Annotated in this window: 53 protein-coding genes and 5 tRNA genes (1 of these 58 running past the window's edge); 33 read left to right on the forward strand and 25 right to left on the reverse strand. The window is 59.5% G+C overall.

Going from position 1 to position 56,006, the window contains the following annotated elements; genetic code table 11:
• Positions 1-127: 127 nt before the first annotated feature.
• On the reverse strand, positions 128-943 hold the full coding sequence (locus AC13F2_RS03115) for a DUF2971 domain-containing protein (protein ID WP_482965161.1): 816 nt from the start codon (positions 941-943) through the stop codon (positions 128-130).
• 159 nt (positions 944-1,102) lie between these two features.
• Positions 1,103-1,179 (reverse strand) — tRNA-Pro (locus AC13F2_RS03120).
• Between the two features lie 131 nt (positions 1,180-1,310).
• On the opposite strand from AC13F2_RS03120, the gene thyA reads away from it, so the two are divergent.
• From thyA to AC13F2_RS03145, 5 genes are all read left to right on the forward strand, one after another.
• Positions 1,311-2,237, forward strand: a complete 927-nt coding sequence (gene thyA, locus AC13F2_RS03125) for a thymidylate synthase (protein ID WP_482965162.1) — start codon at positions 1,311-1,313, stop codon at positions 2,235-2,237.
• Positions 2,238-2,316: 79 nt separating this feature from the next.
• Positions 2,317-3,618, forward strand: coding sequence for a 3-methyl-2-oxobutanoate dehydrogenase (2-methylpropanoyl-transferring) subunit alpha (locus AC13F2_RS03130; protein WP_222827352.1), 1,302 nt, complete (start codon positions 2,317-2,319; stop codon positions 3,616-3,618).
• Between the two features lie 59 nt (positions 3,619-3,677).
• Positions 3,678-4,676: an alpha-ketoacid dehydrogenase subunit beta gene (locus AC13F2_RS03135; RefSeq protein ID WP_482965163.1), complete on the forward strand. Its 999-nt coding sequence runs from the start codon at positions 3,678-3,680 to the stop codon at positions 4,674-4,676.
• Positions 4,677-4,681: 5 nt separating this feature from the next.
• A complete protein-coding gene (locus tag AC13F2_RS03140) occupies positions 4,682-5,989 on the forward strand; it encodes a dihydrolipoamide acetyltransferase family protein (RefSeq protein WP_475209873.1) in 1,308 nt (435 codons plus the stop codon).
• Between the two features lie 372 nt (positions 5,990-6,361).
• Positions 6,362-6,438: transfer RNA gene (locus AC13F2_RS03145), tRNA-Asp, on the forward strand.
• A 118-nt stretch (positions 6,439-6,556) separates the two neighbouring features.
• Here AC13F2_RS03145 and AC13F2_RS03150 read toward each other — a convergent pair.
• The 4 genes from AC13F2_RS03150 to AC13F2_RS03165 all read right to left on the reverse strand — a co-directional run bounded on the left by AC13F2_RS03150 (position 6,557) and on the right by AC13F2_RS03165 (position 8,087).
• Entirely contained in the window at positions 6,557-6,772 is a 216-nt protein-coding gene (locus tag AC13F2_RS03150) for a DUF2842 domain-containing protein (protein WP_221597502.1), read from the reverse strand.
• Positions 6,769-7,341 (reverse strand): 5-formyltetrahydrofolate cyclo-ligase, encoded by a 573-nt coding sequence (locus AC13F2_RS03155; protein WP_482965164.1) that lies wholly within the window; start codon positions 7,339-7,341, stop codon positions 6,769-6,771. The genes AC13F2_RS03150 and AC13F2_RS03155 overlap by 4 nt, the downstream gene beginning before the upstream one ends.
• A 246-nt stretch (positions 7,342-7,587) precedes the next feature.
• Positions 7,588-7,911 (reverse strand): cell division protein ZapA, encoded by a 324-nt coding sequence (locus AC13F2_RS03160; protein ID WP_196846281.1) that lies wholly within the window; start codon positions 7,909-7,911, stop codon positions 7,588-7,590.
• Positions 7,908-8,087, reverse strand: a complete 180-nt coding sequence (locus AC13F2_RS03165) for a hypothetical protein (RefSeq protein ID WP_482965165.1) — start codon at positions 8,085-8,087, stop codon at positions 7,908-7,910. The genes AC13F2_RS03160 and AC13F2_RS03165 overlap by 4 nt, the downstream gene beginning before the upstream one ends.
• A gap of 205 nt (positions 8,088-8,292) precedes the next feature.
• Here AC13F2_RS03165 and tkt point away from each other — a divergent pair, with 205 nt between their 5' ends.
• Genes tkt through AC13F2_RS03185 form a run of 4 tightly spaced genes read left to right on the forward strand, consistent with a single transcriptional unit; the run spans position 8,293 to position 12,998 of the window.
• Entirely contained in the window at positions 8,293-10,284 is a 1,992-nt protein-coding gene (tkt, locus tag AC13F2_RS03170) for a transketolase (RefSeq protein WP_482965166.1), read from the forward strand.
• 16 nt (positions 10,285-10,300) lie between these two features.
• The gene (gene gap, locus AC13F2_RS03175; protein WP_482965167.1) at positions 10,301-11,308 is read left to right on the forward strand and encodes a type I glyceraldehyde-3-phosphate dehydrogenase; all 1,008 of its coding nucleotides are present in this window, start codon (positions 10,301-10,303) and stop codon (positions 11,306-11,308) included.
• A 10-nt stretch (positions 11,309-11,318) separates the two neighbouring features.
• Entirely contained in the window at positions 11,319-12,518 is a 1,200-nt protein-coding gene (locus tag AC13F2_RS03180; RefSeq protein ID WP_482965168.1) for a phosphoglycerate kinase, read from the forward strand.
• A 12-nt stretch (positions 12,519-12,530) separates the two neighbouring features.
• Positions 12,531-12,998 (forward strand): PaaI family thioesterase, encoded by a 468-nt coding sequence (locus AC13F2_RS03185; protein WP_222827357.1) that lies wholly within the window; start codon positions 12,531-12,533, stop codon positions 12,996-12,998.
• On the opposite strand, the gene AC13F2_RS03190 is transcribed toward AC13F2_RS03185, so the two are convergent.
• Entirely contained in the window at positions 12,999-13,757 is a 759-nt protein-coding gene (locus AC13F2_RS03190) for a flavodoxin family protein (RefSeq protein ID WP_482965169.1), read from the reverse strand.
• Positions 13,758-13,892: 135 nt separating this feature from the next.
• Between AC13F2_RS03190 and AC13F2_RS03195 the strand changes: the two genes are divergently transcribed.
• A complete protein-coding gene (locus AC13F2_RS03195) occupies positions 13,893-14,780 on the forward strand; it encodes a fructose bisphosphate aldolase (RefSeq protein WP_482965170.1) in 888 nt (295 codons plus the stop codon).
• Positions 14,781-14,790: 10 nt separating this feature from the next.
• On the opposite strand, the gene AC13F2_RS03200 is transcribed toward AC13F2_RS03195, so the two are convergent.
• Positions 14,791-15,180, reverse strand: a complete 390-nt coding sequence (locus AC13F2_RS03200; protein WP_375246612.1) for a hypothetical protein — start codon at positions 15,178-15,180, stop codon at positions 14,791-14,793.
• Between the two features lie 81 nt (positions 15,181-15,261).
• On the opposite strand from AC13F2_RS03200, the gene thiE reads away from it, so the two are divergent.
• From thiE to AC13F2_RS03215, 3 genes are read left to right on the forward strand one after another with little or no spacing between them, the layout of a single operon-like run.
• On the forward strand, positions 15,262-15,885 hold the full coding sequence (gene thiE / locus AC13F2_RS03205) for a thiamine phosphate synthase (RefSeq protein ID WP_375246613.1): 624 nt from the start codon (positions 15,262-15,264) through the stop codon (positions 15,883-15,885).
• 60 nt (positions 15,886-15,945) lie between these two features.
• A complete protein-coding gene (locus AC13F2_RS03210) occupies positions 15,946-17,148 on the forward strand; it encodes a L,D-transpeptidase family protein (RefSeq protein ID WP_482965227.1) in 1,203 nt (400 codons plus the stop codon).
• Between the two features lie 17 nt (positions 17,149-17,165).
• Positions 17,166-17,822 carry a M23 family metallopeptidase gene (locus AC13F2_RS03215; RefSeq protein ID WP_375246614.1) on the forward strand — a complete coding sequence of 219 codons (657 nt, stop codon included), beginning with the start codon at positions 17,166-17,168 and terminating at the stop codon, positions 17,820-17,822.
• On the opposite strand, the gene AC13F2_RS03220 is transcribed toward AC13F2_RS03215, so the two are convergent.
• The gene (locus AC13F2_RS03220) at positions 17,823-18,191 is read right to left on the reverse strand and encodes an elongation factor P (protein ID WP_482965171.1); all 369 of its coding nucleotides are present in this window, start codon (positions 18,189-18,191) and stop codon (positions 17,823-17,825) included.
• Positions 18,192-18,332: 141 nt separating this feature from the next.
• On the opposite strand from AC13F2_RS03220, the gene efp reads away from it, so the two are divergent.
• The 6 genes from efp to AC13F2_RS03250 all read left to right on the forward strand — a co-directional run bounded on the left by efp (position 18,333) and on the right by AC13F2_RS03250 (position 23,686).
• Entirely contained in the window at positions 18,333-18,896 is a 564-nt protein-coding gene (efp, locus tag AC13F2_RS03225; protein WP_103023344.1) for an elongation factor P, read from the forward strand.
• A 120-nt stretch (positions 18,897-19,016) separates the two neighbouring features.
• Positions 19,017-19,838, forward strand: coding sequence for an inositol monophosphatase family protein (locus AC13F2_RS03230; RefSeq protein WP_103023345.1), 822 nt, complete (start codon positions 19,017-19,019; stop codon positions 19,836-19,838).
• Positions 19,839-19,916: 78 nt separating this feature from the next.
• Positions 19,917-20,249: a hypothetical protein gene (locus AC13F2_RS03235; protein WP_482965172.1), complete on the forward strand. Its 333-nt coding sequence runs from the start codon at positions 19,917-19,919 to the stop codon at positions 20,247-20,249.
• A 68-nt stretch (positions 20,250-20,317) separates the two neighbouring features.
• Positions 20,318-20,402 (forward strand) — tRNA-Leu (locus AC13F2_RS03240).
• A 47-nt stretch (positions 20,403-20,449) separates the two neighbouring features.
• Positions 20,450-22,249, forward strand: a complete 1,800-nt coding sequence (locus tag AC13F2_RS03245; protein ID WP_173829987.1) for an SLC13 family permease — start codon at positions 20,450-20,452, stop codon at positions 22,247-22,249.
• Between the two features lie 105 nt (positions 22,250-22,354).
• A complete protein-coding gene (locus AC13F2_RS03250; protein ID WP_482965173.1) occupies positions 22,355-23,686 on the forward strand; it encodes an amidohydrolase in 1,332 nt (443 codons plus the stop codon).
• A gap of 81 nt (positions 23,687-23,767) precedes the next feature.
• Here the strand turns inward: AC13F2_RS03250 and AC13F2_RS03255 are convergent, their stop codons facing one another.
• Both AC13F2_RS03255 and AC13F2_RS03260 read right to left on the reverse strand, forming a co-directional pair.
• Entirely contained in the window at positions 23,768-23,959 is a 192-nt protein-coding gene (locus AC13F2_RS03255; RefSeq protein ID WP_369828415.1) for a hypothetical protein, read from the reverse strand.
• Positions 23,960-23,970: 11 nt separating this feature from the next.
• A complete protein-coding gene (locus tag AC13F2_RS03260; RefSeq protein WP_482965174.1) occupies positions 23,971-25,569 on the reverse strand; it encodes an isocitrate lyase in 1,599 nt (532 codons plus the stop codon).
• Between the two features lie 148 nt (positions 25,570-25,717).
• Here AC13F2_RS03260 and AC13F2_RS03265 point away from each other — a divergent pair, with 148 nt between their 5' ends.
• The 7 genes from AC13F2_RS03265 (at position 25,718) to AC13F2_RS03295 (ending at position 35,225) form a co-directional block, all read left to right on the forward strand.
• The gene (locus AC13F2_RS03265; protein WP_482965175.1) at positions 25,718-27,106 is read left to right on the forward strand and encodes a helix-turn-helix domain-containing protein; all 1,389 of its coding nucleotides are present in this window, start codon (positions 25,718-25,720) and stop codon (positions 27,104-27,106) included.
• A 74-nt stretch (positions 27,107-27,180) separates the two neighbouring features.
• Positions 27,181-27,474 carry a hypothetical protein gene (locus AC13F2_RS03270; RefSeq protein WP_482965176.1) on the forward strand — a complete coding sequence of 98 codons (294 nt, stop codon included), beginning with the start codon at positions 27,181-27,183 and terminating at the stop codon, positions 27,472-27,474.
• Positions 27,475-27,592: 118 nt separating this feature from the next.
• Positions 27,593-28,978, forward strand: a complete 1,386-nt coding sequence (locus tag AC13F2_RS03275) for a TIGR03013 family XrtA/PEP-CTERM system glycosyltransferase (protein WP_301642731.1) — start codon at positions 27,593-27,595, stop codon at positions 28,976-28,978.
• Positions 28,975-31,080 carry an XrtA/PEP-CTERM system histidine kinase PrsK gene (gene prsK / locus AC13F2_RS03280; protein WP_482965177.1) on the forward strand — a complete coding sequence of 702 codons (2,106 nt, stop codon included), beginning with the start codon at positions 28,975-28,977 and terminating at the stop codon, positions 31,078-31,080. The genes AC13F2_RS03275 and prsK overlap by 4 nt, the downstream gene beginning before the upstream one ends.
• Positions 31,080-32,447, forward strand: a complete 1,368-nt coding sequence (prsR, locus tag AC13F2_RS03285) for a PEP-CTERM-box response regulator transcription factor (protein WP_482965178.1) — start codon at positions 31,080-31,082, stop codon at positions 32,445-32,447. The genes prsK and prsR overlap by 1 nt, the downstream gene beginning before the upstream one ends.
• A complete protein-coding gene (locus AC13F2_RS03290) occupies positions 32,431-34,179 on the forward strand; it encodes a tetratricopeptide repeat protein (RefSeq protein WP_482965179.1) in 1,749 nt (582 codons plus the stop codon). The genes prsR and AC13F2_RS03290 overlap by 17 nt, the downstream gene beginning before the upstream one ends.
• A 41-nt stretch (positions 34,180-34,220) precedes the next feature.
• Complete coding sequence (locus tag AC13F2_RS03295; RefSeq protein WP_301642735.1) at positions 34,221-35,225, forward strand: bile acid:sodium symporter family protein; 1,005 nt, start codon at positions 34,221-34,223, stop codon at positions 35,223-35,225.
• Here the strand turns inward: AC13F2_RS03295 and AC13F2_RS03300 are convergent.
• Entirely contained in the window at positions 35,155-36,225 is a 1,071-nt protein-coding gene (locus AC13F2_RS03300) for a DUF475 domain-containing protein (RefSeq protein ID WP_482965180.1), read from the reverse strand. The genes AC13F2_RS03295 and AC13F2_RS03300 overlap by 71 nt on opposite strands.
• 17 nt (positions 36,226-36,242) lie before the next feature.
• A complete protein-coding gene (panB, locus tag AC13F2_RS03305) occupies positions 36,243-37,115 on the reverse strand; it encodes a 3-methyl-2-oxobutanoate hydroxymethyltransferase (protein WP_103023354.1) in 873 nt (290 codons plus the stop codon).
• 128 nt (positions 37,116-37,243) lie between these two features.
• Between panB and AC13F2_RS03310 the strand changes: the two genes are divergently transcribed.
• The gene (locus AC13F2_RS03310; protein WP_103023355.1) at positions 37,244-38,674 is read left to right on the forward strand and encodes a sodium-dependent transporter; all 1,431 of its coding nucleotides are present in this window, start codon (positions 37,244-37,246) and stop codon (positions 38,672-38,674) included.
• 103 nt (positions 38,675-38,777) lie between these two features.
• A complete protein-coding gene (locus tag AC13F2_RS03315) occupies positions 38,778-40,358 on the forward strand; it encodes an amino acid permease (protein ID WP_482965181.1) in 1,581 nt (526 codons plus the stop codon).
• A 54-nt stretch (positions 40,359-40,412) separates the two neighbouring features.
• Here the strand turns inward: AC13F2_RS03315 and AC13F2_RS03320 are convergent, their stop codons facing one another.
• The gene (locus AC13F2_RS03320) at positions 40,413-40,898 is read right to left on the reverse strand and encodes a pyridoxamine 5'-phosphate oxidase family protein (RefSeq protein ID WP_196846261.1); all 486 of its coding nucleotides are present in this window, start codon (positions 40,896-40,898) and stop codon (positions 40,413-40,415) included.
• 144 nt (positions 40,899-41,042) lie between these two features.
• On the opposite strand from AC13F2_RS03320, the gene AC13F2_RS03325 reads away from it, so the two are divergent.
• The 3 genes from AC13F2_RS03325 to AC13F2_RS03335 all read left to right on the forward strand — a co-directional run bounded on the left by AC13F2_RS03325 (position 41,043) and on the right by AC13F2_RS03335 (position 44,585).
• Entirely contained in the window at positions 41,043-42,287 is a 1,245-nt protein-coding gene (locus AC13F2_RS03325; RefSeq protein ID WP_397490631.1) for a putative DNA modification/repair radical SAM protein, read from the forward strand.
• On the forward strand, positions 42,284-43,729 hold the full coding sequence (locus AC13F2_RS03330) for a UdgX family uracil-DNA binding protein (RefSeq protein ID WP_482965182.1): 1,446 nt from the start codon (positions 42,284-42,286) through the stop codon (positions 43,727-43,729). The genes AC13F2_RS03325 and AC13F2_RS03330 overlap by 4 nt, the downstream gene beginning before the upstream one ends.
• 127 nt (positions 43,730-43,856) lie before the next feature.
• Positions 43,857-44,585: an extensin-like domain-containing protein gene (locus tag AC13F2_RS03335; RefSeq protein ID WP_482965183.1), complete on the forward strand. Its 729-nt coding sequence runs from the start codon at positions 43,857-43,859 to the stop codon at positions 44,583-44,585.
• Positions 44,586-44,589: 4 nt separating this feature from the next.
• On the opposite strand, the gene phoB is transcribed toward AC13F2_RS03335, so the two are convergent.
• The 11 genes from phoB to recJ form a co-directional block, all read right to left on the reverse strand.
• On the reverse strand, positions 44,590-45,276 hold the full coding sequence (gene phoB / locus AC13F2_RS03340) for a phosphate regulon transcriptional regulator PhoB (protein ID WP_103023483.1): 687 nt from the start codon (positions 45,274-45,276) through the stop codon (positions 44,590-44,592).
• A 70-nt stretch (positions 45,277-45,346) separates the two neighbouring features.
• The gene (gene phoU, locus AC13F2_RS03345) at positions 45,347-46,018 is read right to left on the reverse strand and encodes a phosphate signaling complex protein PhoU (RefSeq protein ID WP_103023361.1); all 672 of its coding nucleotides are present in this window, start codon (positions 46,016-46,018) and stop codon (positions 45,347-45,349) included.
• A 13-nt stretch (positions 46,019-46,031) separates the two neighbouring features.
• Positions 46,032-46,778 carry a phosphate ABC transporter ATP-binding protein PstB gene (gene pstB, locus AC13F2_RS03350; RefSeq protein ID WP_221598073.1) on the reverse strand — a complete coding sequence of 249 codons (747 nt, stop codon included), beginning with the start codon at positions 46,776-46,778 and terminating at the stop codon, positions 46,032-46,034.
• 38 nt (positions 46,779-46,816) lie between these two features.
• On the reverse strand, positions 46,817-48,067 hold the full coding sequence (gene pstA / locus AC13F2_RS03355; protein WP_103023363.1) for a phosphate ABC transporter permease PstA: 1,251 nt from the start codon (positions 48,065-48,067) through the stop codon (positions 46,817-46,819).
• Entirely contained in the window at positions 48,060-49,445 is a 1,386-nt protein-coding gene (gene pstC, locus AC13F2_RS03360; protein ID WP_482965184.1) for a phosphate ABC transporter permease subunit PstC, read from the reverse strand. Before pstC ends, pstA begins: the two co-directional genes overlap by 8 nt.
• Before the next feature lie 15 nt (positions 49,446-49,460).
• Positions 49,461-50,501 (reverse strand): substrate-binding domain-containing protein, encoded by a 1,041-nt coding sequence (locus AC13F2_RS03365; protein WP_375245569.1) that lies wholly within the window; start codon positions 50,499-50,501, stop codon positions 49,461-49,463.
• Positions 50,502-50,593: 92 nt separating this feature from the next.
• Positions 50,594-51,898 carry an OprO/OprP family phosphate-selective porin gene (locus AC13F2_RS03370; RefSeq protein ID WP_482965185.1) on the reverse strand — a complete coding sequence of 435 codons (1,305 nt, stop codon included), beginning with the start codon at positions 51,896-51,898 and terminating at the stop codon, positions 50,594-50,596.
• A gap of 122 nt (positions 51,899-52,020) precedes the next feature.
• The gene (locus AC13F2_RS03375) at positions 52,021-53,208 is read right to left on the reverse strand and encodes a sensor histidine kinase (protein ID WP_482965186.1); all 1,188 of its coding nucleotides are present in this window, start codon (positions 53,206-53,208) and stop codon (positions 52,021-52,023) included.
• Positions 53,209-53,273: 65 nt separating this feature from the next.
• Positions 53,274-53,348 (reverse strand) — tRNA-Glu (locus AC13F2_RS03380).
• 46 nt (positions 53,349-53,394) lie between these two features.
• Positions 53,395-53,469, reverse strand: a tRNA-Glu gene (locus AC13F2_RS03385).
• Between the two features lie 81 nt (positions 53,470-53,550).
• The gene (gene recJ / locus AC13F2_RS03390; protein ID WP_482965187.1) at positions 53,551-55,251 is read right to left on the reverse strand and encodes a single-stranded-DNA-specific exonuclease RecJ; all 1,701 of its coding nucleotides are present in this window, start codon (positions 55,249-55,251) and stop codon (positions 53,551-53,553) included.
• Positions 55,252-55,411: 160 nt separating this feature from the next.
• On the opposite strand from recJ, the gene AC13F2_RS03395 reads away from it, so the two are divergent.
• Together AC13F2_RS03395 and AC13F2_RS03400 are read left to right on the forward strand one after the other, a co-directional pair.
• Positions 55,412-55,897, forward strand: a complete 486-nt coding sequence (locus AC13F2_RS03395) for a flavodoxin family protein (RefSeq protein ID WP_482965188.1) — start codon at positions 55,412-55,414, stop codon at positions 55,895-55,897.
• Positions 55,898-55,922: 25 nt separating this feature from the next.
• Positions 55,923-56,006: the beginning of a hypothetical protein gene (locus tag AC13F2_RS03400; protein ID WP_482965189.1), read on the forward strand. It continues 714 nt past the right edge of the window; only the first 84 of its 798 coding nucleotides appear in the window; its start codon is at positions 55,923-55,925; the stop codon falls past the right edge of the window.

Consider the following 56,006-nt stretch of genomic DNA (forward strand, 5'->3'; position numbering starts at 1 on the left):
CCTCCGCCACCCGATAGCCGCGCTCGGTGATCTGCGCCACTGCATCGCGCTTGAACTCGTCGCTGAAATTAGCCTTGCCCATCGTCGCCTCCTGTCCTCAAAATTAGGAAAGAAAGCGTCCACAAATCTAGGGGCTATTCACTGGCATGTTTTGCATCGGCAAATAGTGCACTTTTTGAAGCGTACCTGAAACGTTCACGATCTTACTCGGAATGCTTCGATCTCCAGCGGTCGACGGACGGTAAATAATTCGCCATTCTCGTTCCTCTTTGAACCCAGGATGTTTTGTTGAGAGAATCCCCCCATCGAGCGCGAGCTTGATATTAAACGCTAGAACCGAAGCTGGAAACTTAGAGAGCTCAACCGCATGTTTCGAAAACTCGCTAGCGATCCGTAATAGCTCCGCTTCAAAGCCCTCGCTGCCGCCGTAATATACGGGTGCAATATAAGCGTCATATGCGTCTTGATCGGTAATGAAGGGAGCAGGTTTGAAAATGAGGCAAACGTTATTCGGCCCGCCATATGCTCGCCACATGCTCAAAAGGCCTGATTCCAGTTCTGAGCCCTCATGTTGAGCCAAACTCAGAAGATATGTGTCTCGCTTAAGCACGCGTAGGTCGGTAGTGAGCATACTCGTAAGTTGAGGAAGAATGCTATCGTCAACAGCATTCAAAGCTGAGTCTAACTGCTCCCGTATTTCCTGTTTGCTCAGCGCAAGACCGAGGCAATGCTGACCATACTCAACCTCAGAAAAATCATTCATTTCTGTTGCGCAACGCAGCCAGATGGAGCGTTTCTCAGGCGTCTCTCTGATCATCGCCACTGCTGCGTCCGTGCTGGTGTAGTGCGCGAACCGAGATTCTGGCGGTAGCTGACCGATCCTTTCAGCGCCGGTTGAAAACAAAATCTCATCCAGCAACGAATAGTCTAGGTCTTCGCTCATTAGCTCATCTCTTGGCGATATCGGGCACGGTCGTCGAACGACCTACTTGTCTGTTTGCGTTGCTTGCGACAAGCGCCCTTCAATCCTGCCCCACAAAGCTGCCCCACAGGTGCGTGAGGATTTCAGATAAACTTCTGAATATATTGCGGAAAAAAGATTTGGTCGGGGAGAGAGGATTCGAACCTCCGGCCCCTGCCTCCCGAAGACAGTGCTCTACCAGGCTGAGCTACTCCCCGACCGGATGCTTGCGGGGCGAACCCCGCGAGGCAGAGGCGGGCCTATAGGTGTGGATTGCCATGCGTGCAAGCGGGCAATTTGCACATTCTCGCGCTAGCGTTAAAGCCTTGCTCAAAACAAAGCCGAGCCAATGTCAGACATCCACTACGAACAGCAATATCTCGACCTGATGCGCCGCATATGGTCCGATGGTGATGAGCGCGAGGATCGCACTGGCGTCGGCACGCGTTCCATATTCGGCGCGACATTGAGGTTCGACCTCTCGGCAAATGCCATGCCGCTTATCACTACCAAGCGCGTGTACTGGAAGACGGCCACGCGCGAGATGTTGTGGTTCCTCACGGGCGAAACCAATATTCGTCCGCTCGTACGGCAAGGGGTAAAGATCTGGAACGAGTGGCCCCACGCGCGATATGTGAAGGAAACGGGCGACAACATCGCGCTGGACGATTTTGTCGAGCGCATCGCCGATGACGCTGCGTTTGCGGAACGCTGGGGTGATCTCGGTCCGGTGTACGGGAAGCAGTGGGTCGATTGGCCGACCTATCGCAAACGCGAAGATGGGCTCTATGAGGCCGGTCCGGGGATAAATCAGATCGCTGACCTGGTTCAATCAATCAGAACGAACCCGGGCAGTCGACGCCATATCGTTGAGGGTTGGAACGTCGCGGAGATCGACGAGATGGCGCTTCCGCCCTGTCACAAGACCTATCAGTTTCATGTCGCGGGTGGGCGGCTGAACTGCTGTCTTTACCAGCGTAGCTGCGATGTTGCGCTCGGCCTGCCGTTCAATCTCTGGTCCGCTGCTTTGCTCACCAGAATGCTGGGCCAGCAAGTAGAGCTCGATCCGGGGGAACTGGTTTGGATGGGCGGCGATACGCATCTCTATCTCAATCACAACGATCTCATTGAAGAGCAATTGTCACGGGAACCGCAAGGGAACCCAACGCTTGAGATAGTGCGGCGCCCGGCTACGATATTCGATTACAGGATCGAAGATTTCGCAGTTCACAATTATACGCCGCACGGGCCCATCAAAGCGCCCGTCGCGGTGTGATCCGGCGCTGACTTGACCGCATCCCACTCGTGAAATAAAATAACGCGAAAGCGTAAGATTGCGTCTGGGAGACGATTCTATGGCCGAACGGCCCGAGGGTAGTGCAGCGGAGGGTGATAATCGCCCGAAACTTTCGTTGCATGTTCCCGAACCCAAATTTCGGCCTGGTGATACGGTCGACTTCTCGCATATAAATGTACCCGAAGCGGGGAGCATGGCACGTCCCGACGAGACCTGCGACCCGAGCGAAATGCGCGATATGGCGTTTGGCCTGGTGCGCGTGCTCGGCGAAGACAATCAGGCGCATGGGGCGTGGAACCCCAAACTCGATCCGGATACGCTGCGTAAAATGCTCGGTCACATGGCAATGACGCGCGCTTTTGACGAGCGTATGTTCCGAGGTCAGCGGCAGGGCAAAACCAGCTTCTACATGAAGTGCACGGGCGAAGAGGCGACGAGCGTCTCGGCCAGCATGGCCTTGGCGGCGGACGATATGGTCTTCCCGAGCTATCGCCAGCAGGGAATCCTGATCCAGCGCGGCTATCCGATGATCGAGATGATCAACCAGATTTATTCGAACAAGGGCGACAAGCTTAAGGGCCGCCAGCTGCCGATCATGTATTCGAGCCGCGAGCACAGCTTCTTTACCATCAGCGGCAATCTGGCCACGCAGACGCCGCAGGCGGTAGGCTGGGCAATGGCAAGCGCAATGAAGGGTGATAGCCGGATTGCGGCCACCTGGGTGGGTGAGGGCAGTACCGCAGAAGGCGACTTCCATTCTGCCTGCACCTTTGCGACCGTGTATAATGCACCGGTTATCCTCAACATTATCAACAACCAGTGGGCCATCTCCAGCTTCAGCGGTTTTGCTGGTGCCGAACGGACCACCTTTGCTGCCCGTGCGCTCGGCTATGGCCTCGCCGGCTTGCGCGTCGATGGAAACGATGCGCTGGCGTGTTACGCGGCGGAGAGGTGGGCGGCCAACCGGGCGCGGGCGAACGCCGGGCCGACGCTGATCGAGTTCTTCACCTACCGCGCGGAGGGGCACTCCACCTCGGACGATCCCACCGGTTATCGCAGTGCGCAGGAGCGCACCGAATGGCCGCTGGGCGACCCCGTGACACGCCTCAAGGATCATTTGATCGCGATTGGCGAATGGGACGAGGATCGTCAGGAAAAGATGGATCTGGAGGCGGCGGAACACGTCAAGAAGGTCACCAAGGAAGCCGAAGCAAACGGCATCCTTGGGCATGGTCTCCACCACCCGTTCCGGACCATGTTCGAGGACGTGTTCGAAGAGCTTCCCTGGCATCTCAAGGAGCAGAGCAAGCAGGCGATCCGCGAGCGCGAGATCAAGTTTCCGGGAGGGCTCGACCAGTGAGCGCCGACGCGAACACATGTCAATCAAACGTTTCATCCGGCACCGAACGCCGGCTGAACATGATCGAAGCGATCAATGAAGCGCTCGATGTATCGATGCAACGCGATGACGACGTTGTCGTCATGGGCGAAGACGTCGGCTATTTCGGCGGGGTGTTTCGCTGCACGGCGGGTCTGCAGGAGAAATACGGCAAGACCCGGGTCTTCGACACGCCGATCAATGAATGCGGCATCATCGCGGTAGCCGTGGGGATGGGGGCCTATGGCCTGCGCCCGGTGCCTGAAATCCAGTTCGCCGATTACATTTATCCCGGTCTCGACCAGCTGATCAGCGAAGCGGCCCGGCTACGGTATCGCTCGGCCGCGGAATATATCGCTCCGATGACGGTGCGCAGCCCATTCGGCGGCGGCATCTTTGGCGGACAGACGCACAGTCAGAGCCCTGAGGCGATTTTTACGCACGTTTCGGGCCTGAAGACGGTTATTCCGGCGACGCCTTACGATGCCAAGGGGCTGCTGATTTCCTGCATCGAGGATAACGATCCGGTGATCTTCTTCGAGCCGAAGCGGATCTACAACGGTCCGTTTTCCGGTTATTACGACAAGCCGGTGCAGCCCTGGAAGAAGTTCGACGCCAGCGTGGTGCCCGAAGGTTACTACAAGATCCCGCTGGGCAAGGCGCGTCAGGTTACCGAAGGCGAGCAGCTCACCATCCTGGCTTACGGAACCATGGTCCATGTGGTCGAAGCCGTGTGCAAGGAGAAGGGCGTCGAAGCCAACATCCTCGATCTGCGCACACTGGTGCCGCTGGACATCGAGGCGATCGAAGCATCGGTCGAGCGTACTGGCCGGTGCCTGATCGTCCATGAGGCGACCCGCACGAGCGGCTTTGGCGCAGAACTTTCCGCATTGGTGACGGAGCGCTGCTTCTATCACCTCGAAGCTCCGGTCGAACGCGTTACCGGCTTCGACACACCCTATCCCCACAGCCTCGAATGGGCCTATTTTCCCGGCCCGGTCCGCATCGGCGAGGCCATCGACAAGATCCTCAAGGACTGATCCCCATGGCGAAATTCACCTTCAACATGCCCGATATCGGCGAAGGCATCGCCGAGGCCGAAATCGTGCAGTGGCACAAGCAGGTCGGCGATACGATCACTGAAGACGAGGAATTCGTCGACATGATGACCGACAAGGCCACCGTGCCCATGGAAAGCCCGGTGACCGGCAAGATTCTCGAAATCGCGGGCGGCGAGGGCGACATGGTGTCGATCGGCTCAATGCTCGTCGTGATCGAAGTCGAAGGCGAAGTGCCCGACGAGGTGATCGAGGAAAACGAGGCAGCGGCCGATGCAGCGCCAGCGCCGAAAGACGACGAGGTAGAAGAGCGGATCGAGGTCGAAAATCCCGATCCATCGGATGCCGACGACGCAATGGCTGCCGATCCGAGCCCGCCGCCAGCGCCCGCCCCGACGCCTGCCCCTGCACCGGCGCAGAAGGCCGATACGCCGGTTCTGGCAACGCCTGCCGTGCGCAAGCGGGCACGCGATCTCGGTGTCGATCTGGCACAGGTGAAGCCGGCCGAGGATGGCCGCGTTCGTCATGGCGATCTGGACCAGTTCCTGTCTTACACATCGGGTTATGGCGCCGCTGCCAAGACCCGCGAGGACGAGGAAAAGAAGGTCATCGGCATGCGCCGCCGCATTGCCGAGAACATGGCCGCGTCGAAACGCAACATTCCGCACTTTTCCTACGTGGAAGAATGCGATGTGACTGCGCTGGAAGAACTGCGTGGACAGCTCAATTCCAACCGCGGCGATAAGCCCAAGCTGACGCTGCTCCCGCTGCTGATCACCGCGATCTGCAAGACATTGCCCGATTTCCCGATGATCAACGCACGGTACGACGATGAAGCGGGCGTGGTGACGCGGTATGGCGCGGTGCATCTTGGCATGGCCGCACAGACCGATGCCGGTCTAATGGTGCCAGTCATCAAGAATGCTCAGGCCAAGAACCTGTGGCAGTTGGCCAATGAAATTACGCGTCTGGCCGAGGCAGCCCGAAATGGCACCGCCAAATCGGAAGAGCTGCAAGGCGGGACACTGACGGTGACATCGCTCGGACCGCTTGGCGGGGTAGCGACGACACCGGTCATCAATCGTCCGGAAGTTGCCATCATCGGTCCGAACCGCATCATCGAACGCCCGATGTATGTTACTGGCACGGATGGCGTTGAGCGCATCGAAAAGCGCAAGCTGATGAATATCTCGATCAGTTGCGATCATCGCGTTGTCGATGGCTGGGATGCGGCAAGCTTCATACAGCAGCTGAAGAATCTGCTCGAAAAGCCTGCTCTGATCCTGGTGGACTGACGCGATCCGCTGGCCTTACAGGCTGGCGAGCGCAGAGTCGCAAACCGTCTGATAAAATATGCCCGGTGCGTGGGTTGCGATTTAGCAGCCCCGCACCGGGCGCCTTCGTTTGTCCAGAATAGTTTGTAAAATCCCGGCAGCCCCATTTGTATCGGGCAACCCTTTCGGAAATAACGATAAATTTCGGTCCGCGACGATGGCTTGCATCATATCGGCATCGGACATTGGCTGAATTAGGCCGCGATCCAACGCGCCGAATTGTGGTAAAACTGGAGGTCGAAAAATGCCCGCACAAAAAGAGCAAAAAAGCGTCACATCGGCCATTGACAGGAATCGGACCCGCCCGTAGATGCGCGGCTCCCAAGTGGCTGCGCGGGTGTAGCTCAGTTGGTTAGAGTGTCGGCCTGTCACGCCGAAGGTCGCGGGTTCGAGTCCCGTCACTCGCGCCACTTGGGAATTTTCTCTACAATTCGACTATCGTCAAAGCGCCTTGTTTGAAGGTGTGCCGACGATCTATCGCGCGCTCTTCCCGAACGGCGTTACATGGCGCTCGACATGCGCCGGGGATCAACCCCAGCGGCCGGTTTCCATCCAGATGAGAAAGCGCCTGAGCGGCAGCAGCCAAATCAGGCCCAGAATGATGTAAATGAGCGTCTGGACCAGCGTAGGCCAATCGCCGATCACACCGGGAGCATAACGCGCGATGACAATCCCGTAGATCGCCAGCACCACCAGCAGGCCGAGAATGCCGACGGGAATGCGCCAGGTCGGTTCTTTCCTCATGCGAAAGGTCCGTACATGCGCGTGGGTGTTACGACCGCCCCGAGGGGTATGTCGTGCGGCTCCGTGGGCAGTGTGTCGACGAGCTGACAGTCCCAGGCGAGCCCGATCGTTGTCGTACCGGGATGCGCAGCAAGCCAGCGATCATAGTGGCCGCCACCCTGACCGAGGCGACCGCCGGCTTCGGTAAAGCCGACCAACGGTACGAACAGGACGTCGGGGACGATTTCTTCCGTCGCAGTCGTCGGCTGCTTGATGCCGAAGGGCCCCGTTTCAAGATCGCTTTCATCGTGAGGATCCACGAAGCGGCGGAATTGCATCCGCGTATTCATGGCCGAAAAATGCGGCAACGAGATTTCGTGCCCCTGTTCGAAGAAATAGCGTGCGTAGGCCGCTGTCGGCGCTTCGGAAGACCCGGCGTGATAAAGCCCGATGGTCGCATCGTCCGGTATCATTTCCATGAGGGGGGCAGGCGGGCGCATGAACACGAGCGTGCGCATGCTATCGGGAAGGGCGGCCACGTGTTCACGCCGTTTGGCGCGAAGCTGCTTTCTGAGATCGTTCTTGGTCACACACAGGTCCTTATCGGCAGATCACTCCGGCGTCCAAGGGATCAACGATGGGGAGGGATGGTGAGTGGCGGAACCACCATGGGTCGTTTCCGGCGAAATCCTCTGACGCGAAAACGTCAGGTGGGTGCCGTTTGCCCCAATCCCACGGCCGAACCGGTGGACCAGGGCAGGGACAGCTCCCATGGATTGCTTATAGCCTCAGGGATATTCATGCGGCTCGTGCCGGGCAGTCCCGCCATGCCCTATTTAGGAGGTACTGCCGCTACCCTCAAGGGTGGAAGCCGCATTCTCCAGCGCGATAGCCATGCGTTCGAGCTGATTGCCCAGACGATCCGTGTCGAAACCAGGTTCTGCGGCCGGTGAAGGCTTGTCCCGTGCTTCTTCCACTTCGTCGGCAAGTATGAGCGCGGCGAACAGCAGGTTCTTGGCATCGTTACTGGACAGATTATTGCCCATCGCACTCAGTTTGCCATCGATCACGCCGGCAAGGTGCCGAACATGATCTTCCTGCCCATCGGCACAAGAGACGGTATAGTTGCGGCCACCGATCGAAAGGGTGACGTCGCTCATCGCTTCAGACCTTCGATGAGATCGTCGAGTTGCGAAATGCTGCCCGACACCCGTTTGCGCAGCGTTTCATAGCGTTCGGCCAGTTCGGCATCGCCCGCGTCTGTCGCTGCAGTCGAATGGGAGGCCAAGGCGGCCTGCGTTTCGATCCGCGCAAGGGCGCGCTCGATGCGGTCCATGGCATTTTTGATGCGGTCGGAACTCATAAGGCGTGCAGAATACCGATTTTGCCGCGGCGAGGCAAAGGTTTGCAGCCGCCTGTTGATAAGTGAAGTGAAGGGGGCGGTAGCTGTGAATGCCCACCTGCGCGGGTTGACCTTGCGCGCGCGCTCCGCGAAGGCTTCGCGCGCGTCGAATCGGCCCCTTTTTCCGGAGAAATTTCCCATGAGTCTCGCCACATCTCGCATGGTCCCGATGGCCAACGCCATCAGGGCGCTTTCGATGGATGCGGTACAGGCTGCAAACTCAGGGCATCCGGGAATGCCGATGGGTATGGCCGATGTGGCGACCGTGTTGTGGAGCGAGTATCTCAAGCATGATCCCAAGGCCCCCGGCTGGGCCGATCGGGACCGCTTCGTGCTGTCGGCCGGACACGGTTCGATGCTGATTTATTCGCTTCTTCATCTGTCGGGATACGAACGTCCGACGATGGAAGACATCCGCAATTTCCGTCAGATCGGCAGCCCTTGCGCCGGGCATCCGGAAAACTTCCTACTCGACGGCGTGGAAAGCACGACCGGCCCGCTGGGCCAGGGCCTGGCGATGTCCGTCGGAATGGCCATGGCCGAACGTCATCTCAATGCGACGTTTGGTGACGAGATCGTCGATCATCGCACTTGGGTGATTGCCGGTGACGGTTGCCTGATGGAAGGCATCAATCACGAAGCGATCGGCCTTGCCGGGCACCTCAAGCTGGGCCGTCTGACAGTGTTCTGGGACGACAACAACATCACCATCGACGGGACGACCGACCTTTCGACCAGCGAAAACATCAAGGCGCGTTACGAAGCGACCGGATGGCATGTAGTTAGCTGCGACGGCCACGATTTCGACGACATTCGCCGGGCGATCGACGAAGCGGTCGCCGATGAACGCCCGTCGCTCATCGCCTGCAAAACGGTGATCGGAAAGGGGGCGCCCAACAAGCAGGGAACCAGCGCGACGCACGGCGCACCACTGGGCGATGACGAAATTACCGCGGCGCGCGGTGTACTGGGCTGGGAATCGGCACCTTTCGAAATTCCCGAAGAAGTGCTGTCGGACTGGCGCGGCACGGCGGACGACGGCGCGCGGGCGCACAGCGAATGGCAGATGCGCCTCGACGGGTATGCGCAGAAGGCGGAGTTCCAGCGCCGGATGGCGGGCGAGCTGCCCAAGGACTTCAGCCTCGACAAATATATCAAGGGGTTGATCGATCAACCTCAGAAGGTTGCAACGCGCAAGGCCAGCGAAATGGCCTTGGCGGAAATCAACACCGGCCTTCCCGAAACGATCGGCGGCAGTGCCGACCTTACCGGTTCGAACAACACCAAGGCAGGCGGTATCGGCCCGTTCACGGCCGATGATTACAGCGGCCGCTATGTCTATTACGGTATTCGCGAATTCGGCATGGCCGCAGCGATGAACGGCATGGCACTGCACGGCGGCGTCATCCCTTATGGCGGTACGTTTCTGGTGTTCACCGATTATTGCCGTGCGGCCATCCGGTTGTCGGCCCTGCAGCAGGCGCGCGTCGTTTATGTCATGACTCATGACAGCATCGGATTGGGGGAAGACGGCCCGACCCATCAGCCCATCGAGCATGTCCAATCCCTGCGCATGATGCCCAATCTGCTCGTCATGCGGCCCGCCGACGCGGTCGAAACCGCGGAATGCTGGGACATAGCGCTGCGCCAGCCCGATCGCCCGACGGTGCTCGCGCTGAGCCGCCAGAACCTGCCGCAGATGCGGACGCACCAGCTTTCCGAAAACATGACCGGGCGCGGTGGTTACCGGCTCAAAGCGGCGCAGGCTGCGCGGCGTGTCATCCTGATTGCGACCGGATCAGAACTGCATGTGGCGATGGAATGCGCGGAAAGGCTGGAAGCGGACGGTATCGGTGCCGATGTCGTATCGATGGTGTGCACGCAGCTTTTCGACGAGCAGGACGATGCCTATCGCGCCGACATTCTTCCGGATGTTTCGCCCGACGAAGTTTTGCGGGTGAGCATCGAAGCGGGCACCACCTTCGGGTGGGATCGCTATACGATGACCAATGGCTTGCGCATCGGGATCGATCGGTTCGGTGCTAGCGCACCCGCCGAAGATCTGTTTGAAAAATTCGGCCTCACTGCGGACGCGATCGTTCCGCAAATCACGAATAAACTGAACGCTTAAGCAGGAGTTCTTTCCAATGGCGACCAAGGTTGCAATCAACGGTTTCGGACGTATCGGCCGCCTCGTGGCGCGCGCCATTCTCGAGCGCGACGACCATGATCTGGATCTCGTCAGCATCAACGATCTGGCGGATACGAAATCGAACGCGATCCTGTTTCAGTACGATTCGACGCATGGGCGCTTCCCCGGCACTGTCGAAGTGGGCAACAACGCGATCATCGTGAACGGCAAGTCGATTGCCGTGACCAGCGAGCGCGAGCCCGGCAAACTGCCGCATGGCGAGCAGGGCGTGGACATCGTGCTGGAATGCACCGGTTTCTTCCAGTCGGACGAGGCGTGCCGCCCGCATCTCGATGCAGGCGCCAAGCGCGTACTGATCTCAGCCCCGGCAAAGGGTGTTTCCGCGACGATCGTGTTCGGCGTCAATGACGAGACCCTCACAGCGGAAGACGTGATCGTCTCCAATGCCAGTTGCACGACCAACTGCCTTTCGCCGATGGCCAAGGTGCTGCACGAAACCGTCGGTATCGAGCGTGGATTCATGACCACGATCCACAGCTACACCAACGACCAGCGCATGCTCGACCAGATGCATGGCGACATGCGCCGCGCACGCGGCGGGGCGCAGAACATGATCCCGACCACCACTGGCGCTGCCCGCGCGGTCGGCCTCGTACTGCCCGAACTGGCAGGCAAGCTCGACGGGTCGAGCGTGCGTGTGCCGACGCCGAATGTAAGCCTTGTCGATCTCGTCTTTACCCCCGGCCGCGACACCAGCGCCGAGGAACTGAATGCGGCATTGAAGGCCGCGGCGGAAGGCAAGATGAAGGGTGTGCTCGATTACACCGACCAGCCGCTGGTTTCCTCCGACTTCAACCACTATCCGGCCAGCTCGACCATCGATAGCCTCGAAACCAGCGTGATGGAGGGCAAGCTCGCCCGCGTCGTGAGCTGGTACGACAACGAATGGGGCTTCTCCAACCGCATGATCGACACCGCCGGCGTGATGGCGAAGTTCCTCTAAGGACATTGGCATGAGCAGCTTCAGGACCCTGGACGACCTTGGCGAGATCACCGGCAAGGTTGCGCTGGTGCGCGTCGATCTCAATCTTCCGATGCAGGAAGGCCGGGCATCGGACGTCACCCGTGTCGAGGTTGTCAAACCGACCATCCTCGAACTGGCCGATAAAGGTGCCAAGGTCTTGTTGCTTGCCCATTTCGGCCGACCGAAGGGTCAGCGCCATTCGACCATGAGCACGAGCATGGTGCAGGGCGATATCGAGCGGGTGCTCGACCGTGAAATCATGTTCATCCCCGAAGTCATGGGGCCGGTCGTCGAACAATCGATCGGGATCCTGCGCGATGGCGATATCGGGCTGCTCGACAATGTCCGCTTCTGGCCCGGCGAAGAAGCCAACGATCCGGAGTTCGCCAAGGGTATCGCGACGAATGGCGATTTCTATGTGAACGATGCGTTTTCTGCCGCGCACCGCGCGCACGCGTCGACCGAAGGGTTGGCGCGTCTTCTCCCGGCATATGCAGGCCGCGCCATGGAGGCCGAACTAAAAGCGCTGGATGCGGCGCTAGGCAATCCAGAGGCGCCGGTCGCGGCTGTCGTCGGGGGAGCGAAGGTTTCGACCAAGCTCGAGGTGCTCCACAATCTGGTCGGTAAGGTCCAGCACCTCATCATCGGCGGGGGCATGGCCAACACCTTCCTGGCGGCGAAGGGAGTGGATGTTGGCAAATCGCTGTGCGAGCACGATCTGACCGACACTGCCAACCGCATAATGGACGAGGCGGACCATGCAGGATGCACTGTGCATCTGCCTTACGATGTGGTGGTAGCGAAAGAATTCGCCGCCAATCCGCCGAGCATGCGGACCTGCAATGTGCATGAAGTCGCCGCCGACGAAATGATCCTCGACGTAGGTCCGCTCGCGGTCGAAGCGCTTGGCGACGTGCTCAAGACGTGCCGGACGCTGGTCTGGAACGGGCCGCTCGGCGCATTCGAAACCCAGCCGTTTGATGCGGCGACGGTTGCGCTTGCCAAGACGGCTGCAGCGCTCACGCAGGATGGTTCGCTGACATCGGTTGCCGGCGGCGGCGATACGGTCGCGGCGCTGGCGCATGCCGGTGTGAAGGACGAATTTACTTTCGTTTCCACGGCCGGCGGGGCTTTCCTGGAGTGGATGGAAGGCAAGCCCTTGCCCGGCGTTGCCGCACTGTCGGCTTAGGAGCACGCGGATATGACCGAGATCGTCGAGCCCAGCCACGGTCCAATCGCGATCACCGAAGGCGAATGGTCGGGGTGGTCCACCTGGAAATCTGACGCGTTCGAGCAGACCGCGGGACCGTTCTACGAAAAGCAGGACACGAACGGCGACTGGATTTGTGCCTTCGTCGCCGAGCAACGTCACATGAATGGTGCAGGCTTCATGCACGGCGGTTGCCTGATGACCTTTGCAGACGCCGCGCTGTTCACCATCGCCCGCAACGAAATGCGTGACAGCTACGGCGTGACGATGAACCTGGCAGGCGATTTCCTGGCCGCGGGCAAGGTCGGGCAGCGCATTGAGGGCAGGGGGGAAGTGACGCGCGGCGGCGGTAAAACCGTGTTCGTACGCGGCATCGTGACGGGCGATGGAACGCCGCTGCTCAGCTTTTCCGGCATTATCCGCAAAACCGGCAAGCGAGCCGACAGGATTGGCGACTGATCACCGATATTCGGGATTTGGCGCATCGAACCGGCGCCCATCGTTCCACAGATCGACCGAATTCCCATGGGCAGGAATGCCTCCAGCATCCTTGAGCATGCGTGCCATGTGCATCAGGTTCCAGGTCATGAATGTGGTGTTGCGACGGGTGAAGTCATTGTCGAAGCCGACATATCCCTCACCATCTTCCCTGGCATCGCCATAGCTCGGCCCCGGTCCGGCTTCGCCCACCCAGCCGGCATCAGCTTGTGGAGGAATGGTATAACCGACATGCTGTAGCGAGTAGAGCACGCCCATACCCACGTGCTTGATGCCGTCTTCATTGCCGGTCACGATGCAGCCACCGACCTTGCCATAGAAAACGTACTGGCCCTTGTCGTTGGTCTGACCCGAGTGGGCGTAGAGCCTCTCGATCAAGCGCTGGCAGACGCTGGATTTCTCGCCAAGCCAGATGGGCGTGCCGACCACGAGAATATCGGCGGCCTTCACCTTGTCCCAGATATTCGGCCAATCATCATGGTCGGCGCCGTGTTCGGTCATGTCGGGGAACACGCCCGGGGCGATGTTGTGATCGACCAAGCGAACTTGTTCGATCGCTACGCCATTCCGCGCGAGAATGGCTTCGGCAATACCGAGTAGCTTGTCGGTGTGCGAGCCTTCAGGGCCGAGCTTGAGGGTACAGTTGATTGTCAGCGCTTTTAGATCAGAGAAATCGGTCTGATCGCTGCTGGTATGCGGATCGTTCTTGTCGTTCGGCATGTCGTCTCCTTCGCTCAATACGAAATACGATCGGCTTGGCGATAAGTTACCGATCGGCTGTTGCAGGTGCGAAAGCGCCTTTGTATGTGCGGCGCATACGAATGCATGACCACAATCGAGTGACGGGGTTCCGAGATGACTTTCGATGAAATGAAGGCGCGTATCGCACAGGGCCAAGGCTTTATTGCAGCACTTGACCAGTCCGGCGGGTCGACCCCCAAGGCACTCAAGGGTTACGGCGTCGAAGACGGCGCGTGGACGAGCGAAGAAGAGATGTTCGGCCTGATCCACGAAATGCGTCAGCGCATTATCGAGGCCCCTTGCTTCGGCAACGGCAAGGTCATCGGCGCAATTCTTTTTGAAAAGACCATGGAGGGCGAGAGCGCCGGCAAGAGCGTTCCGGAACGCCTGAATGAGCGCGGCATCGTGCCGTTTCTCAAGGTCGACAAGGGTCTCGAGGACGAACACGACGGCGCCCAGCTGATGAAGCCCAACCCCGGCCTTGAAGACATGTGCAACCGCGCGCGAGAACTGGGGGTATTCGGCACCAAGATGCGTAGCGTCATCAAGTCGGCGGACCCGGTCGGTATCAAGGCAGCCGTTCGCCAGCAGTTTGCCGAAGGCGCAAGGATCTTGAGCTGCGGTCTGATCCCGATGCTGGAACCGGAGTATGACATCACTGCTGCCGACCGCGCCGAGGGTGAGACAATCATGCTGGAGGCGATCGAGGAGGGTCTTGAGGCACTGCCCGCCGGTCAGCAGGTCATGTTGAAACTCTCGATCCCCAAGGAAGCCGGATTATATGCAACGCTCGCAAAACACCCCAAGGTGCTGCGCGTCGTCGCACTTTCGGGTGGTTATTCGACAGAAGACGCTTGCCGCGAACTTGCAAAGAATCCGGGAATGATCGCAAGTTTCAGCCGAGGCCTCTTGCAGGACCTGCGAGCCTCGCAAAGTGACGAGGAATTCGACGGCACCTTGTCGAGTGCCATCGACCAGATCCACGCTGCCAGCGTCGCCTGATTCTCAGGCGTCAGCGCTGCTCGAATACGAAGCGATATTCGCCGACCGGGATTTCCCGGTCGGTCGTTTTTTCAGGTGTAGCCGAAACAAGCACGTACGTCCGCCCGAGTATCTCGTAAGGTTCGCCCAGGGTCAGAGGGGCTGTCTGCTTCCAGTGTGTGGCGGCGATCCGCGTCGACACGGTGAGCTTTCCGGCCCAAACGCAGCGCGCATTCATAGGGCAGCGGCTGTCTTCCGTGACGGCCAGGGGCGTCAGGATCGTATCGCCGGTCCAGACGGGTTGGTTGATCCCGACTGCAGTGCCTCGCGAGGCCGCATCTCCGTTCGACATGGGTGTGTCCGGGATAATCGCGCAGGCAGATAGCGGCGCGAGGATGGCGGCGGCGAATAGGGCTTTCATACGACCCGATAAACGATCGTCACGCTTTCGGAGTTCTGAACGCGTGACGAATTGAGAGGATCGCATTAGAGGACGCGGTCTATGACAGATTGCCAGCTTTACCTCATTTCGCCGCTCGATGTTTCGGGTGATTTCCCCCAGCGACTGGAACGAGCGCTCGATGCGGGAACCGGGATTGCGACCGCGTTCCAGTTTCGCGTGAAGGGCATCGACCAGCACGGAGCCGCGAAGCTGGCGGAGCCCCTGCAGGCGATCTGCGCTGCACGTGACGTGGCCTTCATCGTGAACGACGATGTTGCTCTGGCAAAGCGGCTGAACGCGGATGGTGTGCATCTGGGGCAGGGCGACGGCGAACCGAAAGATGCCAGGGAAGAACTTGGCCGCGACATCCAGATCGGGGTTACCTGTCACGCATCGAAGCATCTGGCGATGGAGGCGGGTGAGGCCGGCGCGGATTACGTCGCGTTCGGTGCATTCTTCGACAGCACGACGAAGGCGAGCGAGCACCGTCCTGATCTGGAAATTCTCGAATGGTGGAGCACGCTGTTCGAAATCCCGTGCGTTGCCATTGGTGGTATAACGCCTGAAAACTGCAAGCCGCTGATCGATGCGGGGGCCGACTTCCTCGCTGTCTCAGGTTCGGTCTGGAACGGTGACGAAGTCGCGGCGATCAAAGCCTTTGCGGAGCAAATCGGGACGGCATGAGTTTGCTATCCTGAAGGGGCGGGCCACGTCCCGGTTCAGGAGACTTCCCCCGTGCGTTCAATGATTTTCGTCGCTGTGTCCTCACTCGCTCTAGCCGCGTGTGGCATTCAGGGACAGGACAACGACAGCGAAAGCGACACAGCTGTTGCTGCGAGAGGTAGCACAGACCTAGGTTACGACACCTATGGCTCGGACAATCTGGCCGACACGATGGCGTCGAACGACGATGCGCATCTCAACGGCTCCGATGCTGATCGTAACGCGGCTGCCGTTGCAGAAGAAGAACGCCCCATCATGCAGGCTCAGGTGGTTCTCGATCGGGTTGGCTTTGGTCCTGGCGTGATCGACGGGAAAATGGGCATGAGCACAGAGAATGCCTTGCGTGGTTTTCAGGAGGCCAATGACCTCAAAACCACCGGCGAGCTCGACGATGCGACCAAGGCTGCCCTCTCGAAATGGGAAAAGATTCCCGCTACACGCGTGGTAACCATTCCTTCCAACTGGTCGAGCGCGCAGTATTCCGAAATTCCCGACGATCCCGCCGATATGGCGAAGCTGAAGAAGCTGGGATATACATCGCTGGATGAGCGACTGGCCGAGCGGTTCCATACCACTGTGGATGTTCTCAAGCAGTTGAACCCGCAGGCAGGCACCTCACGCACACAAGGGGCGGCTCAACCACGTTCGGTCGCGTCCGGCTCGTCCGAGACGCCTCAATCCCAGGATTATTTTACTGCGGGGCAGGAAATCCGTGTGCCGAACATCGGGGCAGATCGAATCAAGCCCGGATCGGTAAACAATAGCGATTGGCAAAAGACGCTGGCCTCCCTGGGCGTAGGGACAGAGCAGCCAGAAGTGGACCGTATCGTAGTGAGCAAGGCGGGAAAGACGTTGAAGGCTTATCAAGGCGACAAGCTGGTCGCCTTGTTCACCGTCAGCTCCGGGTCGAGCCAGTACCCGCTGCCGCTGGGAGAATGGGACATCGTCGGCGAAGCCTACAATCCGACATATAGTTACGACCCCGAGGTGCTGGGCAAGAACGGGTCAGACGATGGCACACACGAATTTGCGCCGGGTCCGAATTCACCCGTGGGCGTGGTGTGGATCGATCTCAGCAAGGATCACTATGGCATCCATGGAACGCCCGACCCCGAAACTATCGGCCGTGCGCAGAGCAGTGGCTGTGTCCGCCTGACCAATTGGGACGCTGCGCGGCTTGCCGGGATGGTCTCGCAATCGACTCAGGTGATTTTCGAAGCGTAAGCCGCTAGTCTCGCCTGATGAAGATCGTCGACCGGATTTTGACCATTGTGATCACCGCCACGCTGACCAGCGCGGTATGGATCGTGGCAGGTGGCAGCCTTATCGAAAATGCCAACAGTTCCAGCCAGATCAAGGTGACCCGGCCAGCGGCCGCTGCTCCTAGCCCTACACCGAGTGAAACTGCGGGCGCGGAGCCGCTGGATACTCCGGTTGCGGAATCGACAGTCACCGTACAGCCAAACCAGTTGCTGATCCCGGTGCAGAACATCCGCCCGAGCGATCTTAGCGATACCTATAGCGATTCGCGTGATGGCGGCTCGCGTCTTCACGAGGCGCTCGACATCATGGCCCCCAAGGGGACCAGCGTACTATCAGCTACGCCGGGTGTAATCGAACGGCTGTTTCAGTCCGACGCGGGCGGGAAGACGATTTATGTCCGCTCGGTCGATGGCGAAACGATCTATTACTATGCGCATCTCGATGATTATGCGCAGGGTCTGAAAGAAGGTCAGCGGGTCCGCCGTGGTCAGCGGATCGGAACGGTGGGAAGTTCTGGTAACGCCTCGGAAGATGCGCCACATCTGCACTTCGCGATATTACAGACGACCAAAGATGCAGAATGGTGGGAACCGGCGACTGCGATCAATCCGTTTCCGCTACTAAGCAACAGGTGATCAATTTTTTACCGGGCCCGAACGATGGCAGCGCAGGCGCCCGAGTTTGCCATCGTTTCCGACCTCTTGAAGAATGCCGGAACCTAATCGCATGAATTTCATGCCGCGCATGGGGCCCCGCGTGAAGGTCACTTGCTTGCCTTCCATGAGATAGGTCCCGGCACTGTTGCCTGAGCGATAGCTTGAGCCGCCAATGATGGTAAAGTCGCGGGCATCCTGTTCGAGCCAGGCCGAACCGGAGGCATCGCCCGGCAAGGCGCAGATATATTCGCCCTGGTCTAGCAGGGCCAGGCGGCCTTGCGCGGAAGCCGGTGCAGTCGTTGCGGCTGCAAGCGCGGCGAGCAGGATGAATCTGTTGGTCTGTTTCATGTCCGGTATCCGAATGACGATATAGCGATGTTCGCCGCGTTTTTCCACTCGCTTGCCCGCACGGGTTTGCTCGGCTAAGGCGCGCGGCATAGTCCCGCCTGTGGGCGGACATGCTCTTTTATAAGTTGAAGGTAGCTTCCCATGAAGATCAGCGGCGTGGACATTCGTCCGGGCAATATCATCGAATACGAAGGCGGCATCTGGAAAGTCGCCAAGATTCAGCACACGCAGCCTGGCAAGGGTGGCGCCTACATGCAGGTCGAAATGAAGAACCTGCAGGATGGCCGCAAGACCAATGTGCGCTTCCGCAGCGCCGACACGGTCGAAAAGGTCCGCCTCGATACCAAGGACTACCAGTTCCTCTATGAAGATGGCGACATGCTGGTCTTCATGGATCAGGAAAGCTACGAACAGATCAACCTGCCGAGCGACCTGTTGGGCGATGCGCGCCCCTTCCTGCAGGACGGCATGCAGGTGAAGCTCGAACTGTGGGAAGAAAAGCCCATCTCGGTGGAACTGCCGGCGCAGATCGAAGCTGAAATCGTCGAGGCCGACGCCGTGGTGAAGGGGCAGACCGCTTCGTCGAGTTACAAGCCCGCCGTGTTGGATAACGGTGTACGCATCATGGTCCCGCCGCATATCGAAAGCGGAACGCGGATCATCGTCGACGTTTATGAACAAAGCTACGTCGGCAAAGCCGGATAGGCGATATTTCGCCGTCCAGTCCCTGAATACCGACGGCACAAAGTTCGACCGAAGTTGAGATCGGCCAAACCGATTTCGTAGCCGGTTCCACCGAAGTGCTGACCGAATAAGAGAGTTCCCATGGCCGTTTTATCGGGTGTCATCCGCGTAATGGAAAAGGCAGCGCGCAAGGCGGGTGGCCGCCTGCGTCGCGACTTCGGAGAGGTCGAGCACCTCCAGGTCAGCCATAAGGGGCCGGCAGACTTCGTATCGAAGGCGGATCGGATCGCCGAACGCACCATCTACGACGAACTTCTCGCCGCACGGCCGGATTGGGGATTCGTGATGGAAGAAGCCGGTGTGATCGAAGGGGACGAGAACAAGCCCCGGTGGATTGTCGATCCGCTCGACGGCACCAGCAACTTCCTGCATGGCATTCCGCATTTCGCTATCAGCATCGCCGTCCAGGAACCGAAGCTCGGCGGTGGAGGCTGGGGCGATGTCACGGCTGCAGTCGTCTACAACCCCGTCACCGACGAAACCTTCTGGGCCGAAAAGAGCCGCGGCGCCTGGCTGCATGATGGACGGTTACGGGTGTCTGCGCGTCGCAGTCTTTCCGAAGCCCTGATCGCGACCGGCATCCCCTTTCAAGGTCATGGCAATTTCGGCGAATGGACCAAGATCTTCGGCGCGATCGGTCCTCAGGTTGCAGGTATCCGGCGCTACGGCGCGGCATCGCTTGACCTCGCATGGCTCGCGGCCGGCCGCTTTGACGGCTTCTGGGAAAGCGATCTCAACGATTGGGATACTGCCGCTGGTTGCCTTATCGTTCGTGAAGCAGGCGGCTTCGTTTCCGATTTCCGTGGCCGGTCGGAGCCCATCCATGCGGCTCAGGTTCTCGCCGCCAATGACACATTGCATTCCAAGCTGCACAAGCTCCTCGTAAACGCTCTCAAGGCTTAGAATTACAGGGCGAGCGAGGCGGGGAACCAAACCCTGCCAGGCAACGTCTCTTGAGTGCCGAAACTCAAGAGGTCGCGCATGTTGAAAGTGTTGGGTGTTGCCATGGTTTTTGCAGGGTGCACCGCACCTGCAATAGCGCAACCTGCCGCCTCGGGAATGCCACGCGGGCCTGCGTTGCATCCCCACGATTTCAATCTGGCCGACATGGCATCACCCGTTTCGCTGAAGCAAGTCAAAGTCACGCCGATGCAGCCTGTTCTGCCTCGCAATGTGGATCTACGCGATTTCAATCCGCCAGCGGTGCAAGTCGAGCTGGCAGACCGAGGGCCGGTACTTTCCGTCGGGGCAATCGGAGCTAGGTTCAAAGATGCTCCGCGGCTTGCCCACATCGCCATCGGTATGGATTTCTGATCAGCAATTGCAACGCGGCGCTTGAACAGGCCGCAACTGCAAGCTATCCGCCGCGCTCCCGACCCAGTGCCCCTGTGGCGGAATTGGTAGACGCGCTCGACTCAAAATCGAGTTTCTTCTGAAGTGCCGGTTCGAGTCCGGCCAGGGGTACCAAACTATTCCTTGCTACTAAGAGGATAGTTTGGAAGGCAGGTTATTGGATGATCGGGGTTCCTTCCTACCACGCAATTGCTGCAATGGCCGTGACGACCGCGATGTTCGTGGCTTTCGCGCGTGGCCGGATGTCGGTCGAGATCATCTCTTTGCTCACGATCGCGGTAATCGCGGTTGGTCTGTATTTCTTTCCTCTACCTGACACGCAACCTATCGATGGTCTCGGCTTGGCATTTTCCGGCTTCGGCCATTACGCCCTGATTACCATCTGCGCGCTCATGATCATGGGCAGAGGGCTGGTTGTTACCGGCGCTCTCGAACCTGCCGCCAGGTTTCTGGAGCGGCTGTTCAAGGTCAATCTACAGCTCGGCCTGCTGTTCTCGCTGGTAGTCACATTCCTGCTGTCGATGGGCATCAATAATACTCCTGTGCTTGTGCTCTTGATGCCGATCTTCGTTCACCTCGCCATGCGCGGTGCGATGGCTGCGTCGAAAACGCTCATCCCGCTCAATGCAGCATCGCTTATAGGCGGAATGGCGACGACGATCGGTACATCGACCAACATCCTAGTCGTATCGATCGCGGTGGATCTCGGCATGCCGGAAATGGGTGTCTTCCATTTCACCCCGATCGTGCTGATCGCCGCTGTGGTTGCGCTGCCATTCATATGGATTGTTATGCCGCGCATGCTGGGCGACAACCGTATCGAAACGGTTCATGCCCAGCGCTTGTTCGAAGCCAGACTTCGTGTGACTGAAAATTCCGTGCTCAATGGCCGCGAGCTATCCGAACTGAGTACTCGCTTGCCGGCGGGGATCGAGTTCCACGACGTTCCAGTGGGCCTGCTTCGCCCCCAGCACCGCCTCCGCATGACCGGTACGCACGAAGCGATCGAAGAAGCGATGGCAACCTTGCGCGGAGATGCTGCGCCAAGCTGGGTGATCGATCGTATCCGCCGCAGGTCGGATGAAACCGGGACCGATATCGCCGTGGGCGAAATGATCGTCACGGCGGATTCGCGGCTCATCGGTCGGACGCTCCCGAGCTCGGGTATTGCCGATCTCTATGGGGTCGCGGTCATCGGCACTCATCGCCCTGATCGTCTGGTGGGTGAAAAGGAGCAGTTCTCAGAAGGCGGCGATCTTCGTTTTGCCGAAGGGGACGTGCTGCTGGTCATGGGGCTGGCCGACGACATGCAGCATTTCGCGCGATCGGACAGTCTGCTCCAGCTCGAGGGGATGCGGGAGCTGCCGCGTCGTTCGAAGGCAGTGCTCGCCGCGGGCATAATGGGTGGGTCGATCACGCTGGCGTCGATCGGGCTAGTTCCAATTGCCATTGCATCGCTCGCAGGCGCGATACTCATGTTTGTTACCGGCTGCGTGAAGTTCGATCGGGTGGGGCGCGGGCTATCAGGTAGCGTAATCGTTCTAGTGGCCGCCAGTATTGCTTTGGGCAGGATCATTCTCGAGAGTGGTGCAGCCGACTGGATCGGCGGGGTCATGGCGGCGGGGCTCGATTACCTTTCCCCGGGGGCGGCGCTGGCCGCCATCATGCTGGCCATGACGTTCCTGACCAATTTTGCGTCGAATGCCACGGCGGCCACCGTGGGCACTCCAATAGCTTTTGCTATCGCCAGCAAGCTGGATCTTCCGCCGGAGCCCTTGGTGCTGGCTGTGCTGTTCGGGTGCAATTTGTGTTATGCGACGCCTATTGCGTATCAGACCAATATGTTGATCATGGCCGAGGGATCATACGAATTCAGAGATTACGTGCGCACGGGGGTGCCGCTCGTCCTGATCATGGTTACGGTATTGTCGCTCGCGCTTGTCGTGACCTACGGGCTGTAGAGTGCCCGCTGACCGTTGGTCTTCGGTAATGGTCACTGGACCGGATTAATTGCACTACAGCCCGCGAGACGCTCGCGAGCAGATCGATTGGGGAGAATAAAGGGTATGTCGAAATCAATTTCCACTAGCCTTGCTGCAATTGCAGTGATGCTCGCTTCGCCAGTGAGCGCAAATGATCTGAGAGCAGATCTTGAAGGCGACATGCCCGAACTGATGGAGCTTTACCGGGATCTTCACGCCAATCCGGAATTGAGTTTCGAAGAGCATGAAACAGCGGCCAAGCTGGCCAAGCGTATGCGCGCATTGGGTTTCGAGGTTACCGAGAACGTCGGGAAAACGGGTGTCGTCTCGGTAATGAAGAACGGAGAAGGCCCGACAGTCCTCTTGCGCGCAGATATGGATGGTCTTCCCGTGGTCGAACAGACGGGTCTGCCGTTTGCTTCCAAAGTAACCGCTACTCCGGCAAGCGGAGTGACCACTGGGGTGATGCATGCTTGTGGGCATGACACGCACATGGCGGGTTTTATCGGCGCTGCGCAGCTTCTGGTGAAGCATAAAAACGAGTGGCAGGGTACTCTCGTCATGGTCTTGCAGCCGGCCGAAGAGATCGGACTTGGCGCGCTCGCGATGATCGAGGACGGCCTGTACACGCGCTTTCCGAAACCTGATTATGCTCTGGCATTCCATGACGCCGCAGCACCTGCCCCTGCCGGCACGATCGGTTATACTCCCGGTTACGCCTTGGCCAATGTGGATAGTGTCGACATCGACGTGAAGGGCGTCGGGGGGCACGGCGCCTATCCGCATACAACGAAGGATCCGATTGTGCTGGCCAGCGCGATTGTCATGAAGTTGCAGACTGTGGTCAGCCGTGACTCTTCGCCGCTGGACCCGGCTGTGATCACGGTCGGAAGCTTCCATTCGGGCGCAAAGCACAACATCATAAGTGACGAAGCCAAATTGCAACTAACCGTGCGCAGTTATTCCGATGAGAGCCGTCAGTTGTTACTGGACGGCATCCGCCGGGTCGCGCGAGGGGAGGCTATTGCAGCCGGTGTGCCTGAGGAATTGATGCCGGAAGTGACGGTGGAAGATCCCTACACCCCCTCCACTTTCAACGATCCCGACTTCACTGCCGAAGTTGCAAGCAAGTTCAAACAAAGGTTTGGCGAAGACCGTGTGATGGAATGGCCCGCGGTGATGGGGGGCGAAGATTTCAGCCAGTTTCGGCGCGCTGCCCCGGAAGATGTCGATTCGATGATCTTCTGGATTAGCGGAACGACCCAGCCGATGCTCGATGCGCTGGAGAGCGAGGGTAAACCGCTTCCTTCCTTGCATTCGCCATTCTGGGCCCCTGATGCTGAGAAAGTGATCGAAACGGGGGCCGAGGCCTTGGCCAGCGCCGCCATCGAACTGATGCCACGCAAAGGGGCCTGATTTACCTAAAAGTGTGGCCGCCGGAGCGTTGGGGCGCTCCGACGGCCGTATTCTCCTCCCCAGGAGAAAGCGTGTCAGTTTTTAGCCGTCAGACGGAACATAGGTCCCCAACCGGTGATGGAGGGCGTTGATCTTCGCCAATTCTTCCCGGTCTTCAGTCTGGCGCGCGTAATGCGTCAGGGCAGTACGCAAAAGGCGAAAGTCTGCGGTGGAGAACAGCGCGCGGGCGCGGCCAGGCTCGGTCTTGGGAGTGTCGTCTGTCATGGTCGTCATCCTCTCTCTCCTTACGCTGCAGCGAACTGGTTCATTGTGTTGTCTTCGCCGCCAGCCTTGAGGGCTGCTTCACCGGCAAAGTACTCCTTGTGATCGTCCCCGATGTCGGAGCCGGCCATATTCTGGTGTTTCACACAAGCGATGCCCTGGCGGATCTCCTCACGTTGCACGTTCTTGACGTAACCGAGCATGGCCTGTTCACCGAAGTATTCGCGAGCGAGGTTATCAGTGCTGAGAGCCGCTGTGTGATAGGTCGGTAGGGTGATGAGGTGGTGGAAAATACCCGCACGCTTCGCGGCATCTGCCTGGAAAGTACGAATCTTCTCGTCTGCTTCAGCCGCAAGCTCGGTGCCGTCGTAATCTACACTCATCAGTTTGGCGCGATCGAACGCCGAAACGTCCTTTCCAGCTTCTGCCCATGCATCGTAGACCTGCTGACGGAAGTTCAATGTCCAATTGAAGCTGGGCGAATTGTTGTAAACCAGCTTGGCGTTAGGAACGACCTCGCGGACACGATCCACCATACCGGCAATCTGTTCGACATGCGGTTTTTCCGTTTCGATCCATAAAAGGTCGGCCCCGTTCTGAAGTGCGGTGATGCAATCGAGCACGCAGCGATCCTCACCCGTGCCGGACCGGAATTGGTACAGGTTCGAGGGCAGGCGCTTGGGCGCCAATAGCTTGCCGTCGCGGCTGATGAAGACCTGGCCATTGGTAATGCGTGCCGGATCGACCTCGTCGCAATCGAGAAAGCTGTTGTACTGATCGCCAATGTCGCCGGGTTCGGTTGAATAGGCGATTTGCTTAGTCAGACCGGCACCGAGGCTGTCCGTACGGGCGACAATGATGCCATCGGGAACGCCGAGTTCCAGAAATGCGTAGCGAATGGCGCGGATTTTCTGAAGGAAATCCTCGTGCGGCACAGTCACCTTGCCATCCTGATGGCCACACTGTTTTTCATCCGAAACCTGATTTTCGATCTGGAGAGCGCAGGCACCGGCCTCGATCATCTTCTTTGCAAGAAGGTAGGTTGCCTCGGCATTGCCGAACCCCGCGTCGATATCGGCGATGATCGGGACGACATGCGTCTGATGCTCGTCGATCGCTTTCAGAAGGCGATGGGTGTTGACCGCATCTCCTGCTTCCTTCGCCGCGTCGAGTTCGCGGAACAGACCGCCGAGTTCGCGTGCATCCGCCTGTTTCAAGAAGGTGTAGAGTTCTTCGATCAGCGCAGGGACGCTGGTCTTCTCGTGCATCGATTGATCTGGAAGCGGTCCGAATTCGCTACGCAGCGCGGCGACCATCCATCCGGACAGGTAGAGGTAACGGCGTTTGGTGCTGCCGAAGTGCTTCTTGATCGAAATCATCTTCTGCTGAGCGATGAAGCCGTGCCACGTACCGAGCGACTGCGTGTAGTTTGCAGGATCCTGATCATACGCATCCATGTCTTCGCGCATGATCCGCGCAGTGTAGCGCGCAATGTCGAGCCCGGTGCGGAAACGGTTTTGAACGACCATGCGCGCAGCGCTTTGAGCATCGATCGCAGCCCATGGCGCACCGTTTGCTGCGATGGTTTCGTTCATTTCATTGATCCGGGCCGAGTAGGTCACGGGAGTGCTCCTTGTCGCTATAGGCTTGATCGCCTGTCGATGCTTCTGGCTGGCCGTAGCGGTGAACGATAGGGAAATTTACAGAATAACTTGTCATATCGCGCCGTGGATCGCTAGTCTGTATGTAAATATGTGAAGAAAGTTACAGATGGTTGAAGCAGCTCTTTTCGCCGGTCCCGCCCTTCGAAGGCTTCGCAAACGGGAAAGCCTGACCCAAGCCGCAGCTGCCGGACGCCTAGGCATTTCCCCTAGCTACCTGAACTTGATCGAGCGCAACCAGCGACCGATCAGCGCGCGCGTTATGGTGCAACTGGTCGAGCAATTTGACTTCGACCCAAGGTCACTTCGCGAAGATGAAGCTATTGGCGGAATTGAAGGACTGGCCCGGCGCCTTGCCGATGAACGTTTTGCCGATTTAGGAATAGACCGGGAAGAGGCGCATGAATTCCTCGCCTCGGCCCCTCAAGTCGCAGCCGCATTTGCTCGCCTGTACGACAGCGCAGGACCGATCGGATCAGTCGCAAACGACCCTTTGGCAGCATCGCGACGCGAGGTGGAGCGGTGGCGCAATCATTTTGCAGATCTCGATACGGCGGCAGAGGAGCTGGCGGATGAACTGCGCTTGTCGCGAGGGGATATCGGCGTGGCTCTCACCGAGCGTTTGCGCGAGCGCCATCAGCTTTCTGTCAGGATCCTCCCCCGCGATGTGATGCCCGACAGCCTCCGCCGCCTCGATCTCCACGCACGGCAGGTTCAGCTGTCGGAAATGCTGAGTATTCCTTCGCGTAATTTTCAGCTCGCTCTGCAAATCGCCAATCTTGAATTTGCCGATTTGGTCGACTCGGTTGCCAAGGGTGCCAAGTTTGAAGAGGAAACCGCGCGAGCGTTGTTCGCGCGCCATCTCAACGGGTACTTCGCCGCAGCTTTGCTGATGCCCTACAGTCGGTTCCTGCGCGCTTGCGAGGCGACCGGATATGATCTTACTCTTCTTGAAAGGCGCTTTGGCGTCAGCTTCGAACAGCTCGCCCATCGGCTGACCACGCTTCAGCGGGTTGGGCAACGCGGCCTGCCGTTCTTCATGGTGCGGCTCGACCGTGCTGGGCAGTTTTCCAAGACCTTTGCGGGGGCCAGTACTGCGCGCTTCATCGATTCTGCCGTAAGCTGCCCCCTGTGGCATGCGCACCGGGCTTTCAATCGTGCGGGCGAATTGCAAGTTCAGCTGGTGGCCCCCGATAATACCGGTGACCGGGATGGTGGCTGGCTGACCATGGCCCGAACGGTTGAGGGAAGCGGATCGCCCGGCGATGCACAGTTTGTCGTTGCGATCGGGGTGGAAGCTGTATTGGCCGAAGACTTGGCGCAAGCTCGCGGAGTTTCGCTGCGGTCCGATAATGCACAGCCCATCGGCCCGGGTTGCGCTGCATGCCATCGCATTCGCTGCAGTCAGCGCTCGCTTCCTCCCGTTGGGCGCAAGCTTATCGTCGACAGATCGAGGCGAGGTATCACACCCTTCGAGCTTGAAGACGTTAACCAATAATCGGTCACCTCGGCGGAACTCAGGCCCGAGAGGGCGCGTTTTCGGTGCATAGATAGATCTCAGGGAAATATGGTATGACCGAAGAACGCATTACGGAAACCACCGATTCAGCCGGCAATACCCATACCACGCATACTGTTGTATCCGACGGGGCCAATCGCAGCGGTGGCACGAATTGGGCCATAATCCTGTTGGTGCTAGTCGTGGCGATCGTCGGCATTTTCTTCCTGTCGCAAATGAATAACGCCGAGGTCGCAAAGGACAATGCGATTGCCGGTGCTGCCGATCAGGTCGGCATCGCCGCTGGGCAAGTGGGGGAAGCTGCGCAAAATGCCGGAAATGCGGTTGAGGACGCGGTGGCCAACTGAAGCCATTTCAGTGCGCTTGATAGCGCCACGCTTATTGCCAGTGTAAAATTTACCGACGGTTCACTCTATGTTTGCTAGTCAGGAATTCCGACACTAGCCAATTGCGAGCCGGCCCCGGATGATCCGCCTGTTCAAACACTACATTTCATACAATGTGGTGTTGCTATCAGTAATAGATCTGGTTCTGCTCTTCATAGCAGGCGAAGGTGCATGGCGGCTGCGCGTAACGCAGATATCTGTCGATGCCGGGGCGCTCGCCGAGCGCATTCCGGAACTGGTCGGCTTTGCCGGTGTGGTATGGCTGGCCATGATTGCGGTCGGGACCTACGGCCCGGAAGCGCTACGCTCCATACGCTTTGCCACTGCACGTTTGCTCGTCGCCGTCAGCCTTGGTGTGCTCGCGATCGCATTGATGAACTTCGTTCTGCCAGGGTCGGCACTTTGGCGCTCGGTCCTGTTGTATGCCATGGGCATCGCTATCCTGTTGCTTGTTGCCAATCGCATATTGGCTGGCCGCATGCTGGGTGCGGACGCTTTCCGTCGAACGATCCTCGTGCTGGGTTCGGGCAAGCGAGCGGAACGGCTGCTGCGCCTCTCGCAGAGGCAGGACAGCGGGTTTGCTGTTGGTGCATTCGTGGCAATGGGCGATAGCGCCAGCACGATCGAAACCGCGGTCCCGCGTGAATCCATATCCGATCTCGGAAAATTCATTCTTCGGGTCGGTGCGACCGAAGTAGTGCTCGCGCTGGAAGAGCGGCGCAATTCCCTGCCGCTCAAGGACTTGTTGCGGGTCAAGACCAACGGTGTCTACGTAAACGATTTCTCGAGCTTTCTCGAACGAGAACTGGGCCGCGTCGACCTGGACACGCTTAATCCAAGTTGGCTGATTTTCTCGGATGGATTCTCCGCTGGCCAGAGGCTTTCCAGCATTGGGAAGCGCTTTTTCGACATCGTCGTCAGCCTGATGATACTTACGATCGGCGTTCCCTTGATCGCTATCTTTTCCGTTCTGATAAAACTCGAAACGAAGGGGCCTGCGTTTTTTCGCCAGACCCGTGTCGGTCTTTACGGCCAGAATTTCACACTCGTTAAATTGCGTTCGATGCGTACCGATGCGGAAGCGGCAGGGGCGAAGTGGGCCGAGAAGGATGATCCACGCATAACCCGCATCGGACGTCTCATCCGCAAGGTTCGCATCGATGAACTGCCGCAGGTATGGAGTGTGCTCAAAGGGGAAATGAGCTTCGTCGGGCCTCGCCCCGAAGTGCCCGCATTCGTAAGCGATCTGGAACGCGAGCTTCCCTATTACGCCGAACGACATGTTGTAAAACCTGGGATAACCGGGTGGGCGCAGATCAATTATCCTTACGGTGCAAGCATCGAAGATGCGCGGCATAAGCTTGAATACGATCTCTACTACGCCAAGAACTACACGCCTTTTCTCGATCTCCTCATCCTCTTGCAGACAGCTCGTGTAATCCTGTGGCCGGATGGCGCCAGATGACCACCTGGATCGCAAGTCTGGCCTATGTCGGATATACGGTAGGCGCGATAAGCTGCGCTCTCTCGGCGCTGTGGATTGGCAGCAGGGGCGATGCAGGCCGAACTGATCGCATGCCCGCTGTCGTGGCCTTGGCGTTGACTGCCAACTGGTGCTTTGCAGCAGCAAGCTTTGGACCAAGTCGGCCGATCGTGGAATTGAGCGAGGTCGCGCGTAATCTGGCGTGGCTGTTCATGTTATACCGGCTTTTCGCCAATGATGGCCGCGATGAAACGCTGCGATTGGTGCGCCCGACAGCAATCGCGCTCGTACTCGTCGAAATTTTGCAAATAGCTTTGCTCCTGATCGCTCGACAGAATGTGCCCGGCACTGACCTTATTGCGATCTTCGACACCGCGTCCTTGTTTCGCATTCTGGTTTGCGTTGGCGCGCTGGTATTGCTCCATAATCTCTATGTTGGCGCCGCCACATCCTCTCGGCAAATCCTGCGCTGGAATGTGGCGGCACTCGCGTGGTTTTGGGTTTTCGATCTCAACTATTTCACGATCGCTTATGTGACGGGGGCGGTGCCGCTCGAACTGGATGCACTCCGCGGATTGGCCGCTGCGATTTGCGCAGTACCCTTTGCGATGGGGTTCAATCGCAATGCATCCGGGTTGGAATTCCGACCATCGCGGGCAATCACTTTCCGATTTCTCTCTCTCATGGTGATAGCAGCCTATCTGATCGTGATGATCGCGCTTGCACGATCTTTCGATACCTTCACGGGCGATCTCGCCCGCATGACGCAAGTGGGGCTCATCATAGCAGCCGGCGCACTCGCGCTGATCTGGCTGCCGTCTGCCCGCCTGCGTGGATGGTTGAGAGTGACCGCGGTCAAGCACCTGTTCAAGCATCGGTACGATTATCGGACGGAGTGGATCAGGTTCACGCATACGATTGGTGCGACCGGCCTCGATAATTCGACACTGCAAGAGCGTTTGATCAAGGCTCTTGCAGACATCACCGACAGTCAAGCCGGCATTCTGCTCACCCCGGATGATGACGGTACACTACAACTTGCCGCGAACTGGCAATGGTCCGAGATAAAGGTGCCGGTACAAGCTGCTCCTGCCGAGCTTGGTGAACTTCTCGAACGCAACGAGCTGATTGTCGCGCTGGATGAGCTACGCGAAAACGTCGACCGTTGTGGCGAACAGGTTCTGATACCGGAGTGGTTGCGCGAGGATAGGCAAGCTTGGGCAATCGTCCCACTGCTCCATTTCGATCGCCTCGTTGGACTCGCGATATTGTCCCGACCATTGGTAGAGCGAAAGCTCGACTGGGAGGATTTCGATCTGCTTAAGGTCGTCGGCCGGCAGCTTGCCAGCTATCTTGCCGAACAATCCGGTCAGGCTGCATTACTGGAGGCGGGGAGGTTCGACGAATTCAACCGACGCATCGCTTTCGTCATGCACGACATCAAGAATTTATCGAGCCAGATGTCGCTGCTTTTGCGAAACGCCGAAAAACACGCCGAAAATCCTGAATTCCGAAAAGATATGCTCGTCACCTTGCGGAGTAGTGCGGACAAACTCAATGCGTTGCTCGCCAGGTTGGGGAAATACACCCGACCCGAAACCGGCGCGAGCGAGGTTCTCGAACTTTCCAACACTGTAGAGCGGCTCGCCGATCAATTCGGGCAGATCCATCCCGTAACTGTACTTCGGTCGGAAACCGCTAGGGTCGAAGGTAATTCGAAGGCTCTGGAGCAGGCTCTGAACCACCTGATCCAGAATGCGATCGAGGCCAGTGATACCGATGCCCCGATCATGCTGGCTGCATACTCCGATGGAATCGCGGGCTTGATCCTTATTGCAGACAACGGTCACGGTATGTCGCCAAATTTTCTCCGCAGCGGCCTTTTCAAGCCGTTCGTTTCGTCAAAAGCCGGGGGCTTCGGAATTGGTGCCTTCGAAGCACGCGAACTTGTTCGTGCCATGGGAGGCCGATTGGATGTGGAATCCCGCGAGGGCCTAGGCACGCGCTTTACAATAAGTCTGCCGCTTCTTTCTGCGGCGAAATTATTCGATCGCGCCGATGTTCGCGAACGCAAGGTGGCATGATGGCGCAGTCCAAGCCCAAACTTCTGATCGTCGAGGACGATGAAGGACTTCAGGCCCAACTCAAATGGGCATACGAAGATTTCGATGTTGTCATTGTCGGTACGCGCGAAGCGGCGATCGACGCGCTGAGAACGGAAGAGCCAGCAGTAGTGACTCTCGATCTCGGGTTGCCGCCGGATCCCGACGGCACAAGCGAGGGCTTTGCCGTCCTCGAGGCGATCATGGCGTTGAAGCCGGACACTAAAGTCATCGTTGCGTCGGGGCATGGGGCGCGTGAAAGCGCTCTGCGCGCTGTCAATCGAGGGGCTTATGACTTCTATCAGAAGCCCGTAGACATCGACACGCTGGGGCTGATCGTCCAGCGCGCATACCGCTTGTATCAGCTTGAGACCGAGAACCGGCGACTGGCTCAACAGGTTGGCGAAGACCGGACGGTACTGGGGGCTATGGTTACTGCAGCCCCGGAGATGGCCAAAGTCGCACGAACGATAGAGCGGGTCGCACCCACCAATGTGTCGGTCATGCTCCTTGGCGCCAGTGGTACGGGCAAGGAGCTTCTGGCGAGAGGCGTGCATGATTGCAGCGAGCGCCGACATGGCGCGTTCGTCGCAATCAATTGCGCCGCCATCCCGGAAACCCTTTTGGAAAGCGAGTTGTTCGGTCATGAAAAGGGCGCGTTCACCGGGGCAGTCAAGACTACTGAAGGCAAGATCGAGCTTGCTCACGGTGGCACGCTGTTCCTCGACGAAGTCGGCGATATCCCACTACCTCTTCAGGTGAAGTTGTTACGGTTTCTGCAGGAGCGGAACATCGAACGGCTTGGTGGTCGAAAAACGATCCCCGTCGATACTAGGATCGTGTGTGCCACCCACCAGAACCTTGAAGCCATGATTTCGGATGGAACATTCCGAGAAGATTTGTTCTACCGCCTTGCGGAGATGGTGATCAAGGTGCCTACGCTTGCCGAGCGGACGGGCGATGCCATCCTGCTGGCCAAATATTTCCTGGCCCGGTTTGCCGACGAGATGAACCTCAAGGTAAAGGGCTTTGCACCGGATGCACTTGCGGCAATCGACAATTGGAGCTGGCCTGGAAACGTCCGCGAGCTCGAGAACCGCGTCAAGCGGGCGGTAATCATGGCCGATGCTAAATTGGTATCAGTCGAGGATCTGGATCTGGAACAGGCCGGTGATGATGGCGCAGACATCACCCTCAATATCAAAGCCGCGCGGGAGCAGGCGGATCGTCGGCTGATCCGGCAAGCGCTCGCGCGGAGCGAGGGGAATATTTCGAACACGGCAAAGTTGCTCGGTATCAGCCGCCCGACGCTGTACGACCTTCTCAAGCAGTATGACCTTCAGACTTAGCCTCAGGGCTTTCTCGCTGTTGGCGTTGAACTGTCTGGTGCTGGGAGCTTGCGGGCAACCGCAGGATACCCAGTCAGAGGTAGATAAAGCGCGGGTGGAATTGGCCAACGGCAACCCTGGCATCGCCAGAATTCACCTCGACCATGCGCTCGCTGCCGGTGTTCCCCGGCGAGAGCTTTCGCTCGACTTTGCGGAAGCTGCATTGGGGGAAGGAGACTTCGCAGGCGCGCGAAACTGGCTTGAAGGGGAGGATTTTCCCGCAAGGGCCGCCGCAGAGCGCCATTTGCTGCTGGGACGCATCGAGATGGCCGAGGGCAATTTAGCCGCGGCAGCGCGAGCATTCGACAGTTCTTACGAGGCAGACCCGGCGAATTCTGAACTTTGGGTCGAAATCGGGCGGCTGCGCTATCGTCGCGGCGAGCAAGTGCAGGCTTCACAGGCGGTAGAGCGCGCACTGGAATTGGATCCCGAGAACGGCGGAGCGCTGCGATTTCGTGGCCAGCTGATCCGCGACGCCCAAGGTATGCTATCGGGCGTTCGCTTCCTGCGCGATGTCGTCGAGCGGCAGCCTGACGACGTTTCCTTGCGCGTCGAGCTTGCGGCTACTCTTGGGGATGCGGGGGAGGCGGCAGAGGCGCTTCGAGTTCTGCGCGGGGGCGACGGCAGCGCGGTTGGTACAGCGCAGGGGCTTTTCATCCAGGCAGTCATCGCGGCGCGTAGCGGAAATTTCCGATTGGCGCGCGACCTGCTTGGGCGGTCCAACCTCGTCGAAAGGAGGGTGCCGTCAGCGCAAATCCTATCGGCCATCATCGATTTGCAGGAGGAGAACTATGCGAGTGCGGTGAGGGCTCTGGATCGGATTTATGGTGGGGGGCAGGCGGATAACCGGAGGGTTCGGGATTTGCTGGCTTACGCGCTGTCGCGCAGTGGCGGGGAGCAGGAACTAGTTTCGCGGTTTGCGGAGACTGCTGCGGGGAATGGCGGGTCTGCGTATCTGCGCACTCTGGTCGGGCGGGCCTACGAAGCGCTGGGCGACCGGGATGCGGCCGCCGAATTCCTCGATCTGGCGGCGGTATCGCAAGGCGGCATGGTGGTACTTCCTGCCGTAAATACAAACAGTTCGGACAACGGAGGCGGGGTCGAGACGCGCAATTTCGTGCGGACGGCGATTGCTCGTGGAGACCCGGCGGCGGGTGTGGCGAAGGCGCGGGATTTCGCGCGCCGGTTTCCCGGTTCGGCCGATGCGTTTTCGATCCTGGGCGACGCGGAACTGGCATCGGGTAACCGGGCGGCTGCGCGCACGGCCTATGAGCGATCTGCCGAAATCAGACGCGGATGGGTGCTGATCATACGTTTGATCGGGGTACAGAACACCCCGGCAGATGCTCGGCGTATGATCGAGACATATGTGCAGGGTAACCCGATGAACGGTGAGGCCGCCGCCATGCTGGCCGATGCCCTGGCAGCGGAAGGGGAATGGGCGAGGGCGGTGCCGCTGCTGGATCATGCCATGCAATCCGGCATGGGGCGCGTGCCCTGGGTGCTGGCCGCGCGCAGTGTGGCGGCGCGGGAACTGGGCGATCAGGAAGAGGCACTGTCCTTCGCCCTGGCAGCGCACGAATTGCAGCCGATGAACCCCTATGCAATTTCCGCGCTCATCGCGGTTCTGCCCGAGAATGACCCGAAGCGGATTGAACTTGAAGCGAAGTTGAGGTCTGTGACAGCGATCTGAACCTCTCGACACCCGCCCCACGGCGCGGCAGAGGGCGGTCCATGAGTTTCAGAACAGTCCTGTCGGACCCGATGCTGCGCATGCTGGTCACCGCCATTGCACTTGCCGCCCTGCTGCCTGCGACAGGCGACGCGCGGGGAGTAGCCCAGGCTGTGGCGAATGCCGCGATCTTCGTCCTGTTTCTGCTGAACGGAATGCGGATAGCGCGCGGCGACATCGTGGCCGGTGTCGCCAACTGGCGGTTCCTGCTGCCCCTGATTCTGTGGGTCTTCGGCGCGATGGCGGTGATCGGACTGGCACTGTCGTCGCTTGCGAGTGCCTGGCTGGCGCCATCCGTGGCGCTGGGTTTTCTGTATCTGGGCGTGCTGCCGTCCACCGTCCAGTCAGCGACATCCTACAGTTCGCTGGCCGGAGGCAATGTCGCGCTGTCGGTGGTGGCCGCGGCGCTGCTCAACATCCTTGGCGTGTTCGTGACGGTCCCGGTGTTTCTGGCACTGGGCGGGAGCGGCAGCGGGGATGTGGGGATGGACGCTTTCGTCAAGATCATGCTGCTGCTGGTGCTGCCCTTCGCAATCGGGCAGTTACTGCAAAGCCGGACGGTCGCGTTCACCAACAGGCACAAGGGAAAGATCGTGTGGGTCGATCGCTTCGTGATTTCGGCAGCGATCTACGTGGCGTTTTCGGGTGCGGTAGAGCAGGGTATCTGGACCCGGGTAGATGCGCTCGACTGGCTGGGTATCGCAGGGCTGGTCGCAACGTTTCTGTTCGTCGCGAACATCGGGGCATGGCTGACGGGCAAGGCTCTTGGCCTCGCCCGCCCGGATCGCATTTCTTTCCTATTTGCCGGCGCGCAGAAGAGCGCAGCAGTGGGCGCGCCGCTCGCCACCATCCTTTTTCCTGCCGACCAGGCGGGATTCATTGTGGTGGCGCTGCTGCTCTATCACCTGTTCCAGCTGGTGGTGGCAGCGCCGATCGCTAGTCGGCTGGCGGCGTCATCGCATCTTCGGGATGGCGGCGATTGTGCCGCACCGACCACGCGAAGCTGAGGCCGATAAGAACGGCGCCCAGCAGACCGGTGATCGTTTCCGGAATATGGTAGCGGGCCGACAGCAGCATGATGATCCCGAGCACGATGATCGCCCAGAACGCGCCGTGTTCAAGGTAGCGATATTGGGCCAGCGTGCCGGTGCGCACCAGATGGATCGTCATCGAACGGACGAACATTGCCCCGACAGACAGGCCCAGAGCGATGATGATCATGTTGTTCGACAGCGCGAAGGCGCCGATCACCCCGTCGAAGCTGAAGCTGGCGTCGAGGACTTCCAGATAGAGGAAACCGCCGAGGCCTGATTTGACGATTTCGCCGGTGGCCTTCTTGGCCGCTTCGCGTTCCTCGATCAGGGCCGCGATGGCGTGCACGGCAATGAAGGTCACGAGACCGAGGATGGCAGCGGTGAGGAAGGTAATGGCATCGGCCGGCGCCAGCATGATCGAGACCGTGTAGACCAGCACGAGCACGAGCCCGATTTCGATCGCGGGAACATTGGAGAATTTGTTAATCGTTTTTTCGACCGCCGCGATCCAGTGCACTTCCTTGTCGTTGTCGAAGAAGAAGGTCATCCCCACCATCGCCAGGAAGGCACCGCCGAAACCGGCGATGCCGATGTGCGCATCGGACACGATGCGTTCGTATTCGGCGGGATTGTTGAGGGACAGGGAAACCGCCTCGAGAGGTCCGACCTTTGCCGCGATGGCGACGATCGCAATGGGAAAGACGATGCGCATGCCGAAGACCGCGATCAGGATTCCGATGGTCAGGAAGCGCTGCTGCCAGACCGGATCCATATCGCGCAGCACGGTGGCGTTGACCACAGCATTATCGAAGCTGAGCGAAACTTCGAGGATCGAGAGGACAAGGACGATCCACAGAATGCCGAGGGTGGCGGTGATCGATCCGGTGCTCGCCCAGCCATACCATCCAGCCAGCGCAAAGCAGACCGCGGTAAAGGCGAAGGAGAACGCGTAGTATTTGCGCATGGTTTCCATGGGAGATGCTCGTTTGGTCAGCCCTTGGGCTGATAGGTTTGATCGGAGGTCGGGAAACTGCGCGCACGCACTTCTTCGGCGTATTTTACCACCGTGCGTTCGATGACGCCGGCGATGTCTTCATACTTCTTCACGAAGCGGGGGACACGATCGAACATGCCCAGCATGTCTTCGGTCACGAGGACCTGCCCATCGCATTGGGCGGAAGCGCCGATGCCGATGGTAGGACAGGAAACCGTCTTCGTCGCTTCTATCGCGATCGGTTCGAGCACGCCTTCCAGAACAATGGCGAAGGCCCCTGCCTTGTCGAGCGCCTGGGCATCGCCAACGATCTTGGTCGCTTCCGCATCGTCGCGGCCGCGCGCGCCGTAGCCACCGAGCACATTGACCGCCTGTGGGGTGAGGCCGACATGGCCCATGACGGGAATGCCCCGCTGATTGAGGAAGGCCACGGTTTCGGCCATCTGTTCGCCGCCTTCGAGCTTGACCGCGGCTGCGCCCGACTGCTTGAGCAGGAAAGTGGCGCTTTCGAACGCCTGCTGGGGCGACTGTTCGTACGATCCGAATGGCATGTCGACCACGACAACGGAGTGATAGCTGCCCCGCACGACGGCCGCGGCGTGATTGGCCATCATGTCGAGCGTGACGGGGATGGTGGTGGGCAGTCCATAGATGACCTGAGCCAGAGAATCGCCCACCAGCAGGATATCGCAATGCGCATCAAGCAGTTGCGCCTGGCGCGCGGTGTAGGCCGTGAGCATCACCAGCGGTTCGCGCGTTTCCCCGTCCGCCTTGTGCGCCCGGATCTTGGGCACGGTAAGCCGCTTCATCGGCTGCGGTGTGGGATTGGCACGGCTGGTGCTGGTATCGAGCTGGAAGGTTGTAGACATGGTCGCTCCAGTAGCAATCGCGTGGACGATGGCAAAGCGAAGCTTGGAATTCCACGGTATTCCGTGTCTAAGGGCGCAAATTTCATGCGCGCGGCAGCAATAGTCGCGATCCGGGAGGTGTAAAAACGATGGTCGCAACCACCACTTCGACAAGCGAAGGCTGGTCCTCGCGTTCGGCATTCATCCTTGCTGCGGTAGGGGCTGCAGTGGGGTTGGGGAACATCTGGCGCTTCCCCACGCTTGCCGGGGAAAGTGGCGGCGGCGCCTTCGTAATCTTCTATATCGCGTGCGTGTTCCTGCTGGGTCTGCCGCTGGTCCTGTCCGAAGTGTTCATCGGCAAGGCGGGACAGACGGACGCCGTGGGATCGATCCGGCGCGTGGCCGCACAGTCCAAGGCATCGCCAAGCTGGGCGATTTTCGGCGGCGTGGGCGCGCTGGCGGCCTTCCTGATCGTTTCGTTCTATTCCGTGGTGGCGGGCTGGGTGCTCTATTACGCGGGCATCATGGGCGGCGATCTGGTCCAGGCCATTCTGGCCGGTGACCCCTTCAGAGGCGCGCTGGCCGGTGAAAGCCAGGATCAGATCCAGCAGCGGCTGAGCGACATGTTCGCCAGCCCCGGTCTGCTGCTGGGCGTCCACTTCGTCTTCATGGGACTGACGCTCTATATCGTCGCGCGCGGTGTGAGTTCGGGTATCGAGAAGGCGGCGACCTACCTGATGCCCATGTTCTTCGTCCTGCTGGTCGGGCTGGTGCTGTATGGCGCCATCGAGGGAGACATCGGCCAGGCCGCTGCATTTCTGTTCACGCCGGACTGGTCGAAGCTGACCCCGCAGGTCATGAATTCCGCCCTTGGGCAGGCCCTGTTCTCGCTGTCGCTGGGGGTTGCCGGGCTGATAACCTACGGATCTTATATCAAGGAAGGCAGCGGCCTTGGCCCGACATCGGCCCTGATCGCAGTTGCCGATACCTGCGTGGCCCTCTTGGCCGGCCTGATGATCTTCCCGATCGTGTTCGCTGTGGGCCTCGATCCCGCAGCGGGGCCGACGCTGGTGTTCCAGACTTTGCCTTTTGCATTCCAGACCATGCCGGGCGGCGCCCTGTTCGGTTTCCTGTTTTTTGTCCTCATCCTGGTGGCGGCGGTAACCAGTTCGATTTCGCTGCTGGAAGTGCCGACGGCCTGGGGCATCGGCGAGCGTGGCTGGAGCCGCCCGAAATCCGCGCTGATCTTCGGCGGTGGTGCCTTCCTGATGGGGATAGCCTGCCTGCTGGGTTACAATGTGTGGGCCGATGTGCGCCCGCTGGGATTCTGGAGCCTGTTCGCGGATACCGACATTCTGGACACGGTCGATGGATTTACCGGCAAGGTGATGCTGCCGGTCGGCGCGCTGCTGACGTCGATCTTCATCGGGTGGAAAGCGGACAAGAACCTGCTGCTGACCACGACGGGGCTGTCCCCGCTGGCCTTCGGCATTTGGCGTTTCCTGATCGCGTGGCTGTGCCCGCTGGCGGTTGCCATCATCCTTGCAACCGGCCTGTTTCCCTCAATTCTGGGTACTTGATACGAATTCGGCTTTTCGGGCGAGGAATTAGCATTTAATTGCCGTAGTCCGGCTGGCGGAGCAGGGTAGTCCTGCGGCGGGCCTGTGGGGGGCCATAGGCCGCATGATTTTCGACAGAGTAAAACCGCTCGACGCCATTCTGGCCGCAGCGGAGAAGAAGTCGCTGAGCCGGTCGCTTGGCTGGTTCCAGCTCACCCTGATGGGCATCGGTTGCGTTATCGGCACGGGCATTTTCGTGCTGACCGCCGTCGGGGCACAAAAGGCCGGGCCCGGCCTGATGATCGCCTTCGCCATAGCCGGCGGCGTCTGCATCGTGGCTGCGCTCTGCTATGCCGAAATTGCCGCGATGATACCGGTCGCCGGATCGGCCTATACCTACAGTTACGCCACCATCGGCGAATTCTTCGCCTGGACGGTGGGCTGGGCACTGATCATGGAATACGCCATCGCCGCATCGGCGGTGTCGGTAGGCTGGTCAGGCTATTTCTCGGGGACCGTGCTGGGAGGACTGGGTATTCATCTGCCCGCCTGGTTGAGCGCGGGGCCGCTGGCTCTGGGCGGGGCCGCAGGCGGGTTCATCAACCTTCCTGCGCTGGTGATCGCGCTGCTGGTGACGGGCCTGCTGGTCATCGGCACGAGTGAAAGCGCCAAGGTCAATGCCGTCCTCGTCATCGTGAAGGTTACGGCGCTGACCGCGTTCGTGGCGATCACGCTGACGAGTTCGGAGTTCGAAGCGTCGCATTTCAACCCGTTTCTGCCGGCCGGGGTCTTCGGTGGTTGGGGAACCGGGGTGGGTGCAGTCGGTGCCGCGGCGACCATGTTCTTCGCCTATGTCGGTTTCGATGCGGTTTCGACCGCGGCGGAGGAAACCAAGAACCCGCAACGCAACGTGCCCATCGGGCTGGTCGGATCGCTGCTGTTCTGCACGATCTTCTACATCCTTGTCGCCGCGGGTGCGATCGGGACCATCGGCGGGCAGCCGATCATGGATGCGATGGGCATTCCGCTGGAAGCGGGATCGCCCGAACTGGCGCGCCAGTGTGCGATGCCGGAATATGCCGATGCGCTGGTCTGTTCGAACGAACCGCTGGCCCATGTGCTCAAGATGCTGGGCTTTTCCGGCTTCGGCAATGCGATCGGGCTGGCAGCCTTCCTCGCGCTGCCTTCGGTCATCCTGGTGCTGATTTTCGGGCAGACGCGCATCTTCTTCGTGATGAGCCGCGACGGGCTGCTGCCCGAACGGCTGAGCCGGGTGCACCCACGGTTCAAAACGCCGCATGTCGTGACCATCATCACCGGTCTTGCGGTGGCCATCGGGGCGGCATTCTTCCCGGTCGGTCAGCTGGCGGATATCTCGAACGCGGGAACGCTCTATGCCTTCCTGATGGTGGCAGTGGCTGTCATGGTGCTCCGCGTGAGGGATCCGGGGCGCAAGCGGCACTTCAAGGTGCCCATGGTGTGGGTCATCGCGCCGCTGACGATCATCGGCTGCGTGCTGCTGTTCTTCAACCTGCCGAGTGCCGCCATGCTGTTCCTGCCGGGGTGGGGGATCATCGGCGTGGTGATCTATGTACTCTATTCGCGGAGGCACAGCCATCTGGGGCAGGGCATCGTCGAAGTGATCGACGATGTTGCCGGAGACGAGACGATGGTGCCGATCGAGCCTGGCAGGAAGAAGGACTGATACAAGAAGGGGCGCCCGGTGAGGCGCCCCTTTTCGGTTCGAGAGACGGTTGGATCAGATATCGACCGTGTCGACGTGGCGTTTTTCCGCTTCGTCGTGGACCGTCATGCCCAATGCCATCTTCGCGGTATTCAGGAGGCCGATGTCGCCGTCCCAGATTTCCGCATCGCCCAGATCCATGCGCAGGAACAGGATATCGGGATCGGTCTTGCCGCCATCGTACCAGGCTTCGATGAAATTATTCCAGAACTGGTCGAACCGCTCCTGACTGGTTTCCTTCACCAGCGTGCCGTTGAAGCGGGCGAACATGTCGTGGCCCTTTCCTTCGAAGGTCGCGGTGGCGGAACCGAGCTTCGCAAAGTCGCTCTTGGTGTGGGTGAAGAACCAGATCGAACTGTTGGCATCCTTGTCGAGCTGCGGGCTCATCGGCACCGCAGTGGAGCTGTCGTTCGTGAGCTGGAGGAACAGAAATGGGCTGTCTGCCAGCGACTTCCAGAACTTTTTCTTGAGGTCTTCCGGATTTCCTTCGGCGTGTTTCATTGATCGACTCCTCGTGAGATTTGTCTTCATGCAATGATCGACACGTCCGTTCGGTCCCGCGGGTGCACGCAGGGAAAACGAAGAGGGGGGCGAATTATATCAAACGATATTTGCAACGGGCCATGTTGAACATATATAGAACAAATGGCCTCTGCCTCTACCCTTCAGAAGCTCGAAATTCTCGCGGATGCGGCGAAATACGATGCATCCTGCGCATCTTCGGGAACGTCGAAACGCAATTCGGTCGGCGGGAAGGGGATCGGGTCGACGGAGGGGATGGGCATTTGTCACGCCTATGCGCCGGACGGCCGCTGCATCAGTCTGCTGAAAATCCTGCTGACCAATTACTGCGTGTTCGATTGCCACTACTGTATCAATCGCAAGAGTTCGAACGTCGCGCGCGCCCGGTTCACCCCGCAGGAAGTGGTGGATCTGACACTGGCGTTCTATCGGCGTAATTATATCGAGGGGCTGTTCCTTTCGTCAGGCATCGTGAAAAGCTCCAATCACACGATGGAGCAGCTGGTTGAAGTGGCGCGCATCCTTCGCGAAGAACATGACTTTCGCGGTTATATCCATCTCAAGACCATTCCCGAAGCGGATGCGGAAATCGTGCATCAGGCCGGGCTGTATGCCGACCGCGTTTCGATCAATGTGGAACTGCCCACCGATAGCGGCTTGACCCGCCTCGCGCCGGACAAGAATTCCGGACAGATCGAAGGGGCGATGGGCAAGGTGACCAGCGATATCGCCGAGCTGAAAGATGCGCGCAAGAAGTTCAAACATGCGCCGCGTTTTGCTCCGGCGGGGCAATCCACGCAGATGATCGTTGGCGCGGACACGGCGACGGACAGCGATATCGTGGGCAAGGCGAGCCGGCTTTACGACAGTTTCAAACTGCGGCGCGTATATTACAGCGCGTTTTCTCCCATTCCCGATGCGAGCGCGGTTCTCCCGTTGAAGCGGCCGCCGTTAATCCGCGAACACAGGCTATACCAATCGGACTGGTTGATGCGGTTTTACGGCTACAAGCCGGCCGAGGTGATGCAGGCGACAGAAGCGGATGGAAATCTGCCGCTGGACATCGACCCCAAGCTTGCCTGGGCGCTCAAGTTTCGGGAGCAGTTCCCCGTGGATGTAAATCGCGCCACGAAGGAGCAATTGCTGCGCGTGCCTGGCCTGGGCGTAAAAGCGGTTCACAAGATCCTTGCCAGTCGCAGGCACCGGACGTTGCGGCTCGACGATGTGGCGCGGCTTACGTTGTCCATCACCAAGGTTCGACCGTTCATCTGCACCGTGGATTGGCGTCCTTTAATGCTGACGGACCGCGCAGACCTGCGCACGATGCTTGCGCCCAAGACCGAGCAGCTGGAGCTGTTTTCGGCATGACCATGCTCCAGGCCGCGCGCGCTGACAGTTTCCATGTGGTGCATCTGCCGGCAGCGGATGATTTCGATTTCTGGCGCGATTGTGCACGAGCGCTGATCCAGGCTCGGGTTCCGCCCGATCGTATTTCCTGGATCGAACCGGGAGGGAGCGGCGACCTTTTCGCGCAAGGTGACCATGGTGTTCCTGCGCCGACTTCAGGTGCGCCCCCTGTACGTGCCAACCGGCGGTTCGTGAACCTGGCAAGAAATGCCGCGCTTCATTCCGATCCGGAGAGGTTCGCGCTGTTGTACCGGCTGTTATGGCGGTTGCAGGCAAATCCAGGGATGATGGAGGACAAGGCTGACGACGATGTCCGCAAGATCGAGGAGCTCGACAAGAATGTTCGGCGCGACAGTCACAAGATGCATGCATTTGTGCGGTTTCGCCTAGTTGAAGCGGATGAGGCAGAAGGCGGTGATCGATACGTTGCCTGGTTCGAGCCTGACCATCATATTCTGCGCGCCAATGCGGGTTTCTTCATGCGCAGGTTTGCCAATATGCGCTGGTCGATCCTTACGCCTCGCGGAAGCCTTCACTGGGACGGCGAAACCATGACCGAGGGGCCGGCGGCAGAGCGCTCCGATGCTCCGCAAGGCGATCCCATGGAGGATTTATGGCGCACTTATTACGCGTCCATCTTCAATCCGGCGCGTCTCAAGATCGGCGCGATGCTGAAAGAAATGCCGAAGAAATACTGGAAGAACATGCCTGAAGCGGCGCTAATTCCCGAGCTCGTCGCAGGGGCCCAATCCCGTGAGGCGAAAATGGTCGAGAAGGGAGCGCTGGAATTCGACGAGCGGCCGGAGACTTTGGCCGCGATCGACAAGGCTATATCAGCCTGTCGAAAATGCCCGATCGGATTGCTCGATAATCACGCCGTCATGGGCGAAGGGCCGCAGGACGCTGCCTTGATGATCGTGGGCGAACAGCCGGGTGATCAGGAGGATATGAAGGGCCGACCCTTCGTCGGCCCAGCGGGACAATTGCTCGACGATCATCTGCAGACGGCGGGGATCGATCGAAGCGCGGCTTACGTCACCAACGCCGTAAAACATTTCAAATATGTTCAGCGCGGTAAACGGCGCATTCACCAGAGCCCGGCAGCAAAGGAAATCGATACGTGTCGGTGGTGGATGGAAAGCGAAAGAGCGATCGTTCAGCCGAAACTGGTGCTGGCGATGGGGGCCAGTGCAGCACGGGGCATGCTGGGAAAAACGGTCAGTATTTCCAAGGCTCGGGGCGCTCCGATCCAGCTAGAGGACGGCAGTGAGTTGTGGGTGACAGCGCACCCATCCTATCTGCTGCGTCTGGATGGGGCCGCCAGGGATGAACAGGTGCGCTTGTTCGACAACGACCTGCGGGCGGTGCGACAACGTCTCAAGGAAATCGCTCAGCGAGCGTGACCCGCATCCACCACGCCGGTTCTGTGCAAGCATCGTTAGGTGAGGAACAATTTGCCGCGACCACAGCTACTTAGAAACATAGGTAGCAGCCGAGTACCATCGGGAAGGGCGAAGTGTTGGAATATCGATGGTAAAGGCGCATTTTTCCAAACGCATCGGCAAGTTCACCGGTGACCGCCGGGTTCTGGTATTCCTGATCTTGGCCAGCCTGCTGATAGCTGGCCGCGTGTGGCTAGCCGAACATCCCGAGCATGACCCCTGGGCGCCACTGGACCTACGCGATCCTGTGGGGTGGGCGACGGAAGCCAAGTTGCAATCCCTGCGTGAGGATGTGGCCGAATGCCGGGGCGTTCTCGACCGCAGCGATGTGGTCCATGAAATACTCGAGCCGGCGGGCGAAGGTGCTTGCAGGCGGGAAGATCGTACCGTCCTTACCGGGCTCCCGTTGTCGCCGAATAGTCCGCCTGTGACATGTTCGGCATCGATTGCGCTGCTGTTGTGGGAACGCGAGGCAGTGGCGCCGCTGGCCGAAGAAATCTTTGGTTCGGAAATTCAACGTATAGAGCATCTTGGGGCGTATTCCTGCCGTCGTCTCTACGGACGTGATTCCGGCCCGTGGAGTGAACACGCGACTGCCAATGCGATAGATATTGCGGGTTTCGTCCTTGCGGATGGCACGCGGATCAGTGTGCTGAACGACTGGTCGGGAGAAGGCGATAAAGCCCAATTCCTGCGAAGGGTGCGCGATGATGCCTGCGACAGTTTTTCGACTGTCCTGTCACCCGATTACAACGCGGCCCATGCCGATCATTTCCATCTCGACATGAGCCCTCGCTGGCGCAGCGTCTGCCGATAGGTCGCTACGCTTCCAGCGAGTAACCTGCGCTGCGGACGGTACGAACCGGATCCTTTGCGCCTTCGATCTCGATCGCCTTGCGCAAACGGCGAATATGTACGTCGACCGTTCGCAGTTCGATTTCGCTTTCGGTACCCCACACGCCGTCGAGCAATTGCCCACGGCTGAAGACCCGACCCGGGCTTTCCATGAAGAATTTCAGCAGCCGGTATTCGGTCGGTCCGAGTTGCAGCGTGCGGCCACGGCGGGTGACCTTGTGCGCTACGGGATCGAGCAGGATATCGCCGACTTCGATGCTTTCCCCCGCCAGGGCAGGGCGGATGCGCCGCATGACAGCGGCAACCCGCGCGAGAAGTTCGCGTGGCGAAAAGGGTTTGGTGAGGTAATCGTCCGCGCCGGTATCGAGACCGCGGATACGATCATCCTCTGCCTCGCGCGCGGTAAGCATGATGATCGGAACATGCGCGGTATCCTTGTCCCGTCGCAAGCGGCGGCAGACTTCGATCCCGCTGGTACCTTCGATCATCCAGTCCAGGATAACCAGGTCTGGCACGTCTTCCGATGCGAGAAGCAGGGCTTCATCGCCATCCGACGTCGTGCGGACGTTGTAGCCTTCATTGGTGAAGCGATATTCGAGCAGTTCGGAGAGGGCCGGATCGTCCTCTACCAACAATAGTTTGGCCGCGTGCAAATCCTTGCCTTTCCGGGAGTTCTCTATCTCGGTCGGCATGGCTTTATGACCTTTGAACTACAGTTTTGTGTCAACTGTCCTCGTCGGGCGGATAGTTTCCGGTTGCGGCAAAATGCACCATTTCAGCAACATTCGTTGCATGATCGCCGACACGTTCGAGATTGCGCGCAATGAAGAGCATCTGTGCCGCGCTCGAGATCGTGGAAGGGTTTTCGACCATGTGACTGACGAGGTTGCGGAAAATCGAGTTGTAGAAAGCGTCGACCTTCTCGTCCGTCGCGATGACTTCGCGGGCAAGTTCGGCATCGCGTGCGGCATAGGCGGTCAACACATCGTGAACCATTTCCGCGGCGACTTCGGCCATGGCGGGGAGCAGCGTGAGCGGTTCGAACTGCTTGCGGTTGGGGCCGATCTGCTTGCTCGCCTTCGCGATGTTCTTCGAATAATCGCCGATCCGTTCGACGACGCCGGCAATCTTGAGCGCGGCGATCACTTCGCGCAGATCGTCGGCCATGGGTGCGCGGAGGGCGATGATACGGACCGCGAGTTTATCGATCTCGGTTTCGAGCGCGTCGATCTTCTTGTCGCCCTTGATGACCAGGTCGGCAAGTTCGTCGTCGCCCTTGACCAAGGCCTCGAGCGAACGCTCGACAGCCGCTTCGGCGAGCCCGCCCATTTCGGCGATTAGGCCGCGCAGCCGCGTAATATCTTCGTCGAAGGCCTTTACAGTGTGTTCTTGCATCGAATTCATGGCCTTATCCGTAGCGCCCAGTGATGTAATCCTGGGTGCGCTGTTCGTGCGGATTGGTAAATATGTCAGAAGTACGACCATATTCCACCATTTTTCCCAAGTGGAAGAAAGCGGTACGCTGACTGACACGTGCGGCTTGCTGCATGGAATGGGTAACGATCACGATGGCATAACGGCCATTGAGTTCGGCAATCAGTTCCTCGATCTTGGCAGTCGCGATCGGGTCGAGGGCCGAGCAGGGTTCGTCCATCAGGATCACCTCCGGATCGACCGCGATAGCGCGGGCAATACAAAGACGCTGTTGTTGCCCCCCTGACAGGGCGGTGCCGCTATCCTGAAGGCGATCCTTCACCTCTTCCCACAGGCCCGCGCGCCTGAGCGATTTTTCCACGATGGCATCGAGTTCGTCCTTGCCCTCGGCCAAGCCGTGGATCTTCGGGCCGTAGGCGATGTTTTCGTAGATCGATTTGGGGAATGGATTGGGTTTCTGGAAAACCATGCCAACCCTTGCGCGCAATTGCACCACATCCATGCCGGAGCGGTATATGTCCCGGCCATCCAGTTCGATCTCACCTTCGACGCGGGCCGAAGGGATCGTGTCGTTCATACGGTTGAGCGTGCGCAGGAAGGTCGACTTGCCGCAACCGGATGGACCGATGAACGCCGTCACATACTGGGTCGGGATATCGATCGAGACCTCGTCGATAGCCTTCTTGTCGCCATAGAAGACGGAAACCGCCTTGGCGCTCATCTTGGCTTCGGTCTTCTCGAGGTTGTCGTGGACTACGGTCACCAGGTTTTCTCGAATTTGTTACGCAGGTAGATGGCGAGCCCGTTCATGACGAGCAGGAACAACAATAGTACGATGATTGCCGCACTCGTGCGTTCCACGAAGCCGCGGTCGATTTCATCCGACCAGAGGAAAATCTGCATCGGCAGCACGGTTGCCGGCGATGTAAATCCGTCGGGCGGGGTCGCGACGAAAGCGCGCATGCCGATCATCAGCAGCGGTGCGGTTTCGCCCAGAGCGCGGGCCATGCCGATAATGGTACCGGTAAGTATGCCGGGAAGGGCGAGTGGCAGGACATGGTGGAAGACCACCTGTACGGGCGATGCGCCGACAGCCAGCGCCCCGTCGCGAATGCTCGGCGGTACGGCCTTGATCGCGTTGCGTCCGGCGATGACGATAACGGGCATCGTCATCAACGCCAGCGTCATGCCCCCGATGATCGGCGCGGATCGCAGGTTAGGGAAAAGGGTCAGAAATACGGCAAGGCCAAGCAGACCGAAGATGATCGATGGAACCGCCGCCAGATTGTTGATCGACAGTTCGATCACGTCCGTCCACCGGTTCTTCGGTGCATACTCTTCCAAGTAGAGCGCAGCGAGGACACCGATCGGGAAGGCCAGCGCAAGGGTGATGAGCATGGTCAGGATCGAGCCCTTCAGCGCCCCCCAGATGCCCACCTGCTGCGGGTTGGTGGCGTCCGAACGGGTCAGGAACCCGGCATCGAACCGTTTTGCGATCTGCCCGCGTTCGGAAAGCTGCGCGGCCAGCGCCCGCATTTCAGGCGAACCTTCGCCCTGATAACCAGAAGCCAGACTTGCAGATGCCGGGAGCCAGAAACTTGCCTGGGTCTGCAGGACGGAAGGATTGCCGATGATTTCGTCGGCAACATCGCGCCAGGCCTGACCGCCAAGCTGAGAAGCCGCTTCTTCGCCGAGATTTTCCTGCGCGAAATACTGAACGACGTCGCGCAGCCCTTGCGCTTCGAGGGTTTGGATTGCGCCCGGCTGATCCATAGTTGCGGGATCTGCCGCGATGCCGGCCTGTGTGAAGTCGATCGGAACTTCGAGCTCGACGCGCTGGAAACCGCCAATGCCGTTGAGCGTCATCGTCCCGAGCAGGAACAGCAACACGGCGACCGAGAACAGGATCGCGCCAAGGCCAAATGCCTTGAAGCGACGTTCCGCAGCGTAGCGTTTCTTCAGGCGAGCTTCGAAAGCGGCCTGGCGCGTGGGATCGAGACGCTCAGTCATAAGCTTCGCGGTACCTCTTGACGACGCGGAGTGCGATAAAGTTGAGGCCCAGCGTGACCATGAACAGGACAAACCCCAGCGCAAAGGCGCTCAGAGTGGCGGGATGATCGAAACTTCCCTCGCCCGTGAGCATGGCCACGATCTGCACAGTGACCGTGGTCATCGATTCGAGCGGGTTGGCAGTGAGATTGGCGGCAGTCGATGCGGCCATCACCACGATCATCGTTTCACCGATCGCGCGGCTGACAGCGAGCATGATACCGGCAACGATGCCGGGCAGGGCCGCGGGTACGAGGACGCGGCGGATGGTTTCGTTCGTCGTCGCGCCCATGGCGAGACTTCCGTCACGCATGGATTGGGGCACGGCGGCAATGCTGTCGTCCGCCATGGACGAAACGAAGGGAATGATCATCACGCCCATCACCAGGCCTGCGGCAAGCGCACTTTCGCTGGACGGGTTCGTCGCGCCTAGAGCGATAGCGATGTTGCGGATGGCCGGAGCAATGGTCAGCGCGGCGAAATAACCGTAAACCACGGTCGGCACACCGGCGAGGATTTCAAGCGCAGGCTTGATCCATTTGCGCAGGGCCGGGTCGGCATATTGCGTCAGATAGATCGCGCTCATCAGGCCGAGGGGGATGGCCACGATCATCGCGATGATCGCGCCGATGAACAACGTCCCCCAAAAGAGGGGCACCGCGCCGTAGCGACTGCTGTCGGGGTTGGCGGCATTGGCCATGGGGTCTGGGCCCCAGTGCGTACCGAACAGAAAATCGATCGGCGAAACCATCCCGAAGAAGCGGATCGTTTCGAAGATCAGGCTGGCGAGAATGCCGAGCGTGGTGAGGATCGCGACCAGCGAAGCGCCCAGCAGGATCGCCATCACGATCCTTTCGACCTTCGAACGGGCCGCAAAATCGGGCTTGAGGCGCAGGAATGCCCAGACGCCCCCCAGGAACGCGATCAGCAGCGTTACGACGACGCCGATCAGATTATAGTGGGACAAGGCATCGCGAAACGGTTCGACCAGACCCGCGGCCTGCGGATTGAAAACGCCGGGTGCTGCACCGGTAGCCACGGCCCGCGCTTCGTTGAGAATCGTCTGGCGCTGGAACCCGAAGGAAGGAAGCTCCGCCGCTGCGGGGCTGGCGAGCACGGACTGGCTGACCAGACCGGGCGCGATCGCGCTCCACAAGGCTACAAATGCCAGAACGGGCAGAACCACCCACAGGGCGACATACCAGGCATGATAGTTCGGGAGGCTGGCAATGCGGCCATCGGCGCTGGACCGGCGGAAGGTCCACGCACGCGCACGGGCCGCCAGCCATCCGGCAAGCCCGAGCCCGAGGGCCAGGAGAAGCAGAATGGCGGGCGACATAAGTGTATTCAGACCTTACTTGAGCTGCGCGCCGTCGAGCGTGGTGAACTCTGTGGCTGCTTTCTGGTTGGCCGCCATAACGTCGTCAGGCGAGGCGACAAGACCAATCTTGGCCAGATCGCCATCCTTTGCCCACATCTTCGTCCACTCGGCGAGATATTGCTTCAGGCCGGGGATCGCATCGAGATGCGCTTTCTTGACGTAGACATACAGCGGGCGGGCGCCCGGATATTCGAAGCTCGAGATGTTTTCGTACGTCGGGGCTACGCCGTTCATGTGGAGGCCCTGAACCTTGTTCGAATTTTCTTCGAGGTAGCTGTAGCCGAAGATCCCGACGGCATTGGGATTGCCTTCGATCTTCTGGACGATCAGGTTGTCCTGCTCGCCCTGATCGACATATGCGCCGTCCGACCGGACTTCGGTGCAGAGCTGGCCGAAACGATCCTTGTCGGTTTCCTTCAGCGCTTCCATGTTCGGATCGGTTTCACAGCCTGCTTCCAGAACCAGTTCTTTCAGCGCGTCGCGTGTGCCGGAGGTGGAAGGCGGGCCGTACACCAGGATCGGCAGGTCCGGCAGCGAGGGATCCACATCGGACCAGGTCTTGGCGGTTTGCGGTTTGCCATAGGGCGACGCTGCCAGAGCTTCGTAAACGATTTTCGGTGTCAGGTTCATGGTGATGCCGTTCTTCGCCGAAGCGAAGGCGATGCCGTCGAGGCCCACCTGAACTTCGATGATGTCGGTCACACCATTGGCCTGACAACCTGCGAATTCGCTGGCTTTCATGCGGCGCGAAGCATGTGTCATGTCCGGGGTGCTGGCCCCCAGACCTGCGCAGAAGAGCTTCATGCCACCACCAGTACCGGTCGCTTCGATAATCGGCGAACGGAAATCGGGGTGCGTACGAACGAAGGATTCCGATACCGCCTTGGCGAAGGGGAAGACCGTCGAAGAACCGACTGCACGAATGGAATCGCGCGAGCCGCCATCGGCGCCGCCACAGGCAGCAAGAGCCACGGCGGATACGGCAGCGAAGATGAAAGATTTTGTCTTGGTCATGGGATGCCCTCGGGGATTGATAGCTAGCTGCGCCAAAGCGCTTCTATATTACATGGTTGCGACAGATATTTGACTTGAACCGTGCCGTGCGATCAGAAATCGACCTGGGCACGCACGCCGAGGACGTCGACATCGTAATTGCTGTCACCGTCGATCGCGGGAATAGCGGCATCGGTGTAGTGGAGACGTCCGTAGTTCACGAGCAAAAGGGTATAGGCCGTCGGCTTCCAGATCAGTGATGCGAAATATCCGGCCTGCTTGCCCCCTAGTATGCCGGCATCGTTCAGATCCAGGTGGTCGTAGCGAACGTTGAACTGGACCGACCCGATTCCGCCTTTGCCCAGCGGCGCGTTGGGCTTGACGCGGTCGAATTTGCCTTTTTTGTAGGTGCGCGAATCCTTTGTCAGAAACACACCCGCTTCGACGGAACCGCCGAAGAACCCGGGATCGTTCGCAGTGCTGGTGACATCGACGAATTGCCAGTATCCCTCTGCGGCGGCGTGAAAGCGTCCCCGAACCACCGCTGTCTCCACACCCAAACTGGTCTCGCTCTGTGCAGTGATCCTGCGCGTGTCGAGGAAGCGCTTTTCCGTAAAATGGACAAGCGGGCGCTGACGGTATCTGACTGTCGCGTCGGGCTGGCCAAGATCGTTGTAATGAAACGATCCGCCGATATGCCATTGGGTCGCACCTGTCTTGGGCATGTAGACCGCACGGATATCGACGCCGCGGTTATCGTCGGCCGTATCTTCGATGTTGTCGGTGAAGAACCCGCCTTGGATGAGCAGGGCGTCCTTCGAATAGGTGGCCGAAACGCCAAGCTTGCGCCGCAGATCGAAGGCGTCGGTGAAGGCGGCGCGTTCGATAAACGAGGTGTGCAGGCTGCTGGTCAGTTCTTCGAGAGACTGGAAGCTGTTGTGTTGACCGACGATAATTTCCACCGGGCCGGTCGTGTAAGAAAGGTCGGCGTCGAAGACTTCGCCTATCTTGTTCACGAAGCCCAGTTCCACCTTATAGCCGAACCCGCCAGGAATATCGCCCGCTGCACCCAGACGCGCACGACGGACCTCGTGAGCGAACCCGTCGTCCACGCCGGTCGAGGCGGGGGCATCTATGAAACCGCCGTCGAGCATGAGCCGCCCATGCGGTTCGAAGCTCCAGCCGTTATCCTTGCTCTTACCGGTCGGGGCCGGTGCGCCTTGCGTTTCATACGCCGCGTTCGGCGCCACCCTGATCTTGCCGACCGGCAGCTTGACCCGAGACTTCGTGATCGCAAGTTGAGGACGCGCCGCCGCGACCTTGACGGTCGAAACGGAATTGTCCTGCGCGTAAGCCGGGCTCGCCAGGAATAGGGCGAACAAGCTAGCCGGCAATATCACTCGGTTGAGAACAGCCATTGGTGCAGCTCTTTTTCGGACGGAAGATTACGATCTAACGACGCCCCTATGACCGGGAAATTACACTTCTGTGACATGTGCCAATGGAAATGAGTATCCACTGAAAGCGCGCGATCAATCGATCACTCGGCCGTGTCATCTTTCTCAAGCGGCAGAATTACCGTAACCCGCGTACCTTCGCCAAGCGTGCTGTCGATATCCAGCCGTCCGCGATGCCGTTCGACGATGTGCTTTACGATCGCGAGACCAAGCCCTGTTCCCCCGGATGCACGGCTGCGGCCGGGATCGGTGCGATAGAACCGCCGGGTAAGGTGAGGGATATGTTCCGCAGCAATGCCTTCTCCGCGATCGGTGACCGTCAAGCGGACCCGATTCTCGCCCTGTGGATGGAGGCGGACGGCTAGAGGTTGATCCGATGCGCCGTATTTGAATCCATTGTCGACGAGATTGCGAACAAGCTGTTCGAGTTGTTGCCGGTCGCCGCGGACCGGGAACGCTCCGGTTGATTCGAAATCGAGCAGACCCGATCGTTCGCCATTGGCTGCGTCGCTGGCCGCACGTTCCGCCAGTTTCGTTAAATCGAGCGTATCGCTGGGCAGATCGTGCTTCTCAGCTTCGATTCGCGACAGAGACATAAGATCGCTGACGAGATCCTGCAGACGCTTCGCCTCGCGCTGGATAGTGCCGAGAAACTTGTCTGCCATGTTCGGTTCGAGGCTTTCGACGTCTTCGCGCAATGTTTCGACGTAACCGATAATCGAAGCCAATGGCGTCCGTAGTTCGTGGCTGGCATTGGCGACGAAATCCGTGTGCGCCCGCGAAATATCCGCTTCGGCCGTCTTGTTTACGAACTCGATAACGGCCAGCCCACCGGGCAGGGTCTTGCGATTGATCCGCCAGATATCGGTACGGCGATTGAGGCCGCGGACAACTGCACCGCCTTCGCTATCGCGTGCAAGCAATCGGATTGCTTCGGGCTGGCGCAGAGCCATTCGTACATCCTGCCCGACGATATGGCTGCCGAGCAGAGTGCGCGCCGAAAGATTTGCAATGATGACCCGGTCTCGTTCGGTGATGACGACCGGCGTTTCGGAATGTTCGAAGAGGTCTGCCATGTTGTCGCGCGTAAAAGCCGGGCCGGCAGGGGCAGCCTTTGCTTCGGGGGGCCGAGCAGCCACGAGATAGAGAGAACCAACCCATACCAGCAGGACGAGCCCGACATAGATCAGATCTACGCCGAGAGTCGCGAGAATGATGCAGGCGACGAACGCCAGCACAAATCCTGACCAGGGGAAGCTCGGCTCGCTCATCGCGGTCGCGGCTTAGCGGGCCGCGACGATATGCGCCACCTGCTTTGTTTCCAAGATTGTGGAAGTGGTGACCCGTACGGGAATCGAACCCGTGTTTCAGCCGTGAAAGGGCCGCGTCCTAACCGCTAGACGAACGGGCCACAGGAGTGGCGCTTTTCGCGGATTGCAGAAGCAATACCACCACCGTGGTGACCCGTACGGGAATCGAACCCGTGTTTCAGCCGTGAAAGGGCCGCGTCCTAACCGCTAGACGAACGGGCCACGCCCGCTTGGCGGGTCGGTGGCGTGGCGGGGCAATTAGGCGCGGGGGTGCGGGTCGTCAACCCTGGAATGCACGCAATATTATCGATCCGCCCAAGCAGCGTCTTCAAGGTGAAGCTCCGCCTGGGGACGGCTGCCCCAATCGTCGATCTTCACACGCCCGGCGAGCCACAGTTTGCGCCCCTTCGAGGCGTGCAGCAGGGCCTGGCCCATTTCGCTCTCTGCTGCACGGAAGGCGATTCCCTTGAAGCTCTTTCCATCGTCGCCAGCAGCGATCAGCCGGACGTGATCGTTGCCGACAATATCGCATTTGACCAGCCGCACCGGCCCTACGGCAATGCGCGGTCCGGGCCAGCCCACCCCGTAAGGGCCGGCTTCTTCGAGTGAATTGACCAGTTCCGGTGTCAGGCCGCCAGGCGCCACCGAAAGATCGAGCGCCATTTCGCGGCTCGCCGTGGCCCGCGCAACCTGTCCTTCCAGAGTGGAATCGAGCCAGTCTGCAAATCGTTCGATCTGGTCGCTATCGACAGTCAAGCCCGCCGCCATGGCGTGTCCGCCGCCTGCAACGAGCATTCCTTCGCTTCGTGCGCGGATGATCGCTGCACCCAGATCCACTCCGGTAATCGAGCGTCCCGACCCTTTGCCGGTTTGCCCGTCGAGAGCGATGACAAGCGATGGCTTGCCGGTCTTTTCCTTGATGCGGCCAGCCACGATACCGATAACGCCCGGATGCCACCCTTCGCCCGCAACAAGATGGACGGCACGATTGTGCTGGGCGGCTAGCTGTTCTTCGGCAGCTTCCTGAACAGCCGCCTCGATCGCGCGGCGTTCATCGTTCAGGGCCGAAAGCTGTGCAGCAATTTCGCGCGCCTCGTCGGGATCGCGCGTCGTCAGCAGCCGAACGCCCAATGTCGATTCGCCGACCCGTCCGCCAGCGTTGATTCGGGGGCCAAGAGCGAACCCGAGATCGGAGCAGGCCGGGGCGCGCTTGAGCCGACTGGCATCGATCAACGCGGCCATGCCGATGTTGTCGCGCTTCGCCATGACTTTCAGGCCTTGCGCCACGAACGCGCGATTGAGGCCGTGCAGAGCCGCTACGTCTGCCACAGTGCCCAGCGCCACCACATCCAGCAGCGCCAGCAGGTCTGGCTCCTTGCGATTTTCGAAGTAACTGCGGTTCCGTAATGTTCGCACCACGGCAATGGCGAGCAGGAACGCGACACCGACCGCGGCCAGATGGCCATGCGATGCAGCCTCGTCTTCCTCATCGAGCCGGTTCGGATTGACCAGCGCAACCGTTTTGGGAAGGTCGGGAGAGCATTTATGATGATCGACGACGATTACATCGATGCCTGCATCATGCGCCATGCCCAGCGCCTCATGCGCCATCGCGCCGCAATCGACGGTGACGATCAGGCTCGAACCTTCCTCGCCCAGTTTAACCAGCGCCTCGCCCGATGGGCCGTATCCTTCGAGCAGTCGATCCGGAATATAATAGCCGGCATCCACGCCGAGATCGCGCAACAACCGGATCAGCAGCGCGGAACTGGTCGCGCCATCGACATCGTAATCGCCGTAGATAGTGATCTTTTCGCCGGAGAGGACAGCCTGTGCGATCCGGTCCGCCGCGGTGTCCATATCGCGAAAAAGCGACGGATCGGGCAGGAAGTTGCGCAGTGTGGGGGTCAGGTGGCGGTCGATATCCTGCGGTGCGACCCCGCGCGACAATAGGAGCTGGCGCACGATATTATCGCCGAGCGAAGGGGCGTTGCCGAGTTCCATATTGCCGCCTCGCCAGCACCAGGCGCGCCCCGTGAGGGAAGTGGATACACCGAATACGTTGGAAAGGGCCTGTGATGGCATGGCCCGGCAATACTCTGTCGGCCGACGATGCGAAAGGTGCATGCATTGACAATCTACAGGCGCTGGCGATGCTGTGCGAATGTCTACCGGATCCCTCCTCATCGTCTGGCACAGCCGGACCGGCACCAGCGAACAACTGGCCAGAGCGGCTGCCGACGGTGCGGGCGAGGGCGGCGTGCTGCTGCACGCAGAAGATTGCGCCCCCGCCGACCTGCTGTCTGCCGGCGGATATCTTTTTTGTTGTCCTGAAAATCTCGCCAGCATGAGCGGCGCGATGAAAGAAATGTTCGACCGCTGCTATTATCCCGTTCTGGGGCAGATCGAAGGGCGACCCTATGCAACCATCATCGCCGCCGGGTCGGATGGCGAAGGGGCGCAGCGCCAGATCGACCGTATCGCAACTGGATGGCGGCTGAAACGTGCGACCGAGGCCTGGATCGTGAATACGGACGCGCAGGAACCGGAGGAAATTCTGGCCGAAAAGACTGTTGCCCAATGCGACATCGAGCAGGCGAGGCAAATGGGCGAAGCGATGGCGGAAGGCCTCGCCCAGGGTATTTTCTGACAATTTATCGAACGGGGATCGAGCGGTGAAAGAAGCGTCTTACGATGAAGCGGGACAATCGACCCTGCCGGGTCTCCTGCTGCTGCTCGATCCGGGCGGTCGGCCCGAT

It is taken from the genome of Qipengyuania sp. L-5Y (genome assembly GCF_056859455.1).

Excerpts from the sequence above, each read along its gene's own strand:
- AC13F2_RS03165 (WP_482965165.1), bottom strand. The coding sequence starts at position 8,087 with ATGGACCGCATCGAGCGCGCCCTTGCGCGGATCGAAACGCAGGCCGCC.
- AC13F2_RS03265 (WP_482965175.1), top strand. The coding sequence starts at position 25,718 with ATGGTTGAAGCAGCTCTTTTCGCCGGTCCCGCCCTTCGAAGGCTTCGC.
- AC13F2_RS03375 (WP_482965186.1), bottom strand. The coding sequence starts at position 53,208 with ATGAGCGAGCCGAGCTTCCCCTGGTCAGGATTTGTGCTGGCGTTCGTC.
- AC13F2_RS03395 (WP_482965188.1), top strand. The coding sequence starts at position 55,412 with ATGTCTACCGGATCCCTCCTCATCGTCTGGCACAGCCGGACCGGCACC.
- AC13F2_RS03135 (WP_482965163.1), top strand. The coding sequence starts at position 3,678 with ATGATCGAAGCGATCAATGAAGCGCTCGATGTATCGATGCAACGCGAT.
- AC13F2_RS03335 (WP_482965183.1), top strand. The coding sequence starts at position 43,857 with ATGGTAAAGGCGCATTTTTCCAAACGCATCGGCAAGTTCACCGGTGAC.
- AC13F2_RS03130 (WP_222827352.1), top strand. The coding sequence starts at position 2,317 with ATGGCCGAACGGCCCGAGGGTAGTGCAGCGGAGGGTGATAATCGCCCG.
- AC13F2_RS03370 (WP_482965185.1), bottom strand. The coding sequence starts at position 51,898 with ATGGCTGTTCTCAACCGAGTGATATTGCCGGCTAGCTTGTTCGCCCTA.
- AC13F2_RS03150 (WP_221597502.1), bottom strand. The coding sequence starts at position 6,772 with ATGAGGAAAGAACCGACCTGGCGCATTCCCGTCGGCATTCTCGGCCTG.
- AC13F2_RS03315 (WP_482965181.1), top strand. The coding sequence starts at position 38,778 with ATGATTTTCGACAGAGTAAAACCGCTCGACGCCATTCTGGCCGCAGCG.
- AC13F2_RS03320 (WP_196846261.1), bottom strand. The coding sequence starts at position 40,898 with ATGAAACACGCCGAAGGAAATCCGGAAGACCTCAAGAAAAAGTTCTGG.
- AC13F2_RS03245 (WP_173829987.1), top strand. The coding sequence starts at position 20,450 with ATGATCGGGGTTCCTTCCTACCACGCAATTGCTGCAATGGCCGTGACG.
- AC13F2_RS03230 (WP_103023345.1), top strand. The coding sequence starts at position 19,017 with ATGGCCGTTTTATCGGGTGTCATCCGCGTAATGGAAAAGGCAGCGCGC.
- tkt (WP_482965166.1), top strand. The coding sequence starts at position 8,293 with ATGAGTCTCGCCACATCTCGCATGGTCCCGATGGCCAACGCCATCAGG.
- thyA (WP_482965162.1), top strand. The coding sequence starts at position 1,311 with ATGTCAGACATCCACTACGAACAGCAATATCTCGACCTGATGCGCCGC.
- AC13F2_RS03255 (WP_369828415.1), bottom strand. The coding sequence starts at position 23,959 with ATGACGACCATGACAGACGACACTCCCAAGACCGAGCCTGGCCGCGCC.
- AC13F2_RS03195 (WP_482965170.1), top strand. The coding sequence starts at position 13,893 with ATGACTTTCGATGAAATGAAGGCGCGTATCGCACAGGGCCAAGGCTTT.
- efp (WP_103023344.1), top strand. The coding sequence starts at position 18,333 with ATGAAGATCAGCGGCGTGGACATTCGTCCGGGCAATATCATCGAATAC.
- AC13F2_RS03290 (WP_482965179.1), top strand. The coding sequence starts at position 32,431 with ATGACCTTCAGACTTAGCCTCAGGGCTTTCTCGCTGTTGGCGTTGAAC.
- AC13F2_RS03160 (WP_196846281.1), bottom strand. The coding sequence starts at position 7,911 with ATGAGCGACGTCACCCTTTCGATCGGTGGCCGCAACTATACCGTCTCT.
- AC13F2_RS03310 (WP_103023355.1), top strand. The coding sequence starts at position 37,244 with ATGGTCGCAACCACCACTTCGACAAGCGAAGGCTGGTCCTCGCGTTCG.
- phoU (WP_103023361.1), bottom strand. The coding sequence starts at position 46,018 with ATGCAAGAACACACTGTAAAGGCCTTCGACGAAGATATTACGCGGCTG.
- AC13F2_RS03250 (WP_482965173.1), top strand. The coding sequence starts at position 22,355 with ATGTCGAAATCAATTTCCACTAGCCTTGCTGCAATTGCAGTGATGCTC.
- AC13F2_RS03365 (WP_375245569.1), bottom strand. The coding sequence starts at position 50,501 with ATGACCAAGACAAAATCTTTCATCTTCGCTGCCGTATCCGCCGTGGCT.
- AC13F2_RS03215 (WP_375246614.1), top strand. The coding sequence starts at position 17,166 with ATGAAGATCGTCGACCGGATTTTGACCATTGTGATCACCGCCACGCTG.
- AC13F2_RS03295 (WP_301642735.1), top strand. The coding sequence starts at position 34,221 with ATGAGTTTCAGAACAGTCCTGTCGGACCCGATGCTGCGCATGCTGGTC.
- AC13F2_RS03115 (WP_482965161.1), bottom strand. The coding sequence starts at position 943 with ATGAGCGAAGACCTAGACTATTCGTTGCTGGATGAGATTTTGTTTTCA.
- pstB (WP_221598073.1), bottom strand. The coding sequence starts at position 46,778 with ATGAGCGCCAAGGCGGTTTCCGTCTTCTATGGCGACAAGAAGGCTATC.
- prsK (WP_482965177.1), top strand. The coding sequence starts at position 28,975 with ATGACCACCTGGATCGCAAGTCTGGCCTATGTCGGATATACGGTAGGC.
- AC13F2_RS03330 (WP_482965182.1), top strand. The coding sequence starts at position 42,284 with ATGACCATGCTCCAGGCCGCGCGCGCTGACAGTTTCCATGTGGTGCAT.
- AC13F2_RS03180 (WP_482965168.1), top strand. The coding sequence starts at position 11,319 with ATGAGCAGCTTCAGGACCCTGGACGACCTTGGCGAGATCACCGGCAAG.
- AC13F2_RS03200 (WP_375246612.1), bottom strand. The coding sequence starts at position 15,180 with ATGAAAGCCCTATTCGCCGCCGCCATCCTCGCGCCGCTATCTGCCTGC.
- recJ (WP_482965187.1), bottom strand. The coding sequence starts at position 55,251 with ATGGAACTCGGCAACGCCCCTTCGCTCGGCGATAATATCGTGCGCCAG.
- prsR (WP_482965178.1), top strand. The coding sequence starts at position 31,080 with ATGGCGCAGTCCAAGCCCAAACTTCTGATCGTCGAGGACGATGAAGGA.
- gap (WP_482965167.1), top strand. The coding sequence starts at position 10,301 with ATGGCGACCAAGGTTGCAATCAACGGTTTCGGACGTATCGGCCGCCTC.
- AC13F2_RS03300 (WP_482965180.1), bottom strand. The coding sequence starts at position 36,225 with ATGGAAACCATGCGCAAATACTACGCGTTCTCCTTCGCCTTTACCGCG.
- AC13F2_RS03140 (WP_475209873.1), top strand. The coding sequence starts at position 4,682 with ATGGCGAAATTCACCTTCAACATGCCCGATATCGGCGAAGGCATCGCC.
- AC13F2_RS03190 (WP_482965169.1), bottom strand. The coding sequence starts at position 13,757 with ATGCCGAACGACAAGAACGATCCGCATACCAGCAGCGATCAGACCGAT.
- thiE (WP_375246613.1), top strand. The coding sequence starts at position 15,262 with ATGACAGATTGCCAGCTTTACCTCATTTCGCCGCTCGATGTTTCGGGT.
- pstC (WP_482965184.1), bottom strand. The coding sequence starts at position 49,445 with ATGTCGCCCGCCATTCTGCTTCTCCTGGCCCTCGGGCTCGGGCTTGCC.
- AC13F2_RS03210 (WP_482965227.1), top strand. The coding sequence starts at position 15,946 with ATGATTTTCGTCGCTGTGTCCTCACTCGCTCTAGCCGCGTGTGGCATT.
- AC13F2_RS03325 (WP_397490631.1), top strand. The coding sequence starts at position 41,043 with ATGGCCTCTGCCTCTACCCTTCAGAAGCTCGAAATTCTCGCGGATGCG.
- panB (WP_103023354.1), bottom strand. The coding sequence starts at position 37,115 with ATGTCTACAACCTTCCAGCTCGATACCAGCACCAGCCGTGCCAATCCC.
- AC13F2_RS03270 (WP_482965176.1), top strand. The coding sequence starts at position 27,181 with ATGACCGAAGAACGCATTACGGAAACCACCGATTCAGCCGGCAATACC.
- AC13F2_RS03220 (WP_482965171.1), bottom strand. The coding sequence starts at position 18,191 with ATGAAACAGACCAACAGATTCATCCTGCTCGCCGCGCTTGCAGCCGCA.
- AC13F2_RS03275 (WP_301642731.1), top strand. The coding sequence starts at position 27,593 with ATGATCCGCCTGTTCAAACACTACATTTCATACAATGTGGTGTTGCTA.
- AC13F2_RS03235 (WP_482965172.1), top strand. The coding sequence starts at position 19,917 with ATGTTGAAAGTGTTGGGTGTTGCCATGGTTTTTGCAGGGTGCACCGCA.
- AC13F2_RS03185 (WP_222827357.1), top strand. The coding sequence starts at position 12,531 with ATGACCGAGATCGTCGAGCCCAGCCACGGTCCAATCGCGATCACCGAA.
- pstA (WP_103023363.1), bottom strand. The coding sequence starts at position 48,067 with ATGACTGAGCGTCTCGATCCCACGCGCCAGGCCGCTTTCGAAGCTCGC.